At 55.8% G+C, this 57671-nt stretch carries 48 protein-coding genes and 1 riboswitch (2 of these 49 cut by a window edge); of the genes, 39 read left to right on the top strand and 9 right to left on the bottom strand.

The window, feature by feature from the left end:
• From KP806_RS21585 to KP806_RS21605, 5 genes are all read left to right on the top strand, one after another.
• Window positions 1-212 carry the 3' portion of an extracellular solute-binding protein gene (locus KP806_RS21585; RefSeq protein ID WP_224725821.1) on the top strand. 1381 nt of this gene lie to the left of the window's left edge, so the window shows 212 of its 1593 coding nt (coding positions 1382-1593); its start codon lies beyond the left edge, outside the window; its stop codon occupies window positions 210-212.
• A gap of 514 nt (window positions 213-726) precedes the next feature.
• A complete protein-coding gene (locus KP806_RS21590; protein ID WP_224725822.1) occupies window positions 727-1863 on the top strand; it encodes a mandelate racemase/muconate lactonizing enzyme family protein in 1137 nt (378 codons plus the stop codon).
• A gap of 24 nt (window positions 1864-1887) precedes the next feature.
• Window positions 1888-2553, top strand: coding sequence for an RraA family protein (locus KP806_RS21595; RefSeq protein WP_224725823.1), 666 nt, complete (start codon window positions 1888-1890; stop codon window positions 2551-2553).
• Window positions 2554-2562: 9 nt separating this feature from the next.
• Window positions 2563-3696, top strand: a complete 1134-nt coding sequence (locus KP806_RS21600) for an enolase C-terminal domain-like protein (RefSeq protein ID WP_224725824.1) — start codon at window positions 2563-2565, stop codon at window positions 3694-3696.
• Window positions 3697-4455 (top strand): SDR family NAD(P)-dependent oxidoreductase, encoded by a 759-nt coding sequence (locus KP806_RS21605; protein ID WP_224725825.1) that lies wholly within the window; start codon window positions 3697-3699, stop codon window positions 4453-4455.
• On the opposite strand, the gene KP806_RS21610 is transcribed toward KP806_RS21605, so the two are convergent.
• From KP806_RS21610 to KP806_RS21620, 3 genes are all read right to left on the bottom strand, one after another.
• Window positions 4406-5515, bottom strand: a complete 1110-nt coding sequence (locus KP806_RS21610; RefSeq protein ID WP_224725826.1) for a GerAB/ArcD/ProY family transporter — start codon at window positions 5513-5515, stop codon at window positions 4406-4408. The genes KP806_RS21605 and KP806_RS21610 overlap by 50 nt on opposite strands.
• 111 nt (window positions 5516-5626) lie before the next feature.
• Window positions 5627-6844, bottom strand: a complete 1218-nt coding sequence (locus tag KP806_RS21615) for a Ger(x)C family spore germination protein (protein ID WP_224725827.1) — start codon at window positions 6842-6844, stop codon at window positions 5627-5629.
• Between the two features lie 20 nt (window positions 6845-6864).
• Window positions 6865-8463 (bottom strand): spore germination protein, encoded by a 1599-nt coding sequence (locus tag KP806_RS21620; protein ID WP_224725828.1) that lies wholly within the window; start codon window positions 8461-8463, stop codon window positions 6865-6867.
• A 173-nt stretch (window positions 8464-8636) separates the two neighbouring features.
• On the opposite strand from KP806_RS21620, the gene KP806_RS21625 reads away from it, so the two are divergent.
• The 4 genes from KP806_RS21625 to KP806_RS21640 all read left to right on the top strand — a co-directional run bounded on the left by KP806_RS21625 (window position 8637) and on the right by KP806_RS21640 (window position 12771).
• A complete protein-coding gene (locus tag KP806_RS21625; RefSeq protein ID WP_224725829.1) occupies window positions 8637-10559 on the top strand; it encodes a 3'-5' exonuclease in 1923 nt (640 codons plus the stop codon).
• Between the two features lie 158 nt (window positions 10560-10717).
• Window positions 10718-11554, top strand: a complete 837-nt coding sequence (locus KP806_RS21630; protein WP_224725830.1) for a polysaccharide deacetylase family protein — start codon at window positions 10718-10720, stop codon at window positions 11552-11554.
• Window positions 11545-12465: a class I SAM-dependent methyltransferase gene (locus KP806_RS21635; RefSeq protein WP_224725831.1), complete on the top strand. Its 921-nt coding sequence runs from the start codon at window positions 11545-11547 to the stop codon at window positions 12463-12465. Before KP806_RS21630 ends, KP806_RS21635 begins: the two co-directional genes overlap by 10 nt.
• A gap of 45 nt (window positions 12466-12510) precedes the next feature.
• A complete protein-coding gene (locus KP806_RS21640; protein WP_224725832.1) occupies window positions 12511-12771 on the top strand; it encodes a hypothetical protein in 261 nt (86 codons plus the stop codon).
• Between the two features lie 329 nt (window positions 12772-13100).
• Here the strand turns inward: KP806_RS21640 and KP806_RS21645 are convergent, their stop codons facing one another.
• Entirely contained in the window at window positions 13101-13424 is a 324-nt protein-coding gene (locus KP806_RS21645; protein ID WP_224725833.1) for a hypothetical protein, read from the bottom strand.
• A 366-nt stretch (window positions 13425-13790) separates the two neighbouring features.
• On the opposite strand from KP806_RS21645, the gene KP806_RS21650 reads away from it, so the two are divergent.
• The 11 genes from KP806_RS21650 to KP806_RS21700 all read left to right on the top strand — a co-directional run bounded on the left by KP806_RS21650 (window position 13791) and on the right by KP806_RS21700 (window position 32422).
• The gene (locus tag KP806_RS21650) at window positions 13791-15203 is read left to right on the top strand and encodes an ATP-binding protein (protein ID WP_224725834.1); all 1413 of its coding nucleotides are present in this window, start codon (window positions 13791-13793) and stop codon (window positions 15201-15203) included.
• 444 nt (window positions 15204-15647) lie between these two features.
• Window positions 15648-16526 (top strand): ABC transporter permease, encoded by an 879-nt coding sequence (locus tag KP806_RS21655; RefSeq protein WP_224725878.1) that lies wholly within the window; start codon window positions 15648-15650, stop codon window positions 16524-16526.
• Window positions 16527-17396 carry a carbohydrate ABC transporter permease gene (locus tag KP806_RS21660; RefSeq protein ID WP_224725835.1) on the top strand — a complete coding sequence of 290 codons (870 nt, stop codon included), beginning with the start codon at window positions 16527-16529 and terminating at the stop codon, window positions 17394-17396. It begins immediately after the preceding gene.
• 85 nt (window positions 17397-17481) lie between these two features.
• A complete protein-coding gene (locus KP806_RS21665) occupies window positions 17482-19026 on the top strand; it encodes an extracellular solute-binding protein (protein WP_224725836.1) in 1545 nt (514 codons plus the stop codon).
• Between the two features lie 84 nt (window positions 19027-19110).
• Window positions 19111-20463: a Gfo/Idh/MocA family protein gene (locus KP806_RS21670; protein ID WP_224725837.1), complete on the top strand. Its 1353-nt coding sequence runs from the start codon at window positions 19111-19113 to the stop codon at window positions 20461-20463.
• Window positions 20460-22700 carry a glycoside hydrolase family 88/105 protein gene (locus KP806_RS21675; protein WP_224725838.1) on the top strand — a complete coding sequence of 747 codons (2241 nt, stop codon included), beginning with the start codon at window positions 20460-20462 and terminating at the stop codon, window positions 22698-22700. Before KP806_RS21670 ends, KP806_RS21675 begins: the two co-directional genes overlap by 4 nt.
• A gap of 55 nt (window positions 22701-22755) precedes the next feature.
• Window positions 22756-25041 carry a helix-turn-helix domain-containing protein gene (locus KP806_RS21680; protein WP_224725839.1) on the top strand — a complete coding sequence of 762 codons (2286 nt, stop codon included), beginning with the start codon at window positions 22756-22758 and terminating at the stop codon, window positions 25039-25041.
• Between the two features lie 52 nt (window positions 25042-25093).
• Window positions 25094-27169 carry a glycoside hydrolase family 65 gene (locus KP806_RS21685; RefSeq protein ID WP_224725840.1) on the top strand — a complete coding sequence of 692 codons (2076 nt, stop codon included), beginning with the start codon at window positions 25094-25096 and terminating at the stop codon, window positions 27167-27169.
• Between the two features lie 471 nt (window positions 27170-27640).
• Window positions 27641-28783, top strand: coding sequence for an oligogalacturonate lyase family protein (locus KP806_RS21690; RefSeq protein ID WP_224725841.1), 1143 nt, complete (start codon window positions 27641-27643; stop codon window positions 28781-28783).
• A 19-nt stretch (window positions 28784-28802) separates the two neighbouring features.
• On the top strand, window positions 28803-29948 hold the full coding sequence (locus KP806_RS21695; protein WP_224725842.1) for a glycoside hydrolase family 88/105 protein: 1146 nt from the start codon (window positions 28803-28805) through the stop codon (window positions 29946-29948).
• Between the two features lie 17 nt (window positions 29949-29965).
• Window positions 29966-32422 carry a glycosyl hydrolase family 95 catalytic domain-containing protein gene (locus KP806_RS21700; RefSeq protein ID WP_224725843.1) on the top strand — a complete coding sequence of 819 codons (2457 nt, stop codon included), beginning with the start codon at window positions 29966-29968 and terminating at the stop codon, window positions 32420-32422.
• 102 nt (window positions 32423-32524) lie between these two features.
• Here KP806_RS21700 and KP806_RS21705 read toward each other — a convergent pair whose 3' ends face one another.
• Together KP806_RS21705 and KP806_RS21710 are read right to left on the bottom strand one after the other, a co-directional pair.
• Window positions 32525-33319, bottom strand: coding sequence for a MerR family transcriptional regulator (locus KP806_RS21705; protein ID WP_224725844.1), 795 nt, complete (start codon window positions 33317-33319; stop codon window positions 32525-32527).
• A 471-nt stretch (window positions 33320-33790) separates the two neighbouring features.
• Window positions 33791-35881: a LuxR C-terminal-related transcriptional regulator gene (locus tag KP806_RS21710; protein ID WP_224725845.1), complete on the bottom strand. Its 2091-nt coding sequence runs from the start codon at window positions 35879-35881 to the stop codon at window positions 33791-33793.
• A 175-nt stretch (window positions 35882-36056) separates the two neighbouring features.
• Here KP806_RS21710 and KP806_RS21715 point away from each other — a divergent pair, with 175 nt between their 5' ends.
• Window positions 36057-36416, top strand: a complete 360-nt coding sequence (locus tag KP806_RS21715) for a VOC family protein (protein WP_224725846.1) — start codon at window positions 36057-36059, stop codon at window positions 36414-36416.
• A gap of 128 nt (window positions 36417-36544) precedes the next feature.
• Here the strand turns inward: KP806_RS21715 and KP806_RS21720 are convergent, their stop codons facing one another.
• From KP806_RS21720 to KP806_RS21730, 3 genes are all read right to left on the bottom strand, one after another.
• A complete protein-coding gene (locus KP806_RS21720) occupies window positions 36545-37999 on the bottom strand; it encodes an NAD-dependent malic enzyme (RefSeq protein WP_224725847.1) in 1455 nt (484 codons plus the stop codon).
• Between the two features lie 107 nt (window positions 38000-38106).
• Window positions 38107-38838 (bottom strand): response regulator, encoded by a 732-nt coding sequence (locus tag KP806_RS21725; protein ID WP_224725848.1) that lies wholly within the window; start codon window positions 38836-38838, stop codon window positions 38107-38109.
• Complete coding sequence (locus KP806_RS21730; protein ID WP_224725849.1) at window positions 38822-40426, bottom strand: ATP-binding protein; 1605 nt, start codon at window positions 40424-40426, stop codon at window positions 38822-38824. Before KP806_RS21730 ends, KP806_RS21725 begins: the two co-directional genes overlap by 17 nt.
• Before the next feature lie 87 nt (window positions 40427-40513).
• Here KP806_RS21730 and KP806_RS21735 point away from each other — a divergent pair, with 87 nt between their 5' ends.
• The 18 genes from KP806_RS21735 to KP806_RS21820 all read left to right on the top strand — a co-directional run.
• Window positions 40514-41554, top strand: a complete 1041-nt coding sequence (locus KP806_RS21735; protein WP_224725850.1) for a DctP family TRAP transporter solute-binding subunit — start codon at window positions 40514-40516, stop codon at window positions 41552-41554.
• Window positions 41555-41763: 209 nt separating this feature from the next.
• Window positions 41764-43083: a dicarboxylate/amino acid:cation symporter gene (locus KP806_RS21740; RefSeq protein WP_224725851.1), complete on the top strand. Its 1320-nt coding sequence runs from the start codon at window positions 41764-41766 to the stop codon at window positions 43081-43083.
• A 251-nt stretch (window positions 43084-43334) separates the two neighbouring features.
• Window positions 43335-43682 carry a YojF family protein gene (locus KP806_RS21745; RefSeq protein ID WP_224725852.1) on the top strand — a complete coding sequence of 116 codons (348 nt, stop codon included), beginning with the start codon at window positions 43335-43337 and terminating at the stop codon, window positions 43680-43682.
• A 20-nt stretch (window positions 43683-43702) separates the two neighbouring features.
• Window positions 43703-44359, top strand: a complete 657-nt coding sequence (gene bshB2 / locus KP806_RS21750) for a bacillithiol biosynthesis deacetylase BshB2 (protein ID WP_224725853.1) — start codon at window positions 43703-43705, stop codon at window positions 44357-44359.
• A gap of 58 nt (window positions 44360-44417) precedes the next feature.
• Window positions 44418-44625: riboswitch (cobalamin riboswitch) on the top strand.
• A gap of 176 nt (window positions 44626-44801) precedes the next feature.
• Window positions 44802-45338, top strand: coding sequence for a hypothetical protein (locus tag KP806_RS21755; protein ID WP_224725854.1), 537 nt, complete (start codon window positions 44802-44804; stop codon window positions 45336-45338).
• Window positions 45311-45823, top strand: coding sequence for a hypothetical protein (locus KP806_RS21760; RefSeq protein WP_224725855.1), 513 nt, complete (start codon window positions 45311-45313; stop codon window positions 45821-45823). Before KP806_RS21755 ends, KP806_RS21760 begins: the two co-directional genes overlap by 28 nt.
• The gene (locus tag KP806_RS21765) at window positions 45813-46004 is read left to right on the top strand and encodes a CbtB domain-containing protein (protein ID WP_224725856.1); all 192 of its coding nucleotides are present in this window, start codon (window positions 45813-45815) and stop codon (window positions 46002-46004) included. Before KP806_RS21760 ends, KP806_RS21765 begins: the two co-directional genes overlap by 11 nt.
• A gap of 13 nt (window positions 46005-46017) precedes the next feature.
• Complete coding sequence (locus tag KP806_RS21770; RefSeq protein ID WP_224725857.1) at window positions 46018-48330, top strand: ATP-binding protein; 2313 nt, start codon at window positions 46018-46020, stop codon at window positions 48328-48330.
• 22 nt (window positions 48331-48352) lie between these two features.
• Window positions 48353-50092: a precorrin-3B C(17)-methyltransferase gene (cobJ, locus tag KP806_RS21775; RefSeq protein WP_224725858.1), complete on the top strand. Its 1740-nt coding sequence runs from the start codon at window positions 48353-48355 to the stop codon at window positions 50090-50092.
• A 34-nt stretch (window positions 50093-50126) separates the two neighbouring features.
• Window positions 50127-51194 carry a sirohydrochlorin chelatase gene (locus tag KP806_RS21780; RefSeq protein ID WP_224725859.1) on the top strand — a complete coding sequence of 356 codons (1068 nt, stop codon included), beginning with the start codon at window positions 50127-50129 and terminating at the stop codon, window positions 51192-51194.
• A 15-nt stretch (window positions 51195-51209) separates the two neighbouring features.
• Entirely contained in the window at window positions 51210-51980 is a 771-nt protein-coding gene (gene cobK / locus KP806_RS21785) for a precorrin-6A reductase (protein ID WP_224725860.1), read from the top strand.
• 26 nt (window positions 51981-52006) lie between these two features.
• Window positions 52007-52657 carry a precorrin-8X methylmutase gene (locus KP806_RS21790; RefSeq protein ID WP_224725861.1) on the top strand — a complete coding sequence of 217 codons (651 nt, stop codon included), beginning with the start codon at window positions 52007-52009 and terminating at the stop codon, window positions 52655-52657.
• A gap of 20 nt (window positions 52658-52677) precedes the next feature.
• Window positions 52678-53787, top strand: a complete 1110-nt coding sequence (locus KP806_RS21795; RefSeq protein ID WP_224725862.1) for a cobalt-precorrin-5B (C(1))-methyltransferase — start codon at window positions 52678-52680, stop codon at window positions 53785-53787.
• The gene (cbiE, locus tag KP806_RS21800; RefSeq protein WP_224725863.1) at window positions 53780-55033 is read left to right on the top strand and encodes a precorrin-6y C5,15-methyltransferase (decarboxylating) subunit CbiE; all 1254 of its coding nucleotides are present in this window, start codon (window positions 53780-53782) and stop codon (window positions 55031-55033) included. The genes KP806_RS21795 and cbiE overlap by 8 nt, the downstream gene beginning before the upstream one ends.
• Window positions 55033-55755, top strand: a complete 723-nt coding sequence (gene cobI, locus KP806_RS21805; protein ID WP_224725864.1) for a precorrin-2 C(20)-methyltransferase — start codon at window positions 55033-55035, stop codon at window positions 55753-55755. The genes cbiE and cobI overlap by 1 nt, the downstream gene beginning before the upstream one ends.
• The gene (cobM, locus tag KP806_RS21810) at window positions 55755-56546 is read left to right on the top strand and encodes a precorrin-4 C(11)-methyltransferase (protein WP_224725865.1); all 792 of its coding nucleotides are present in this window, start codon (window positions 55755-55757) and stop codon (window positions 56544-56546) included. The genes cobI and cobM overlap by 1 nt, the downstream gene beginning before the upstream one ends.
• Entirely contained in the window at window positions 56543-57652 is a 1110-nt protein-coding gene (locus KP806_RS21815; protein WP_224725866.1) for a cobalt-precorrin 5A hydrolase, read from the top strand. Before cobM ends, KP806_RS21815 begins: the two co-directional genes overlap by 4 nt.
• Window positions 57649-57671: the start of a cobyrinate a,c-diamide synthase gene (locus KP806_RS21820; protein WP_224725867.1), read on the top strand. The gene runs 1390 nt beyond the window's last position; only the first 23 of its 1413 coding nucleotides appear in the window; the start codon lies at window positions 57649-57651; its stop codon lies beyond the right edge, outside the window. The genes KP806_RS21815 and KP806_RS21820 overlap by 4 nt, the downstream gene beginning before the upstream one ends.

Genomic DNA, 57671 nt, shown 5'->3' on the forward strand with positions numbered 1-57671 from the left:
GACTCGGACAGCCGCAATGGTCCGTTGAATCTCCCACGTATGTCAGCAAGTGGGGCTTTTTGACGAAGGATTTGAACGATAATCGGATCAAGGTCGTTATGGGCAAAATGACGATTGAAGAGTGGAATCAATATGTAAAGGGTGTAACCGGGTCGAGAGATTACCAGAACATATTGAAGGAGATGAAGGACAGCTACTTGAGCGGCAAATAATCCTTTGTGGGACTCCTTTGATAAATGAGTCCATATCCCCCTAATACAGGGGGGCATCCGCCTATATATACTTTGTCGCTTTGTAGTAAAATTTTTATTCAGCTAGGGACAGCTAGTTTTAAATTTGCTTCCTTGGAACGGGAGACAAAACGGTTATTAAACTAGTTTTGTCTTCCGTTTTATTTGAACTGCTATAATCTAGCTTTCGCGACATGGCTGAACCCGGACAGAGGTATAAAGCGTGGAATAGCTGGATTTCCTGTATGTATTTTCGGATAGCCGGCCGATCTGGATTAAATAACTGGAATGAATGTATATAAATCTTATCGGAAGCCGTGGATTGGTTCATTGAGGCGGAATTAGATACGTCAAATCCATTTATTTACGCTCAACGGTGATATCGGAATAAATATGGACATTAAATCCATTTATTGTCATCGACATCAATCTTCGATGATCCATAAATCTATCGATTCAAGCGATTTCGCAGATCGATCCTCAGGAGGACTATGAAGTGAAAGTTGTGAATATTCATGCAAATGTGTATCGGCTGCCCCCCAGCGTGCCCTGGGAAGATGCAACGAACAAAGTGGACGGGCTGGAGTTCATCGTCGTGGAAGTGACGGCGGACAACGGAATGACCGGGACCGGGATCAGCTACACGGTCGATATCGGCGGAACGGTTATCAAGACGCTGATCGAGGACTATTTGGCCAATCTGATCATCGGCATGAACCCGCTGGACTACGAGCGGATCTGGCAGCATGTGCAAAGGCAATCCCGGCGGCTCGGCCTGGGCGTCAATTCGATGGCGATTGCCGCAATCGATACCGCGATATGGGATCTTATCGGCAAAATTCACAATCAGCCGCTCTATAAGCTGCTTGGCGGAGCGCGCGACCGGATCCCGGCCTATATTAGCGAAATCGATCTGAGAAGCGACGGAACGATCGACCAGTTGACCGACCGGGTGAAGGGTTATATCGGACAAGGCTACCGGACGGTTAAGATCAAAATCGGCAAGCCGGAGCTCGAGGAGGATATCGAAAGAATCGCGAAGGTTCAGGAATTGCTCGGACCCGGCGGCACCGTGCTCGTCGACTTGAATCAGAAGTGGAGCGCCGCGGAGGCGATACAGAAAGGCACGCGCCTGGACAAGCTTAATCTCGGCTGGATCGAAGAACCGATGCTGTATCAGGACATTCAGGGTCACCGCCAATTGAAGCAGGCGATCCGCACGCCCATCGCGCTGGGGGAAAGCATGTACAGCAAGCAGCAATTTCTCGAATATTTGAAGGCGGACGCGGTAGATATCGTGCAGGCGGACGTCGCGTTCGTAGGCGGCATTACCGAGTGGTTAAAGATCGCACATCTCGCGGACGCGTTCGGCAAGCCCGTCGCACCGCACTTCATGATGGAGCTATCCCTTCATTTGCTGTGCGGCGTACCGAACAGCTACATGCTCGAAAATGTCGTCGGAGGTTCGCTGACCGAGCTGGGCTTGCTTGAAATCCCGATCGAGGTGCGCGGCGGCATGGGCGTTCCTTCCGAGCTTCCCGGACACGGCATCGTTTTTGACCGGGACGCTTTACAGAAGCATCTGCTCGACCCCGCGGCGCTGCGGAACACCTTTGCCGGCGGAAGCAAATAAACATTAAAGGAGACTTATGCCATTATGCAAACATGGACGTCTGACGAGCAATTATTCGAGCTGATCAAAGCCGAGCTGTATACGCCGGTCGTAGGAGATATTTTGGATGTAAAAGGCCGCTACCATCAGTTCCTTCCGCAGCCGGTTCAGCCGCTGAAGGAGCAGATGGTCGTCGTAGGAAGAGCGATGCCCGTCCTGATGATCGACGTGTTCGGCGAGCAGAAGAAGCCGTTCGGCCTGCTGACCGAAGCGCTGGATCAGCTGCGTCCCGGCGAGGTATATATCGCTTCCGGCGGGGAGATGAGATGCGCGTATTGGGGGGAGCTGCTGACGGCCACCGCCAAAAAAAGAGGCGCAGCGGGCGCGATCATCAACGGCTTTCACCGGGATACGCCGATGGTTCTGGAACAGAACTGGCCTGTATTCTCGAGGGGGAGATTCGCGCAGGATTCCTCCGTCCGTACGCAGGTAGCAGACTACCGGTGCCGGATCGAAGTCGGCGGCGTATGGATCAATCCAGGCGATCTTGTATTTGCAGATCTGGACGGCGTGCTGATCATTCCGCAGGAGCTGGAGGAGGAAGTGATTACGCAAGCGCTGGAGAAGGTCCGGGGAGAGAAGGTCGTCCGCAGAGAGATCGAAAACGGCATGTCCAGCACCGAGGCTTTTCAAAAGTACGGGATTTTGTAGGAGGCCTTTATGAGGATCGTCAAATTCGAAACCTGGTGGGTGCAGCGGAACGAATGTTTATTTGACGGAAAGCGGCAAGGCAAAAGCCAAATGCCCTGGGACGTCGTCGTCGTCAAGCTGACGACGGATAACGGCATCGAGGGGATCGCCACGGCGCTGGCCGCGCGTTCGGGGGCTGTGACGGAAGCATATCTACAGGACAATATCGGTCCCATTCTTATGGGGCGGGATCCTTACGACCGGGAGGCGATCTGGCACGAGCTGTGGAATGTCGACCGCCATCTCGGCTTTTTTCCCGTCTATTTGCCTGGTCCGGTCGACGTCGCACTGTGGGATATCGCGGCCAAGGCGGCCGGATTGCCGCTCTACAAATATATGGGCGCCTGCCGGACGCAGCTTCCGGTATACGCGAGCGGGCTGTTCCACGAGACCGTCCAGCAATATGTCGATGAGGCGCTGCATTACAAATCGCTCGGGATCAACGCCTATAAGGCGCATCCTCCCGGCCCTTATCAGCTGGATATGAAAATTCATCAAGCGTTAAGGGACGCCTTGGGAGACGAGCATGTGCTCCTAACGGACCCGGTTGCGGAATACAGCCTGGACGAGGCGATAAAAGTCGGACGCCAGCTGGAGAGGCTGAACTACCTGTGGTTCGAGGAGCCGTTCCGGGATTTTGAAGTGAACAAGTACAGGCAATTGTGCGCCGCGCTGGACATTCCCGTTGCCGCGACGGAGACGACCAGGGGCTGCCATTGGGGTGTCGCGCAATCGATCGCCAATGACGCCGCGGATATCGTCAGGGCGGACGTGTCCTGGAAAAACGGGATTACGGGCACGCTGAAGATCGCCCATCTCGCGGAGGCTTTCGGCTTGCGGTGCGAGATCCATACGACGACGATGAATTATATGGATCTCGTTAATCTTCATGTGTCTTGCGCGATCCGCAACTGCGAGTACTTCGAATATTTTGTGCCGGAGGAGCAATTCCGGTTTCCGATGAAAGGGCAGCTGCCGATTGACGCGCAGGGCATGATCACGGTGCCGGAAGCGCCCGGAGTCGGAGCGGAGCTGGATTGGGAGCTCATTCACCGGCAATGCGTGTCCTATAAAATCATAGAGGAACAGGGAGGCGAAGGTTAGATGGGAAGTCCGTTTGAATTAACCGGAAAGCTGGCGCTCATTACCGGCGGCGGGACGGGTCTTGGCATGGGAATGGCCCGCGCCATCGTGAACGCCGGCGGGAAAGTCGTGCTGACAGGAAGGCGGGAGGAACAGCTGCGGTTCGCTTGCGAGGAGCTCGGCTCCGCCGCTTCCTGCATTCAACATGATATTACTCGTTTGGACACGATCCCCGGACTCGTCAGCGAGATGGAGGAACGGTTCGGACCGGTCGATATCCTGATCAACAATGCGGGCAATCATTTGAAGAAAAGCGTGGCGGAAACGAGCGACGAAGGCTTCGCGGAGGTGCTGATGACCCATGTGCAGGGAGGGTTCGCCCTGACGCGGGAGTTTGCAGGCCGAATGGTTGCTCGGCAGTCGGGAGCGATTCTGTTCGTGAGCTCCATGGCAGCCATTATGGGTGTTCCGAACGTCATCGCCTATACCGCGGCCAAAACGGCGATAAGCGGCATGGTGAGGGGCCTCGCCAGCGAGCTTTCCCCTCACGGAGTAAGGGTAAATGCCATCGTTCCGGGTTGGATCGAGAGCGATATGACGAACAAGGCGTTCGCCGGCGATCCGGAGCGGGCCAGAAAAATTCTCTCCCGGACCCCGATGGGCCGTCTCGGCAGCCCCGAAGACATCGGCAACGCGGCCGTCTATTTATGCTCGCCGGCGGCGCGTTTTGTCACGGGCGTGGATTTGCGTATCGACGGCGGGGCGGGAATCGGATTTTGAGGAGCATGACCGCATACAAAACGGCCGGAATAATCCCGAGAAAAATCGGATTCATCATGAAACGCGTTGCCACGGTCTCCCCGAATTCCAAATGAGCCTGCCAGCTCGGGGGCAAAAATGCCGTTGCATAAATAACGCCCCCGACAGGCAGCAAAAACGTCCGGTAGCCCACAGGGAAGATTTGGGATAAGCCGAGAACTGCGGCCAGCAGCCATAACGTAGCTTTCATGTAGATTCCCGCATAAAACAGCATAATGACAAGCGTATCGAACCGTTCGAAGACGTCCGCAATCTGGATCAGCTGAACGGTTTGCAGCAGCGGAACGGTGCTGATGTCTGTAAATTGATGCCCCAGCACCGAAATATTGATCACGCTGGTGATCAGGATAACAAAGCCTGCCGTAAAATAGGCCCGTAACGAAGCTTTTGATACGCCTGCCTTGTCCGCTGCATATTTCCAGAAGATAAGAAAGATCATCATTTGGCCAAAAGGGAACCAGAGCGACTCCGAGCTTTCCAGCAGGATCGGACGGACCCCGTTTTCCATAACGGGGAGCAGGCGCTTCCAGTGGACGAGCCCGGAGACGAAGGTCATGGCGATCAATATCAAGTAGAAGAATAAAACGCCTGCCACGATAAACTCCGCCAGCCGGAAAAAAATCTCGATTCCTTTCTTTAGCGCATATACGGAGAGCGCGACCATCACGAGCATAATAAGGGAAATCGGGGTCCGGGGAAGAATGGTCAGGACGGTCAGATCCCCAAAGTCCCGCAAATTCCGCATGGACTCGTAAATAAACAGAAGCACATAAAACAGGGCCAGCGCTTTTCCGGCAACCGTACCGAAATAGTGGATAAACAGCTCATTTAAGTTTTTGTCCGGTTCCTTTCGATGAATGGCCAAAAACATCAGGAGCAGCAAGCAGCCGAGCAGCATATTGCAGATCACGACGATCCAGGCGTTCTGCCCGGTCCTGATGCCGATTTCAAATAAAGGAGTGCTCCCGATTTGAAACAGGATAATCATCGCGGCCAATTGATGCTTGCTGATTCTCTCCATGTTCCTGCCTCCAGTCTCAATCTTATGTTCAAATATAAGAAAGTATAAATTTTAACCCTTATACGATGCTTATATTTCACCGCGAAACGAACTTATGCCGCAAAGACGGCGTCAGTCGTTTACGCTAGCTGAAATTTTCGAGAACGAGTCATTGATCATGCCGGTCCGGCGAATAGCTACCCGTACCCCAACATCCAATTTGATCTTCGCGAATTCCTGCTCCCAGCTCTTCCCCAGCTGCTTCCATTCTTGCGGATATTTGCGGTGGAAGGCGTCGCCGAAGCCGAGAACGTCTGCCTGCATCCCCGCGACGGCCCGATACGATTGCTCGACATCGGCTTTGATCTTCTGCTGGATATATCCGTTTAATTCCTTGATCGTTTCAGGCTTTTTTAAATCCAGGCTGCAAGGCGTTTCGTATAAGCTGCCTTTCGCCTCGATCTCGACGGACATCGTTAGCTGGCCGTTCGACAAGCTCGGCTTCAGCTTCGTCCGGGAGCTTTCCACGAAAAAAGAAGAGAGCTGCCCGTCCGCGCCGTCCCCTTTGCAGGGGAAAGTTACGATCGTGTTTTTCATGCGGTTTGTCATCCAGGCAATGCCGAAGCTTTCCTTCAGGCTTAACCAGCCCGTGAACCGGTTCTGCTTAAATACGCCGATTCTGCTTAACTTCAGGACGGCGGAGCTTCGTGTTTTCTTAAGCGCGTCCAGAGATTTTTGATTTTCCTGCACTCCCGAAACTTTAATTTCCGACAAGGTGGCGCTTTGCGAAGGATTGGTGACGGAGGAAATAAATTCGTGTAGCCTCGACGGGGCCAGATTCGATTGCCGGCCGCCCTGTCCGCTCAGCAGGCTGGAGATCAAAATGCCAGGAACGGGATCCATCGTCGTCAGCACCTCCAGGACGTCCTGCCCTTGTCCCTCCGTGACGAGAATATATGCATTTTCCCTCGTTTCATTGCTTCTCAGATATGTGTCCAGAATTTGATCGACTCCGTAAGTAGCGGCACGCCTGCCCAGGATGATGACGCGGGTATGGGCGAAGAAGAGGCGGCGGGGCGTTTCGAAATCCTTCTTCTGGCTGGCTTCCCCGATCGTCCTTCCTTTCGACGAGAAGACGGTAACCGGCGCTTCGCTGCCGCCTCCGCCTGACGCTCCCTGCGACGTCCGCGGGATGATGACCTGGTAAGTGACCGTCCACTGATTGGCTTCGTCCAAATCATAAGCGACCGCGCTTACGATGCCTAACCGGTTCAGCTCGGTCTGGTTCCAGCAGCCGCCGGCAAGCATGGAAACGAGGAAGCATAAGAGCAGTATTCCGAGTCGCTTCATTTCCTCTCTCCTTTAAGCAGTCAGGTCTTCCTTTCGCTTTCGTCGCCGGACCGGTCAGGCCGCGGCTTCGGTTTTTGCCGGACGATGCTGCCTTTTTTTGAGATGAGCCGGGGTCTGGTGATCATCATCCACCACGGGGCCCGGAATACGCTGTCTTTTAAATTGCCGGGCACAAGCGGAGCCACCGGAGCGAGGTATGGAACGCCGAAGGAGCGGATGCTCAGCATATGGATGATCAGAAACAGCAGTCCGGACATAATGCCGAAAAAACCCATCGTCGCCGCCAGAAACATCAGCACGAAACGAATCAGCCGTGCAGCGATTGCGATATTAAACGCCGGTACGACGAAGCTGGATATCGCCGTAAAAGCTACTACAATAACCATTGCCGCCGATACGAGGCCTGCTTCCACGGCCGCCTGCCCCAGAACGAGTGCCCCTACAATCGAGATCGCAGAACCGATTGCCCTTGGCAGCCGGACTCCGGCTTCCCTAAGCACCTCAAAGGTGACTTCCATCATTAACGCTTCGAAGAAGGCGGGAAAAGGAATGCCTTCCCTTTGCGCCGCAAGGCTGACCAGAAGGGTCGTCGGGATCATTTCCTGATGATAAGTTGTGACGGCAATATAAATGGACGGAAGCACCATCGAGATCGTAAAGGCGCATATGCGCAAAATTCTCAAAAAGGAAGAAATATCAAATCGTTGATAATAGTCCTCGCTGGCAATAAAAAATTTAAAAAAGGTAATCGGAAGCAGCAGCACAAACGGCGTCCCGTCCACTAACAGGGCAACCTGGCCTTCCAGCAGGGCGGCCGCGACGCTGTCCGGACGCTCCGTATTAATCATCGTCGGAAACGGAGTGAAGGTTTTATCCTGGATGAATTCCTCCAGGTAGCCGCTCTCCAATATGCTGTCCGTGTCGATGCGGTCAAGCCGTTCCAGCACCTCGCCCACCACGGTATCGTCGGCGATTCCGTTAATGTACATGACGCTGACGTCGGTCCGGGTGATGCGTCCGATTTTGCGGTCGATTTTCCATAGACGGGGGCTTTTGATTTTTCGCCGGAGAAGGGCTACGTTGGTGCCGATATTTTCGGTAAACCCTTCCTTTGGACCGCGGATAACGGTTTGGGTCGCCGGCTCTTCGACGCCTCTTTGCTCCCATTTGGAGGAGCTTGCGGAAATGCCGTGCTGCCAGCCTTCGGCGAGAATGACGGTATGCCCGCCGTATAAGGTGGACATTAAGTCCGTAAAGGTATGTATGGTGTTTGTGCTTCCGACGGTCAAAACCCGGTCCTTGACGAAGGCGAAAGAATCGATGCCGCCCGGTTGTCCGGCTGCCGCCGCATCCGCCTCCTGCATTAACGGCTTTACGATATTTTCATTGACGATAAAAGAATCCGTCAGGCCGTCGATGAACACGACGGCGAACGTCATGCCGCCGAGCCCGTGAAAGCTTCGAACGGTGAAATCCGAGCTGTTGCCCGTCAGCGATGCAATGGTTTCCGTATTTTGCACGAGGCTTGCCGAAAGCTTCTCCGGCAGCAGAAGGTCCGTTTGCGCATGCTGCTGCGGATACTCCCGTTTTTTTGCTAACCGCTTCATGAATTTGTACATGATCAATGTCCGCCTTGGCTACAGGTATAACCAGTATTTTCCCACGGAAGCGCCGGATTATTCCTTTTTTTCCGAACCGCACGATTGCTGACCGGCGCCAATATTCCCCGGACCCGTGCTATAATGTAAGAAAAGCGTTGAAGCAAATACGGCTGAAATTGAGGTGGGGAACGATGGCATACATGGTACCGGAGGCGATCCGGACGAGCGCGGCGGCGGGGGAACGGTTATTGTACCGGGCGCTGAAGGAGCATTTGCCAAGCGATTATGTCGTCTATTTCGAGCCGGAAATCGACGGAGAACGGCCTTCGTTCGTCATTATAGGTCCCGATCTGGGCTTGGTCGTTCTGGAGGTGCTGGACTATACGAGGTCCGCACTCATCGAAGCCGGCCGTGAGGAATGGCAGGTATACACGGCGGCCGGACAGCTGGAAGCCGTCATGAACCCGTACCGGCAGGCAAGAGCAAGCGTACGGCATGTTGCGGACCGGCTTAAGCGGGATGAGCGGCTCACGCTGGCGAAGGGCAAGCTCCAAGGGCAGCTGAAGTTCCCGCACGGCTTCGGGACGGTATTCCCAAGGATGAAGCGGAAAGACTTTCGCGAAGCGGATCTGTACGAGGTGATCCCGGAGGCCTTCGTGCTGTGCCGCGACGAGATCGATCCCGAGGAGGACGGATTTTCCGCCGATGCGCTTATCGAGAGGATCCATGGCATGTTCGAGTCGTGGCGGCGCACGCGGTATATTTTAACGAAGGAAGATATTTCGGCGGTCCGCAGCCACCTCGTGCCCGAGGTTCGGCTGAGCACCGAATTCCGGCGTCCGGCGGGCGGGCAGGAGCAGCTCGTCTTGTCGATGCAGCCGGTTAAGGAGCTCGATCTGCATCAGGAAACGATTGCGAAGCAGCTCGGCGACCGCCATCGCCTGATCCGCGGCGTCGCCGGCAGCGGCAAAACGCTTGTGCTGGCCACCCGTGCGAATATGCTCGCGAAGCATTATCCGGATTGGCGCATTCTCGTGTTATGCAGCAGCATCCCGTTGTCGCAAAGCCTCAAGCAGACGATCGGCCGGATGATGGACGAGCCGGAGGATCTGCTGGACTGGATCAGGCTGGCGGAGCAGAAGGAAGGAAAACCACTGAAGAACAACGTGGAGGTGTACAACTTCCATGAATGGCTGAGGAAAGCGCTGAACGCGCGGGATACGGACATTCCGATGCTGATCGGCAAGCTGGAGCGGAAGGAAGCGATTCTTCCGGCCTACGAAGCGATTCTGATCGACGAGGGCCAGGATTTTCAGCCGGGCTGGCTGAAGCTGCTTAGTCTGCTGCTCAACCCGTCTACGCAAAATCTGCTGCTGGTGGAGGACCGGGCGCAGTCGTACATGAAGCGGAAATCGAGCCTGCTGAAGGAAACGGGCCTGGATTTCCGGGGAAGGTCGCGCGTCCTCTCGGTGAACTACCGCAATACCGCCCAGATCGCCCGGTTCGCGTGGGATTTTTACCGGAAGCATTCCCTTATGCAGGGCAGGGTGCTGTACGGCTCGGTAAAGGGGATGGAAATTATTCCCCCTCAAAGCGCGAAGAGAAACGGTCCGGAGCCTTCGGTCTTGCGCTGCGGCAGCTTCCAGGAAGAGCTGCGCGGCGTCATCCGGCAAATCGAATATTTGCATAATGAGCATAAGGTGCCGTTTTCCGATATGGCGATTTTGTACCGGGTCAAAGACAATTACCATTCTTCCTTTGCCGACGGGATCCGCAGGGCGCTGAACGCTCAGGGGCTTCCGTTTCAGTGGCTCACCGAAGAGAGCGGCACGGCTCAGAATGAGCTGACCTCCATCGGTGCGCTTAACGTGTCGGAGATCGAGGGAGCGAAGGGGCTCGATTTCCGGGCGGTGTTCATCGTTAATGCCGAGAACATGCCTTTTTCGCTGGAAGAGGTGGAGGAGCGCGAGGTATCGCTGTTCTATGTCGCCATGACCCGCGCGCTGGAGTGGCTGCATATTTCGTACAGCGGCGATTCGCGATATACGCTTTACCTGGACGAGGTGCGGCAGGAGCAGGCTGAGCCTCAGCGGACGGACAAGCTGCTCGGATAAAATCGGTCAGAAAGAGAGGTGTTACAGGGCGAACGGCCTTGTGCGCCTCTTTTTTATTACCTTCTGCACCGGTTTTTGGAAATTTTTTCTTTGTCGATCCTGCTTCCATACATTTATAATGGACTCAGAATATTCCAATAACCTGCGGGAGGCGATCCATGTTGAAAATGTTGTTCACGGTTGATGTAGAGGATTGGTTTTGCAGCCCGGATCTGCCGCTTTCGGAATGGGAGACTTGCCCGATCCGGCTGGAGAGGCCGACGCACCGGCTGCTGGATCTGCTGGACGAACATGGAGCGGAGGGAACCTTCTTCGTGCTCGGATGGATCGCGGAGAAAAGGCCTGAGCTGGTCAAGGAGATCCACAGAAGAGGGCATGAAATCGCCTCGCACGGCTACGCCCATCGGCTGGTTCACCGGCAAACCCCGCAGGAATTCAAGCAGGATATCAAACATTCGAAGGAGATGCTGGAGCAGCTGACGGGAACCGAGGTCCGCGGCTACCGGGCGCCATGCTTCTCGATGACGGATTGGGGGCTCGAGCTGCTGGGGGAGGAAGGCTTCGCTTACGATTCCAGCATCATGCCGAATTCGTTTAATCCGGACGGTTCAAGAGTCGAGCTGACCAAGGATGCACCGCCTTCTTTTCCAATCGACAAAAGCCTGTGGGAGATCCCGCTTCCTTCGTATCGCGCAGGCGGAATGAAAATTCCGTGGGGCGGGGGAGGGTATTTTCGCCTGTATCCGTATCGTCTCTTTCGCACCGGGGCGGAGAAGCTGATGCGTCAAAATGGCTCCTTCGTCTTCTATATCCATCCGTATGACCTCGATCGCGATCAGCCCCGCAAGCTCGGAACGACTTGGGCTAACGTCATTAGAAGGTATTACGGCTTGGGCGATACAAACCGCAAGCTCGGGCGGCTGCTGTCCGACTACTCCTGTACGTCGATCCGCCGCCAATATCCGCACATAGGGGAGCTGGCCGCATGCGAATGAAAGCCGAAATCGTGCGGAGCCGCCGGCTGCTCGAGGGTGCCGCTTACCTGTTCGGACAAGAAGCGGGCGTGAAGCTGGATGGATGGCAGGCTCCGGATGAAGAAGTTTGGGAAGGGCTCGCGGCGGGTGGAGCGGTTACGCCGGAGCGGCGGCTTGCGGATACGGCGTTCGGGTATACCTGTTACGAATATTACCGGCAGCTGCATGCACCGGGCTTCTTTGACGTTTTGCTGCTGCGGGAAGCCGAAGGCCGGGTCAAAATAGCCGACATCTGCTGCGGTGGAGGAGCCACGATCCATGCGCTGATTGGCGGCGAAGAGAGGGAGCTCGTCAGCGGAATCGACGAGAGCGAAGCTCAAATCGGCTTGCTCCAAGAGTTGTTAGGCCGTGGATCGCAGGTGCTCGTCAGCGGAAAAGAAGCTGTTCAAGCTCAGAATGGCTTGCTTCAAGCATTGATTGGCGAAGGGGCGGCTGAAAAGGGCCGGGTGTCTGCGATAACGGGCGACGCCCACCAATTGCCCTGGGGAGACGCGGCCTTTGACATGGCGGTATGCCGGACGGCGCTGCAATACTTGGACGTCGGACGGGCACTGGCCGAAATGCACCGTATTCTGGCTCCGCAGGGAAAGCTGTTTCTGCTCGTCCACGGTTCGGGTTACGGGCTGGATTACATGCTGGCGCGCAAGGGACTGTTCCGTCTAAAAACGTATGCCTTTTTGGCGCATAAGCTATCCGCGCGGCAAAGGCCGGCTGCCCCTTTTCTCCGCTCGCAGTCGCGTTTTTTGACGATGCGGGGCTTGGAGGCTTCGCTGCGGCAGGCGGGCTTCAGCGAGATACAGCTGCATACGGAGCCGAGGCGCGGGGTATTCGGTTTGTTTCCCGTCTACTTCGCCGCGGTAGCAACAAAATGATATTAACCGCCGTACTACATCATTGAGCCAGGAGTGTATTCGGGAATGACAAAGAAACAAGTGATTTACAGTACAATTTGCTCTCTCGTTATTGCTGCTGCATTGGATTTGGGACTATTTGCAGTTCTAGGGGCGCTTCTAATGCTGCAGACCCCTGATGATTTCGATTCCATAAATTCAAACAATTATTTTGTCGTCATTCATTATCAGTTTGTTTGGTATCACTATCTAATCGAAGTGGCTGCTGTATTTGGAATGTTCGCCGTCGCAGCGTTTTTTCTAAATAGAAAACATAGATGGAAATAGAAGCGAAGCCGGGGCTGTCTCAAAGGTCATGAAGCGACCGGGGAGTCGGCTCCGTTTTTTATGGTCTGGCGGGTCCAAATGCGGCAAATTCCATGTTTCAGCCCGTGCGCCGGAAGTGGAGGCTTTTTTAATGGACAAGAACGAGGCTTAGAGCCTCTATTGCGCAATTTCCACATTCAAACGGTCATCACGGCGCTTTAAAGCCATGCTCATAAAGAAAGCGCACCCTTCCACCTGACCTAAACGACACTGCTGTCCGATAGCAACCGATACTTGCTGCTTCGTCATTCCAAGCGGCGATTATGACCGTTACCTTACCAAAGCACATACTACCACACGAAACGGCCGGCGGGTACAAGAAGGCTTCCCCAAAGAAACTGCAGACAAGGCCGCAATATCCGTTTCCACAGCAGACTCGCTGGGTAATAGATTAAGCAGCGCCAAAGCGGAGCTACTACGTATTCGACGATAAAACGGATGAAGGGCTCGGCTGCATGCTTCCACAGCCAGACGACCGGAGGCGAGATGATGTTGGACCAGACCAAGTCCAGCAGACGAACCGGCAAATAAAACGGCATGTATACAATAAAGGCGATTCCCCTCAGCGCATACTTCACAACGGCATTCAACCCGAACCCGCGCAACAAGCACACAACCTTTCTTCCAAGCGAGATCAACTCCTCAAGTATACCGGAATCGGAGCGAAATGGAATGAGGTGCCGGTACGAATATCCGTGATCCATTTGTCTGGAATGTACTTTACACATCGGAATGAATGGAGCTTGAGGAGAAGGCGTGCTCTGCTGCAGCTTTTACAGCAAAAACCGGAAAAATTGCAGCATTTCCAGACGATAGGAGCAATCCGATGCATAAAGTGCAGCGGAAGCAGCCGGACAGCGCGCCATGCCAGGTATCCGCTTCACAAATTGCAGCAGAGGCGGCGAGGGCCGAGCCTGCCTTTCTTTGATCGGCCGCTAGCTTATCGTGTACAATAAGGCTAGGCGAGAGGAGGCTCCGAGATGCACTTTTATATCACGTTTATTATGAATGTCAGTATGCTCATTACCTGCGCCTATCTTTTTAATCTCGTCTATAAACATATTCTCAAAAATGCATCTTACATAACGAAGCAGCTTCTGCTAGTGGTCACGTTTATTTTCACGGGCTGGCTGGCGATGATATTCGGTGTGCAGCTGCCGGACGGCCCGGTCTTCGACTTGCGGGCGGTTCCGATTATCGTAGCGTCGCTTTTGTTCAACAAGCCGCGGTATGCTCTGATGATCGGGCTTGGCATCGCAGCTTCCCGCTTTGCCGTCAACGGCATGACGGCTAACGCAATGACCGGATCGATCAACATCGCCATAATGGGCATAATTGCCGCGGGATTGATTGCTCTTTACAAGCGAAAGAAGCTTTGGACCTATAGGCTGAAGGCAACGATATCCTTGCTCTCCGTCAATATTGTCCAAGTTACCGGCATCGCTTTGTTCGGAGCGCTCCGGCGCGACGTCTATCTCACTCAAATTATGCCGTACACGCTGCCTTTAGCCGTGCTGCTGGGCGCTTTTTTTCTGTTTATTATCCACGATTTCTACAAGGAGCAGCTGCGCGCGCAGGAACTGCGCGACATGAACCGGACGCTCATCCTGCAGACGTTGGAGCTGCTGGAGGCGAAGCGGGAGCTGGAGGAACGCGCGCGGCAGCTGGCGAAGGCTTCCCAGTACAAATCGGATTTTATGTACAATATGTCGCATGAGCTGAGAACGCCTTTGAACAGCATCATTCTGTTATCCCAGCTGATCCGCGAGAACGAGTGGGAGCGGGAGGAGCTCAGCGAGAACGGCCAATACGCGGATATCATTCATACGTCGAGCACCGAGCTGCTGCGCATCATCAATGACATTCTGGATCTTTCCAAGGTTGAGGCGGGCAAAATGGACATCGAATGGGGGCAAGCCGCCACCCGAGACCTGACTCAGCTGCTTTATCATCAGTTGTACCCGATAGCGGCGAAGAAGGGGCTCGCCTTCGTGGTAGAGATCGGTCAGGAGGTGCCCGAGGTTATTTATACGGACGGTCTCCGGCTCGCTCAAATTTTGCGCAACCTGTTATCCAACGCGGTAAAATTTACCGAACAGGGCAGCGTCTCCTTAAAGCTGTCCATGGACCAAACGACCGGCTGGTTTCTGTTTGAGGTGGAGGATACCGGCATCGGCATCGACGAAGCGAACCGGCAGCTGGTATTCGAGGCGTTCCAGCAGGAGGACGGCGCCGTCAGCCGGAAATACGAAGGGACCGGACTTGGGCTTGCGATCAGCCTGCAGCTGGCCAGGCTGCTTGGCGGGGATCTGACCCTCGCAAGCGAGAAGGGCAAGGGCAGCTTGTTTACCCTGAAGCTGCCGGCCGGCCTGCAGACCGAGGAGAGTAAGTAATTTGAGCATGCTCACCGGACCACCGGACTGTAGTTCCGTTATTTCGTGGAAAAAGTATGTTTATAACCGGTTTGCGGACCACAGATCCGCAATCGCGCACCTTTGGACTCATTTTTGACCACAAACCGATCCTCCGCGGAGCTAACAAATCCGCCAAAGCCGCATAGTTGCGGCTTTTTTGCGTTCATATGCTTCAAAGCCGCGAACCTCAATCCAAACCTGTCAGGCACAAGCGATTCGTCCAGAAAACGGCTGGATCGCGTATTTGTGCATGCTATGGAGGAATGGACAATTGAACGGCCGTCGCTCCGGAAGGTAAGATGGCGGTACAAGAAACGAAGGAGGGGCGCAGCGATGGCAGATACGCTCGATCAATTAAGTAAAGGCACCACACCGGCATCCGTCCGAATCCCCAAAGCGAAAGAGAATCTTTATCTCGCTAATATGCGCAAGCATTGGATGCTTTATATCATGATCCTGCCCGGCATCATTTATTATCTTGTTTTCAAATACGTTCCGCTGGCAGGAAGCGCAATCGCGTTTCAGGATTTTCAGATCATGAAGGGCATGATGAGCAGCCCCTGGGTCGGGCTGGACAATTTCAAGTTTATTTTTACGTATCAGGATTTTTACCTTGTATTAAGAAACACCGCGACGATCGCGCTGTACCATCTCGTATTCGGATTTCCGGCGCCGATCATTCTCGCGCTTCTGTTCAATGAAGTCAGACTGATGCTGGCCAAGCGGGTCGTGCAAAGCTTGTTTTATCTGCCGCACTTCCTGTCCTGGGTCGTTGTCGGCGGCATCGTGTTCGAGCTGCTGGCAAGTGAAGGCGCCTTCAATATGATCAGGGGCTGGCTCGGGATGGAGCCGATTCTGTTTATGCAGGAGCAGCGGTATTTCCGGTCCATCGTCGTCATTTCGGCGATCTGGAAGGATGTGGGCTGGGGGACGATCATCTATTTGGCCGCGATTGCCGGCATTAACCCGAATTTGTACGAAGCGGCCGTCATGGACGGCGCGAACCGGTGGAAGCAGACGCTGCATATTACGCTGCCGACGATGTTTCCGACTATTCTCGTGCTGTTTCTGCTTAATATCGGCAACTTCCTGGAGCTCGGCTTCGACCAGATTTACAACTTGCTCACTCCGATGACCTACTCGGTCGGGGATATCATCGAGACATACGTGTACCGGGCAGGGGTTCTGCAGGGACAATACAGCGTAACGACGGCGATCGGCTTGTTCCAGTCGGTGATCGGGTTCGCGCTGCTGTGGATCTTTAACCGGATGGCGCGTAAGTCGGAACAGGGGTTGTGGTAAATGAAGCAGACAAACGGCGAAAAAACATTCCAGCTGTTCAACTACGTCTTTCTATTCGCGGCTGCGGCCACGATGCTGCTGCCCTTGCTGCAGCTGCTGGCCGTGTCCCTCAGCTCGCCGGTCGCGGCCGATTCCAAGCGGGTGTTCCTGCTGCCGGTCGAGTTCACGACCGCTTCCTGGACGCACATTTTAGGGAATGAAGGGCTATGGACCGCCTTCGGCATTACAGTGTACATTACGGTGGCGGGCACGCTCGTCAGCATGCTGTTCTCGGTGCTGACGGCCTATCCGCTGGCGCATAAGGAGTTTCTTCTCCGCAAGCCGGTTATGCTGGGCATTGTCATTACGATGATTTTTAACGCTCCGATGATTCCGTTCTTCCTGACCGTACGCGAGCTGGGCATGATGAACTCGCTTTGGTCGCTGATTTTGCCTGGGGCGATCGGAACGTTTAACATGATTATTATCCGGACCTTCTTCATGGGCTTGCCGAAGGAGCTGGACGATTCGGCCAAAATAGACGGCTGCAGCGACTTCGGCATCCTATTCCGGATTTATCTGCCGCTTTCGAAGCCGGTGCTTGCGACAGTCAGCTTGTTTTATGCGGTAGGGTATTGGAATACGTTTCAGCGGGCGGTGCTCTTTATCCGCGATCCGGAGAAATGGCCGCTGCAGACGAAGCTGCGGGCTTACTTGACGTCGCCGGAGGAATTGGCTGCAGTCAATCTCGTGCTAGGGGATTACGATTTCAATACGACAACGTTGAAAGCGGCAACTATTCTGTTCGCCACGATTCCGATTATTCTGGTTTATCCTTACTTGCAGAAATATTTCGTGAAAGGCTCGATGCTCGGATCGCTTAAGGAGTAGCGGCCGGGCGGAATGCGCCGCAGGGTATGAAGCCGGCATGCCGGCTTAATATATCGCTTTTAACAAAAAAGGGGAGGCATCACGCATGTTGAGACAATGGATTGCAAAACCGGCCAAAACGGCCGCACTGGTGTCGCTGGTTGCCGTTACGGTGTTTACGGGCTGCTCGAGCTCGGGGAAAACGCCTGAAGCGGAAAGCGGGAAAGAGACCGAGTCCGGCTCCGTCACCGTCAAGGTGTTCAAGAGCCATATGGGAGTGGGGACAATCCCGGACCGCAATAACGATCATGTCAAGTATGTCGAAGAGAAGACCGGTGTCGTGTACGAATTGGTGACGACGCCTCCCGGCTCGGAGCCGACGGAATTTTTGAATTTGATGATCGCATCCGACGATCTGCCGGACATTCTCCGTCCGATCGGAGGCATCGAGCAGACGCTGATCAAGCAGGGCGGCGCTTTGCCGCTGGACGATCTGCTGCCGCAATACGCGCCTAACGTGTGGAAGAACATCCCGCAGGAAGCTTGGGATATCGTACGCTCCGCTTCTCCGGACGGCCACATTTATTATGTGCCTAAGGTGTTCCTTGTGCCGGAGCGCGCTCCGATGATCCGCCAGGACTGGCTGGACAAGGTCGGCCTGGAAATGCCGAAGACGATCGAGGAATACAAGGAAGTGCTGCGCGCTTTCCGCGACAAGGATCCGAACGGCAACGGGCAGCCGGACGAGCTTCCGACGACCGGACGGGAGTTCGGCAAATGGATGGATCACCTGTTCGGCATGTACGGCGTAGCGATGTGGGAAGGCGTTCCGGAGTGGGATATTTACGACGGACAGATTCAATATGCGGGCGTGACGAAAAACATGAAGGCAGCCATCGCCTTTATCCGCGAGCTTTATGAGGAAAAGCTGCTCGACAACGAGACGTTCCTTAACAAAGGCGACGTATGGATGGCAAAAATCAACAATAACCAGGTCGGCAGCTGGTACCATCTTCCAGCCAACCTTCGCGATCGTGTGACGGCTATGCAGAAAACGGCGCCTGACGCTTACGTAGCCGGCATGCCGATGCCGGCGGTTGAAGGCTTCGAAGGCTTCGTTACGCAGAAGAGCATGGGCGAGCCGGAATGGCTGATTCCGGCGGCGGCCAAGGACAAAGCGGAAGCTTCCCTGAAGCTGCTCGATTTCTTCTACAACAAAGAAAATGACGAGTTTGTCCGCTGGGGCATCGAGGGCCAGCAGCATGAGGTGGTCGACGGCAAGAAGGTGCTGCTGCCGCCGGAGGACAGCCGGCCGATCGCGCTCGGCATGCGCAACTTGACGACGAAGGAAGATATGGACAACCGCATCAAGGAGACGATTCCGGAAGGCATGCAGAAGATGGTTCAGGATATCTTTGCGGTGAGCACGGCGGATGCGCGCCGGATTGCAGGCGACGGCATGCCGGCCACCGTATACGAGGGCTTCCCGGACATTCAATCGCATAAGCTGTTCCAGGAATATTTGACCAAAATCGTAATCGGCGAATGGCCGCTGGAGAAGTTCGACGAGTTCGTAGACAAATGGAATAAAGCCGGCGGGGAAACGGTCACCAAGCGTGTTCAGGAATGGTACGCCAAAGTGCAAAAATAAACGGCCAAAAGGCGGAGCCGGCATCGTTCATGCCGGCTTCTCCGCCGCCTGCAGGCGCGCGGACGCAAGAAAGGACTGTCATTGATGAAAAAAAGATATGCGATCTGCGGAGTCAGCGGCAGGGCGCTCGGCATGTTTGCGAAGCCGATCCACACCTTGTTCGCGGGAAGCTGCGAGCTGGTCGGCCTGCTGGACCGCGATCCCGCGCGTTTCGAGCTGTACCGGTCGAGGTACCCGGAGCATACGGGAATCGCCACATACGGCGAGCATGAGTTCGACCGGATGGTCGACGAGACCAAACCGGACGTGATCATCGTCGCAGGCCGCGACGACACGCATGCGCGTTATTTGATCGCCGCGCTGCAGCGGGATCTGGACGTCATTACGGAGAAGCCGATGGTGACGACCGGCGAGGACAGCCGGAAGGTGATGGAGGCGGAGAAAGCGAGCAAGGGCAAAGTCACGGTAACGTTCAATTACCGCTACGCCCCGATTCATACGAAGATCAAGGAAATCGTCATGGAAGGGAAGCTCGGCCGGATTACGTCGATCGATTTGAACTGGTATCTGGATACGCATCACGGCTCCAGCTACTTCAAGCGGTGGAACCGCGACCGCAGCTTGTCCGGCGGGTTGTCGGTGCACAAGAGCACGCATCACTTCGATCTGGTGAACTGGTGGATCGATCAGAAGCCGGTTGAGGTATTCGCGTACGGCGCATTGAATTATTACGGCGCGGATGCGGAAGCGAATCCGGCGAAAGAGGACGGCCGCCATTGCGGCACCTGCACGTTAACCGAAGACTGCTCGTACTACTCGCGCTGGAACGCGCGCAGCCGCAGGCTCAGCGTGCCGGACGATCATCTCGGCTCGCTTGAAGCCGGCAAGTCGGCGGCGTTTCCTTACTCGGATTACCGGCCTGACCGGTGCATTTTCGACTCGGAAATTGAAATCGAGGATACGTATACCGCAACCGTCAAATATAACGGCGGCGCGCTGCTCAGCTACTCGGTCAACTTCTCTCTTCCTTACGAAGGCTATCGGCTCGCGATTAACGGAACGAAGGGCAGGCTCGAAACGGTGGAGTATCATATGCCCGGACGAACGCCGTTCCCGGTTCCGGTGCAGACGATCGATTATTTCCCGCTGTTCGGTTCCAAGGAGACGATCCATGTCGTGCACCGGGAAGGCGGACACGGCGGAGGCGACCCGCTGCTGCTGGAGGATTTGTTCATGGGCGAGGATAAAAGGCGTCCTTACCGCATCCTCTCGGGCGCGGCGGACGGTGCGTATTCGGTGGCGACCGGCGAAGCGGTATGGCGTTCCGTGAAGGAGCATCGCCCCGTAACGATCGAGGAAGTGCTCGGCGGCGGAGGCAGTGCCGGATCGGTATCGGGCACGGCCGCTCTCAGCGGCAAAGGAGGCGAAGCGTCATGACGGTTCAGGGAGCCCCGTATTTCGGGCCGGCCGAAAGCATGGCCGCACAAACGCAGGGCGGAAGCATTCCGCATGTGCTGGAGGTCATGGCCCGGCGCTACGTCGGCGAGCATCCGCCGCACGGCCCGGTGTACCGGGTGACGCGGGAGAACGCAATCCGCAAGGGGCGGGACCACGCTTATGAATTTCCGGTACGAAGCATGTTCCCGGACATGCGGACCGGCCAGCGCGTCTATGCATGGGCGAAGTTGTGGATTGAACAGCCGCATGACTTTATTTTCGCGCTTCGCTGCGGCGGAGAGGTGAAGCTTTACCACAATGGAGAGAAATGCTTCGGCTCCTCTCCGGAGGAGGAAGCGGCAGGGCCTGGCGAAGCGGCGCCTCAGCTGAAGGTGAAGCTTGACTTGTCGCGCGGCTGGAACCATTTTGTGCTGGAGCTGGGCGTCGGCGCTAATGGAGGCTGCGGAGCGGCCTTCGGCACGGGCAATCGCAAAAATAAGCCTTACCACTTCCTCGCTCCGTCTGCAGAACGGGAAGGAGAAGAGGGCTGGGTGTATACGGCGCCCCTCGACCGTCCGCTTGAGCGCATTCCCGGCTCGGACGGTCCGGAAACGGCGACGGGTGCGGAGTGGTTCCCAGCAAAAGGCGGAGATGTTCGGGAGGACGGCAGGCTGGAGCGGCTGTACGGCATGAAGCCGGCTTATACCGCTTATGCCTGGTCGAAGGTCGCGAACCGGACAGCAACAAGCCGAAAGATAAAGCTTGCGGGTACCGCTTTCGGGCCCGTGCGGTTTCTCTGGCTCGGCGTGGAGGTATATGCCTCCTATAAGCCGGGTGAATTTTTCTTTGAGCTTGAGGCTCCTCCGGGAGCGGGCGACTTGATCGTTCAGAGCGAATGCGACGGGCACGGCTGGGGCTTTCAGCTGCGGGAGCTCCCGCCTGAAGCGGAGCTGGCGGCGCCCCGGAAGGTTCACGGATACGCAGGCGAATGGCTTCATCTCGGTCCGTTTCCGCCGGAATCGGCAGTCGAAATCGCGGATTACCTGTCGCTGGACACGGTTGCCGACGCAGGGACGGAATCGTTCTTCTGGACGACCGTTGAGCCAGGAGCTCATGTCCGGCCTTTCCTCGAAAATGAGCTGTTCGGCCGCTGGAACTACCCTCTCGGCGTGACGATGACCGGCCTGCTGGAGACGGGGCGCCTGCTCGGTCAGGGCGAGCTTGGCGATTACGTCCGGCGCCACGTTTCATTCGCGACCTCCGTATATGCATATTCGCTGTGGGACCGCGAACGCTTCGGCGCCGCGGGAATCAACAACCAGCTGTCGGATATCGACAGCCTGGACGACTGCGGCTCTTTTGGAGCGCTGGCCATCCTTGCCGGCCGCGGGCATACGCTGAAAGGGGCGAGCGCGGCGGCGGACGATATCGCTCATTATATTATGCAGGTGCAGGACCGTATGGAGGATGGCGCGTTATACCGCCAGATCGGCGTCTCGCCGAGCATGCATAACACGATGTGGTGCGACGACATGTACATGAGCGTACCTTTCCTGTGCCGGTACGCCGAGCTTACGGGCGACGCCCGGTACGTGGACGAAGCCGCTCGCCAGCTGCTGCTTTACAAAAACTATTTGTATATGCCGGAGCGGCAGATCATGTCCCACGTGTTCGATGTCGCTAAGGGGAAGCAGTCCCGCACCGCATGGGGAAGAGGCAACGGCTGGGTGTTCTTCTCGCTGGCCGTTCTGCTCGGCGTGCTGCCCGAGACCCATGCCGATTATCCGAAAATCATTTCGTTTTACCGCGAGCTGGCGGAAGGCTATCTCCGGCTTCAGGGCAAAAACGGCTTATGGCATCAGGTGCTGACCGATCCGGAGTCGTACGAGGAATCTTCGTGCACCTCCATGTTTATTTACGGCTTCGCCCTCGGCGTACGCTGCGACTGGCTCGAGGAGCCGGAGAGCTATACACGCGCCGTCTTGTCCGGCTGGGACGGATTATGCAGCCGGGCCATCGATAAGCGGGGCAATCTGTACGGCGTCTGCAAGGGCTCCAGCTGGTCTTATTCCCATTCTTATTACAAGCATGATCTGGGCTGGAACTTGAACGATACGCACGGCATCGGCATCGTACTGCTCGCCGGCATCGAAGCGCAGCGGATGAAGGAGGCGCTGGCGGGCGAAGGCCGCCGTCAACTGCCGGGACTAAGGCAGGCGGAAGCCGGGAGCGTGTAAAGAAGTCGGGATCGCGGTATAATGAAAGGATTCTCGGCAAAAGGTGGGATTTTTCGTGGCGCAATCCGTCAAGCAATGGTTGAAGTACAATCTGGCAAACACACAAATCCGGCTGGTGCTGATTTTGACCTTTTCCGTTTTTCTGATTATTTTGGCCGTGAGCCTGACTTCGTATTATACGTCCAAGTCCGTTATGCAGGAAGAGCTCAGCGAGCTGCAGCTGCAGATGCTTCAGCTCAATATGAATGTGATCGACGAATCGATCCGGGAAAGCGACCAGGCGGCCATCCAGGTAGCTTTGAACGATCATGTCTATAAATTTTTGACCAGTGAAGTGCAAGGTTCGTATTCGAACGTATCGCAAGCCTATCAGTTTCTGACAACCTTGATCAGCAATTCCAAGTATATCAAGAGCATCTATATTCACGACCTGGAACGGGACAGCTTTTTGGCGATCCCGCAGGGCTACAGCTCGAGCAAGAAGAACTTCGCCGATTCCGAATGGACAAGCGTAGAATCCGAATTCGGAGACAAAACGATGGTCATCAAAAAACGCGAGGTGCCCGAAGGAGCGGGCGGCAAAGGCTCGGACGTGACGCTGTTCCGCAAAATCGCGATCCAAGGCAAGTTTAAAGGAATCGTTGCCGTCAACCTGAAGGATGAGGAGCTGTTCGCCAAGCTGAATCCGCCGGTCATGAACAATCTGAACCGGACGCGCTATATTATTGACAAGCAGAACGCATTTTTATATTCTCATTCGAATTATAAGTTCAACGAGGGAGCGCTCAGCGAGGCGCTGGCCGAGCTGGAGCAGGAGGAAGGGGATGCGACGCTGCAAACCCGGGAGCTGCTCGTCAATCAGCTCGTATCGCCGGTAACCGGCTGGCGGTACGTATCGATCGTCGAGCAGGACAGCCTGCTCGCGAAATCCAAGCGGGTCGCCACTGCCGTGCTGCTCGTATCGATTGCGGCGCTTGCGCTTGGCGCGGCTACAATATTCTACATGAACAAGGCGGCGTTCCGGCCGGTCCGCAGGCTGAAGCAGCTGTTCAGCCTTCATGACCGCAAGGCAAGCGAGGCGGATGGCATCGATTTGGAGAAGCTGACCGGCGAGCTGCTGACCAACCACGCGCATTTGTCACAGCTTGTGCGCGAGACGATGACCGAGGCGTCCTCGAAGCTGCTTAACGATATCTACTTGGGCCACATCAGCGGCAAAAGGGATTTGGAGGAGAAATGGAGCCGCTACTTCGGCGGATGGACGGATGCGCCGCTTACCGTAGCCGTTCTGTCGATCGACCGGTACGATCAGTGGTCGCGCACGTTCACCGGCGGGGATCATTCGCTGCTGAAATTTGCGCTTGCCAACATCGCGGCCGAGCTGTTCGATCCGGAATGGCGCATTGCTTGCGCCGACTTCGGCAAGGACAAGACGGCACTTCTGCTGCAGCCGCGTTCCGAAGGGCTGTCGGCAGGGAAAAGGCTGGAGGAGTCGCTCGAGGTCGTGTCACGGCTGCTTAAGTTCAGCGTATCGGCCGGTATCAGCAGCCCTCATGCGGACGTAACGAGGCTGAAGCAAGCGATGCTCGAGGCCGAGAACGCGCTCACCTACCGCTTGTATAAAGGCTGCGGCCAGGTGATACCGTTCTCTGAGGTATCCGGGCACGAAGTGCGCGAGCCGCGGGAGCCGAACCGCAACGAGGCAACGCTTGAGCAGCTCACGGGGCTGATCGAATCGGGCGATATGGAGGGCGCGGTCGAGGCGGTGGAGCGGATGACCGGCAATATCGAAAGCGAATACGGCTATCCTTCCGAGGCCGTTGCCTTTCTGCAGGAGGCCGCCGGCCGCATCGACCAGCTCCGCCCGGCAGGCGGAAACGCTTCGCGGGATTCGTACGACTGGTTCGGCACGTTGCCCATGGACGAGATCCGAGGCGAGCTTTCGGCCAAGGTGACGGAGCTCGTCCAGCGTTTCCGGAAGCAGGCGGAGAGCAAGGATTTTGTCATGTGCCACCGTATGATCGAATATATGAAGCAGCATTTGGGAGAGCCGATCGGCATACCGGAAATATCCGAATCGATCGGCATCAGCAGCAGTCTGGCGAGCCAGCTGTTCAAGCAGGAGACGGGCGAGACGATCTACAACTATTTGACCAAGCTCCGGATGGACCGGGCGGGCGAGCTGCTGCTGAAGTCGGACGACCGCATTTCGGACATCGCGCAGATGGTCGGCTATCAGCACGAGAACAGTTTTATACGAAGCTTTCGCAAATTTAAAGATATAACGCCGGGCAAGTACCGGGAAATGATGAGGACCCGGCTGGACGCCGCGCTCGAGTGACCGGCGGAAATGGCGGACCTCCGGGTTCCCTCATATGGGAGGAGCCATAGCTATGGATAGAAAAAAAATCGTGGAACGACATCAGCCTGAGCTGAACAAATGGGACCCGTTGTCCCCATTTTCGGTAGGCAACGGGGAGTTCGCTTTTACGGCTGACATTACGGGCCTGCAGTCTTTTCCCGGGCAGTACGAGGTGCCGCTTGGCACGCAGTCCAATTGGGGCTGGCATTTCACGGGGGGACACGGGCGGTTCAGCGAAAGCGACGCCGCCTATCAGCCTTATGATACGTATGGCCGCGAGGTCGGGTATGCCTTTAAGCCGGGCGATAAACCCGAGGCTTACCACTGGCTGCGGCAAAATCCGCACCGCCTTCAGCTGGGCCGTCTCTCGTTCCGGTTCCTGAGCGAATCGGGCGGCGAAGCGGCTGCGGCAGATATAACGGATATCCGCCAGAAGCTGGATTTATGGACAGGCATTTTGAGCAGCGAGTTTTGCGTGCAGGGGGTACCGGTCAGCGTTACGACGGTCTGCCGCGCGGAAACCGATACCGTCGGCGTGCGGGTAAGCTCGGCGCTGATCTCCGAGGGCAGGCTGCAGGTGTTCATCCGTTTTCCGGCGCCGGATATGGTGTCGACGCAATGGGCGAAAGCGGTGTTCCCGGACCTGGAAAACGACGGCAGGCATCTAACGGAGCTTAAGGAATCGAACGGCAATCATGCGGTGCTGGCAAGAAGCATGGACGAGGACGGCTATGAGGTTGCCTGGTCGTGGAGCGCAGGCCGTCTGGAGCGCACAGGCGTACATGAGTTTACGCTCATCCCGGATTCGCGCGGGGAATTGCTTGAATTTTCAGTCGGCTTTGCGCAGCAGTCGCCTGTGACGGCCGGATTTGAAGAGACCTTGGCTTCCAGCAGCCGCAAGTGGGAAGCGTTCTGGACGAACGGCGCCGCCATCGACTTCTCGGGAAGCTCCGATCCGCGTGCCTACGAGCTGGAACGGCGTGTCGTGCTTTCTCAATTTTTGCTCGCGCTGCACAGCGGAGGCTCGCTGCCGCCGCAGGAGACGGGCTTGATGTATAACAGCTGGTTCGGCAAAGCGCATCTGGAAATGCACTGGTGGCATGCCGTCCACTTCCCGCTTTGGGGAAGGGAGAGCTTTTTGCTGAACAGTATGGATTGGTACAGCCGTATTTTGCCGGTCGCGCGCGATTTGGCGAAGTCCCAGGGCTATGAAGGGGCGCGCTGGCCGAAAATGGTCGGCTTCGACGGCAAGCCATGCCCGTCCGCGGTTGCCAACGGCTTGATCTGGCAGCAGCCGCATCCGATGACGCTTGCAGAGCTGTGCTACCAGGCGGATCCGTCTCGGGCTACGCTGGAGCGGTTCCGGGATATCGTGTTTGAAGGGGCCGATTTCATGGTCTCGTTCGCTCATTGGAATGAAGAGACGAAAGCCTACGATCTTGGACCTCCGCTCATTCCGGCCCAGGAATGCCATCCGATGCAGGGCAGCAAAAACCCGCCATACGAGCTGGAATACTGGAAGCACGGACTGGAAATCGCCGTGCGCTGGGCGGAGCGGCTCGGTGAGCCGGGGAACCCGGCCTGGGGCGTGACGGCGGCCGCGATGGCGGAGCCTCCGCAGGCGGACGGCGTCTATCTTGCGCATGAGCTGTGCCCGGAAACGTTCCAGACGAAAAACCGCGACCATCCTTCGATGCTGGGCGCGCTCGGCATGCTGCCGGGCACGAAGATCGACCCTGCGGTGATGCGCGCGACGCTGCATAAGGTGAAGGAAGTCTGGATGTGGGATTCCGCCTGGGGCTGGGATTTCCCGATGTGCGCCATGACGGCGGCAAGGCTTGGCGAGCCGGAGCTCGCAGTCGACTTTTTGCTGATGGATGCGACCAAAAACACGTATTTGACGAGCGGACATAACTACCAGCGTCCGGGCTTGTCGGCCTATCTGCCGGGCAATGGAGGACTGCTGGCTGCCGTAGCGATGATGGCGGCCGGCTGGCAGGACGGTCAGGGCGGCGGCTCAAGTTTGCAAGGCGGCGCGGTTAATCCCGGCTTCCCGCAGGACGGCAGCTGGTCGGTGAAGTGGGAGGGCTTGAAGCCTTGGCTGTAGGCCCGATTTAAAGGAGCGGTGACCGAACGCCGATTACCTGAACCTTAACTGAACACCGATGACTGAACACCGAAGACTGAACACCGAAGACTGAACACCGAAGACTGAACACCGAAGACTGAATACCGGTAACAGCACCACTAAACGCCGATAACCAGCAGTAACTGTATTTGATGTCATTATTTTTGAAGCGTGAGCTGCCTTTCCTCGAATAACGGGATTTGATGCATTTAATTTTGAGCAACCGGCTCTGAATCTACTTTTTTCATTGTAATAGATACAGAGAATCCATTTATTTCGCGAAAAAGTGGCATTACGCTGATAATAGCTGCAACGAATCCATTTATTACACAAATTTTGCCCCCGGGAGCTGCGGCGCGCGCAAGGCACGGGTTACGTATTACGTACCGAATGCCGCATAAGCTGATTCGCTGCCGCCGCCCTTCCGGAGCGCATATGGGAGGCAATCCTATGTGTTCAAAAGGGGCCTTATGGCCCTCCGAGCGCAAGACGCTCATCGACCGCCTGACGGGGCTCGAAGTTACGCAGCTGACGGATTATAAGGCGCACAGCCATCATTTGTATTTTACCGAAAACGGCTGGTATGACGGGGACCGGCGGCTGCTGATGGTATCGGACAGGGGCGGCAGCACAAACTTGTACAGCCTGGAGGCGGAGAGCGGCCTCATGATGCAGCTGACCGATTACCCGGGGAATGACGCGCTCGACGCTTGTCTGCTGCCGGACGGAAGCGCCGCTTTCGTCAAGGTCGGACGCAAGCTGATCCGTCTTGACCTGCGAACGCTGGTGGAGGAGCTTCGGTACGAGGCGCCGGAAGGGTATCTGCTTGGCAACGCAAGCGCGACGGCCGACGGCAGGTTTATCATGACCTGCGTACAGGAGGATTTGTCGCGCCGGATCCGGCTCGACCTCGGCAACGGGTACGTCGGCCACCGGGAGCTGATGGAAGCCGCGCCCCACAGCATGATCGTGCGCATAGATGCGCACACGGGCGGGGCGGTGAAGGTATATGAGGCGAACCGCTTCATTACCCATATCAACACATCGCCGAAGGAGCCTTGGCTGATGACATTTTGTCACGAGGGACCTTGGCATCTGGTCGATCACCGCATTTGGGGGCTGGATCTGCGCACCGGGGAAGCCTGGAAAATCCGGGAGCGTCTCGAGCCGGGCGAAAAGGTCGGTCACGAGTTTTTTTACCCGGACGGGGTTACGGTCGGTTATCATGGCTTCCGCGTGGACGGCACCAATTTTTTCGGGAGCATCCGTTACGACAACACCGGCATGGAGGAGACCGAGTTCGGCTTCGACACGTGGCATGGATATGCGGACGGCTTGGGACAGGCAGTGGTGGACGGGAAAGGCGCGGTCAAGTCGTTAAGCCTATGGCGCAAAATAGACGGAGTCTACGAAGGCCCCCGCATCCTCTGCGAGCTGCGCTGCAGCTTCCATTCGCAGAAGGTGCATGCGCATCCGCGGTTTACGGCGGACGGCAAACGCTTGCTGTTCACCAGCGACAAGAACGGTTATGGAAACTTGTATGTAATCGATATTCCGGAAGATTTTCATTCGCTTCCGCCGCTTGATATCTAGTTGAGAGAGGAGAATGAAGATGACAGCTGCTTCAATTAGCACAGTTCACGAAGGCAAATTGTCCGTCAAGGTGGCGGACACGGTATTATCGAAACGCAAGGACGGGTATCACCCGAATATCATCAACGTATGGGGGTATGTGGCGGGCATGATGCTGACGGCGTTCGGCCGGCTCGGCGATTGGACGGGGAATGACGAATACCATGCCATCGTAAAAAAACACATGGACGTATTCGTTCAGGAAGACGGATCCATCCGCGGCTATACGCTTGAGGATTACAACCTGGATCACATCAACAAGGGAAAAAATCTGCTTCGCCTCTGGAGGGAAACCGGCGAGTCCAAGTACGAGCAGGCGGCCCGGCTGCTTGCCGCACAGCTTACCGGCCAGCCTCGGACAGAGGAGGGCGGCTTCTGGCATAAGAAAATTTATCCTTTCCAAATGTGGCTGGACGGCCTTTACATGTCGTCTCCGTTCATGGCGGAGTTCGCCAAAACCTCAGGCGAGAGCGCCTGGTTCGACGAAGCGGCTCATCAGCTGCTGCTGATCGAGAAACGCACGCGCGACCCGCGGACGGGCCTTCTGCATCATGCTTGGGACGAGAGCCGCGAGCAGCGGTGGTGCGACGGCACGACGGGACGCTCGCGCTTCGTGTGGGGCAGGGCGATGGGCTGGTATGCGATGGCGCTTGTCGATTCGCTCGAGCATTTCCCGGTCAACCATCCGAAGCGCGGGCAGCTGATGGGCATTTTCGAGCGGATGGCAAATGCGGTGCTGCGGGTGCAGGATCAGGAAAGCGGCGTATGGTACCAGCTGATGGATTGCAACGGCCGCGAAGGCAATTATTTGGAAGCGTCGGGCTCCTGCATGCTGACTTATGCGCTGGCCAAAGGAATCAGGCTCCGTTACTTGGCGGAAATCGACAGGAAGGCCGTGGAACGGGCGTATGACGGCATTTTGAGCCGGTTCGTCACCGAGGACGAGGAAGGAGTACATCTGCACTCCATTTGCCACGGCGCCGGACTGGGCGGACGCAAATACCGCGACGGCTCCTATGAATATTACATGAGCGAAGCTGTCGTCAGCGACGTCATGATGGGCGTCGCGCCTCTGCTGCTGGCCAGCATCGAGCTTGAGCGGCTGCGCGCGCAGGATAACGGCTAAAGAAGGGAGGCCGCAGAATGCCGGTCGAGCATACAGAAGAACGGGACAGGGATAAGCTGATCATGAGCTATCCCGCCTCCTGGTGGCGCAATATGTGGCGCGAGGCGCTCCCTTCGGGCAACGGGGTTATTGGCGCTTCGGTGTTCGGAGGCGTGCAGGAGGAGACGGTGCTGCTGAATCATGCCCGACTCTGGCATTGGGGGCGGCGGGATGAGCTGCCGGATGTCAGCGGCACGCTGGCGAGGACGCGGAGCCTGATGGACGAGCGGCGTTACGGCGAAGCGAGCTGGCTGCTTGCGGACACGCTGAAGGAGCGCGGCTACGGAACGAAGCTGGCGTCGAGGTTTCCGCTTGCGGCGATCCGGCTGGAGATGCCCTGCCGCTCCGCCTTTCGCGGCTACAGCCGGACGCTGTCTATGGACAGCGGTGAGGTAAGCGTCGCTTGGACGGATGGCGGGCATCGGTTCCGGCGGCAGCTGTTCGTCTCTCGTGCGGACGATGCGGTCGTCTACAGGCTGGACGGCGAAGGCGAAGGGGGTGCGGCGGTTGCGGGCGAGCTTGGACTCGTGCTTCACCCGAGCGACCGGTGGGCGGATTCGCCCGAATTTCAGGAGCTGGAGCGTTCCGTGGAGACCGGGGCCTCTGCAGGTGCGGAGTCCGGCTTTGCCTGGTTTGCCGGCACGAACGATGACGGCACCGATTACGGAGCCGTTATGCTGGTCCTTCCGGAAGGCGGAAGCCTCACGGCAGATGCCGGTGCGCTTCGCTTTGAAGGGGCCGGAAGCGTCCTCGTGCTGGTCAAGCTGTTCGTCAGGGAAGAGCGTGCCTCCGGCTGGGAACGGCTGAAGACGGAGCTCTCTGATCTAGCCCTTGGCAGCACTTACGAAACGCTGCTTGAGCGCCATTTGGCGCTGCATCTTCCGCTGTACCGCTCGGCCTCTCTGGAGCTGGACGATGCGGAGGCGGAGCCGAGCAGCAACGAGCGGCTGCTGCTGGAGGCGTATGAAGGAGAAGCCTCTCCTGCGCTCGTCCGGAAGCTGTGGGCTTACGGGCGGTATCTGTTCATCAGCGGCACTTCCGCCTCCGAAGAAGCGGAGCCCTTTGGTCTTTACGGACTGTGGGGCGGGGATTACCGGCTCGTCTGGAGCCATAATATGGCGAATGAGAATGTCCAAATGATGTATTGGCATGCGCATGCCGGCGGTCTCGGCGAGCTGGTTCCGACGTTGTTCCGTTATTACGAAGGGCTTATGGGCGATTTTCGCGACAATGCGCGCAAGCTGTACGGCTGCAGGGGCATCTATATTCCTGCGGGCTCCACGCCGGGGATCGGCGTCCCGAACCAGATCGTTCCGGTTATTATGAACTGGACGGGAGCGGCCGGCTGGCTTGCCAGCCATTTTGACGGGCATTTCCGGTACACCGGTGATATGGCGTTTCTGCGGGAGCGGGCGATGCCGTTTATGCGCGAGGCGCTGCGGTTTTACGAGGATTTTCTGGTAACGGACGAGGAGGGGCGCTACCGCCTGTATCCGTCCGTGTCTCCGGAAAATACGCCGCTTAATTTCATGCCGGCGGACGGCAAGCCGCTCGCGCATCCGATGCCGACCGCGATCGACGCGACGATGGACGTTGCGATTTTGAAGGAGCTGCTTTGCCATTATATCGAAGCCCTTCAGGCTGTAGAGGCTGAGCCGGAGGAGATCCTATACTGGGCCCGCATGCTGGGGAAGCTGCCGGAATACCGGATCAACAAGGATGGAGCCGTTTGCGAATGGCTTCATCCGGACTTCGAGGACCGTTACGCGCACCGGCATTTATCTCATCTGTACCCGGTATTTCCCGGGCACGAGGTCACGAAGGAGCGCGAGCCGGAATGGTTCGCCGCTTTCGAGACGGCGGTGCGAAAACGCGAGATCGGGGCCCAGAGCGGCTGGTCGCTGGCCCATATGGCAGCCGTCTACGCGCGGCTCGGCGACGGCGACAGCTCCCTGGAATGCCTGGATATTTTGGCCCGCTCCTGCTTGCTGCCGAATTTCATGACGCTTCATAACGATTGGCGGGGAATGGGCGTTTCGATGCGCATGCCGGCGGCGCCGGTTCAGCTTGACGCCAATCTCGGCTGGGTGAACGCCGTTCAGGAGCAGCTGCTGCAGGTATCGCCGGGTCTCGTCAAGCTGCTGCCTGCGCTTCCCGGCCGCTGGAGCAAGGGGAGACTGACCGATTGGCGGTTCCATACGGGAAGGGTGTCCGTAGAGTGGGACGGGGAGGCCGGATCGTTCCGGGCCGAGCTGACCGCGGACAGGGACACCGATACCGTCGTCAAGCTGCCCGAATGGGTGGGAGCATGCCGCATTAGCGGTGAAAGCGTACAGCCGTCCCCGCTTGGGCCGGGCTGTTATACGGTGCGCATGACAAGCGGGGCGCAGCCTGTCGTTTTCGAGGCGGGTCCGGTGCCTGCCGTTACGGTTTAGCTTTTATATTGCCAAAAAAATGCAAAAAGAGCCCGGCCGGTTCCCTGTGTGGGACCGGCCGGGCTCTCTTATGCTCCAAGCGGACGTATGCATACAGGGTGTCTATTCTCCGGCTGAGGCGCTGTCGTCCGGACTGCCGTTCACTCCAGTGTAGATCCGCACCGCATCGCGCAAAAATTCGGCCGAGCCCGGCTGCTCCTTATCGTAGTAAGCCGTGAACCGCTCGTCGTCGACGTACATTTGCGCAACGCCGGCATGGGCTTCCTTCGTGTAGCTGCCCCAGAAGAAGGTGAGCCATTGACGGTGCAGGTCCGCCGTTTTTTGAGCGAGCTCTCCCGCAGGATCCCCCGTCGCAAAAGCGGCCGCCAGCGTAGACAGCACCTCCTCGCCGAGCTTCTCGGCCTCCTTGTACTGCTCCTCGGTCATGTTCTTGATCTGCTTGTAAGAGCGGTTCACCTGCTCCTCGCCGTACTTCGCGCGAATTTCCTCGCCGTATTTCTTTTCGTTGTCGTCGATCAGCTTCCGCTTGAAGCCTTCGAATTTTTCTTTGTTCGTCATTTCGATCATCCCTTCCTTTTCTGAAATCGTTTTGTCGACGTTCGCAATCAGGATGTCCAGCTGTTCCCGCCGTTCAATCAGCTGCTTCCGGTGCTCCTTCAGAGCGGCGTAGCCGTCGAAGGTCGGCGATGTTACGATGCCTTTGATGTCCTCCAGACTGATGCCCAGCTCCCTGTAAAATAAAATTTGCTGCAGCAGATCGACCTCGGCCTGCCCGTAAATCCGGTAACCGGACGAGTTGATTCTCGCCGGCTTCAGCATGCCGATTTCGTCGTAGTACCGGAGCGTCCGGGTGCTTACACCCGCAAGCTGCCCCAGCTTTTGAATCGTATATTCCACTTGCTCACCTCCCGGCAAAAACATCGTACACCTTGACGCAGCGTGAAGGTCAACGGTTTTTTTGATATTTCTCCGCCCAAGTTTTAACTGCCTCGCCGCCCGGCTGCCTTCCACCACCATCCGAGCCTCGAGCGTTCCCCCACAGCGCTAGAAACTATCGCTCTAGCCGTCAAATCAACTAGTTACTCCCCCAACAGCGATAAAATTTATCGCAATTCCGCCGCTCCCGCCGCCTTCCACCACCAAACGAGCCTTGACCGTTCCCCACAACGCTAGAAACTTTCGCAATGGCCACCAAACCAACCAGTTACTGCCGCAAAAGCGATAAAATTTATCGCTCCTGCCGCAGGCAGCACCTCAAATAATAACAAAAAGGCTCCGCCGTCAGGTGACGGCAGAGTCTATTTGTCGTAGCTGAAGTAGGCTTGAGCCCGTATGGCAGGGAGTGGAGGGATGCTGTTATCGGCGACATTACTCCAACAACCGCCTTAGAAGCTGCGTCCGGTTCGAGGCATCCAGCTTCTCCATCATCGACCTCAGATGTTTCTTCACCGTTACCTCGCTCAAGTAGAGCGCTTTGGCGATTTCCGCGTTCGTGGAGCCCTTCTCCAGCAGCAAGGCCACTTCCTTCTCGCGCGGGGTCAGTCCGTTTCGGCCCATGATGCGCTCCTCGTTGCTCTCCGCCGGAGGCGGCTGCATCGGCGGCTGCCCGGCATGCCCGGCCGGCTCCGTCTGCTCCCGCGCCACGCTGCCGTCCTCGATTAGATGTGCCTGACCGGTAATGCCGAGCATATGCCGGATATAGCTGAGCCCATGCCCGCCTTGGCGGTCCAGAACGAAGGTGACGGCTTCCCTTTCTTCGTCGTAGTTGAAATGCCGGCCATGCTCCGCGACCGTAAAGCCGAGGCTTTTATGCGCTTCCGTAAAATATTCGGTCGGAGCCGGAGACTCGATCAGCAGCTCCCCCGTAAAAATCAAGTCATGCAGCAAATAAGCCATCGCGGTCTGCTGCAGCACATCGCCCAAATCGGCCGTGTCGATCGTCTCGATAAACCAGCCGGAGCGGCTGTGCGGCGCTGCGGCGAGACGCCGGCGCATCTCAGGCGGCAGGCTGCCGAAGTAAGGCTTCGAGCGCGGCGCTTGCTCAAGGTACGGCAGCGTATCCTCGTTGATCGGAATGATGACGGCGAAGCCGATTATGTTACCGGCGGGATCCTTCATGATCCGTACGACATCGTAGCCGAGCGCGAACAGCGCGTCAAAATCCAGCTTCAGCACCGTATAGCGGCTCTCCTTGGCCGTCAGCCGAAAGGTAAACCGCCGGTTCGAATACGGATCGTACATCTCGATGGTGCTGTCCTTCGCTTCGGCCAATCTTCTTGCCGCATACGCCTTCAGCTCGTCCTTCTGCTGCTCCTGCGCCGTCTCGAAATGGGGCGGGGCAAGCTCGAACCAGTTCATGAACGCCCGGATAAGAGCGTCTCCGATGTAATACATCAGCTCGACCGCCTCATGCTGCTCGGCCGTTCCGGAGCCCGATGAAGCCAGCCTGCCATAATGGTAGCGAAGCGCGCCGGCGCGCAGCTGCTCATACTGCTGCGGCGTTCTCGACAGCAGCTCCCGGCAGGCGAGCTCCCTCATCAGGCTGTGCACGGCCCAGCCCTGATCCGCCTTGCGGATGAAGGAGAAACGGATCAGCTGGTAAAATTCCGATGCGCTCATCTCCCTGCCCAGCACGCTGGACAAGCTTTCCTGGTTGAAGCGGCGCAGCACGCAGGCGGCTTCGATGAGAGGTCGCATATGCTCGCCCGGCACCTCGCGCATCCATTGGTTGACGATAAAGGCAAGCGTATCATAGCTGTCCGGCTCGTCATCGCGCAGCCACTGCCCGTCCTGGCCGAGCAGGAAAGCGATCAGCGACATGGTCAGCGGGTGACCGCGGGAATAACGCCATATTTTTTGCACGGCTTCCGGGTTTCGGATATGCATGTAATCGGCAAAGCGCGTTACGGCAGTGAAATCGAGCTCGGCAAGCGGGATTCGCGTAATCAGGCGCCTCCAGGCCGGGGAGAGCAGCCAAGCTTCCGATAGCGGATATCTGCCGGCAAGCACAACAAGAACACCTCGTCCCAGCCGCTTCAGAAAAAACTCCCGCAGCCACTGGTCCATGCTCTCCATCTGCTCGTAAGCATCGATGAACAGGCATATGCGCCGCTCACCGGCAAGCCGGGCAACCGCCTGCACGCATGCAGCCGGCAGCTCCGCAGCCTCCCGTTCCGCCGGTTGCCCGGGCTCGACGGCATCCAGCACATGCTTGCAGAAAGCCTCGGGCGTTTTGACGAAGCCTTCGCTGTCCACCGTGATGCACAGGTCGTCCCGGTCCCGCGCCAAACGCTGAAATTCGTCCAGCAGACTGCTTTTGCCGACGCCTGACGTGCCGTAGACGCTGATGATCCGGAGCGATTGCCCGGCTTCGTTTCTTTCCTTCAGGAAAAGGGCGAGCTCCCGCTGCCTGCCGACAAGCGACTCGCTGTCCCAATCCCCGGCTTGCTCTTCGTACATCCTGTTATCCTCCGCTTTTTCCATTTTGGCTTCCTATTATTTCTATTTTACTTTCAGGGGTATCCTTTTGAATACCCTTTCGTCATCTCTTCAGATACTTATGCGCCGCGCGTTACGGTGATAGCATGAAGATAGCTCAAAGACAGCACGAAAAAAGGAAAGAGGGGGATGCACGATGAGAGGTCATTTCCAGTTGGGACAAGCGGCGCTGTACGCCCGCGACAGAAAGAGGCTGCAGGTGTTTTACCAGACGATGTTCGAAATGAAGCTGCTTGCAGCGGACGACCGCTCGGACGTGTCGCTGCTGGCCTTCGATCCGGAAGCCGGCTCTCATGATCTCAGCGTGGTCGGCCATCCGAACCAGGTGCATATGACCTTTTATACGGATTCGCTTGCCAGTCTCCAGGAGCATTGGCGAAAGGTGAGAAAGGCCGGAATTCCGGCGGCGGAAATGACGGTCAGGGACGAGGGTGTCTCCTTCCGCTTCAGCGATCCGGAAGGGAACCGGATTGAGGTGATGTGGCGGAGCGGCTAGCGGCATCGGTTGATTTGGTTAGTAGAGAAGACAAAAATGTAGAGGGGAATTGATGTGACAAAATAAGCTGTCCCAGGTGTATGGCCGTTGGGACAGCTTATTTTGCTGCCAGGGAAGGCGCAAGCCGTTTACGTTTGTGTGCTTGGAACCTTGACTGCAGCGGGCTGCAGTCCCCGTTCCCGTCTCCTTGCGACGCCTGAAGCATATGCGGCTTGAATGACCGCTTCCTTCACTTTCTCGGCGACATGGGGATTGAATACACTTGGTATAATGTAATATTCATTCAGCTCGTCCTCGGTAACGACCGAAGCAATGGCATGGGCGGCAGCCAGCTTCATCTCCTCGGTGACGCGGGAGGCGCGGCAGTCCAGCACCCCGCGGAACAATCCCGGGAAGCAAAGGACGTTGTTGATCTGATTCGGATAATCCGAACGTCCGGTCGCCATGACGCGTACAAGCCCTTCGGCCTCTTCGGGCGAAATCTCCGGTGTCGGGTTTGCCATAGCAAAGACGATCGGATCCTTCGCCATCCTGCGAATATCGTCCGCTTTCAAGACGCCTGGCGCGGAAACGCCGATGAAAATGTCGGCTCCCGCAATGACGTCGGATAGCGCTCCGTACTCGCGATTCGGGTTCGTATTCCGGGCATACCAATTCCATGCTTCATGCTCATATTCCCGGGAACTTACAAGCGCGCCGGCGCGATCGACGCCAATAATGTTCTTGACTCCTGCTGCTAGCAAAATTTTGGTGCAGGCGGTTCCGGCCGCACCGACGCCGTTAAGCACGATTTTGCACTCCTGAAGCCTCTTTCCGGCAAGCTTCACCGCATTCAGGATGCCGGCCAGCAGCACGACGGCTGTTCCATGCTGATCGTCATGGAAAACCGGGATGTCGAGCTCCTCGATCAGCCGCTGCTCAATTTCAAAGCAGCGCGGGGCGGAAATGTCCTCCAGATTAATGCCGCCGAACGCCGGCGCAATCCGTTTGATCGTAGCGATAATCTCCTCCGTGTCCTGCGTGTCGAGGCAAATCGGGAAAGCGTCGACGCCTGCCAATTGCTTGAACAGCATCGCTTTTCCTTCCATGACCGGCATAGCCGCAAGAGGGCCGATATTGCCGAGCCCGAGCACCGCGGTGCCGTCCGATACGACGGCAACGGTATTCCGTTTTATCGTCAAGGTATGCGCACGGCCGGGATCTTCATGGATAGCCATGCTGACGTTCGCTACACCAGGCGTATAGACGCGAGAAAGATCGTCACGCGTCTTAATGGCGAGCTTAGGCGTCACTTCGATTTTTCCGCCCAGATGCATAAGAAACGTCTGGTCGGACACCTGCAGCACACGCACGCCGGGCAGTTTATTTAATGCGCTTACAATTAACTCTTTGCGAAGCGTTTCGGAAATATTGACGGTCAAATCCCGAATCGTCGTCGTCTTGCTCGTACCGCTAACGTCGACGGCGACGATGTCGCCTCCGGACGCGCCAATCGCAGTGGCGATTCGTCCGAATGTCGTGCTGTCTTTGTCCATTTCCAAACGAAGTACGATATTGGTGCTTGCAGATGCCGGCATTGCCATGTTGGCCACACTCCCGTTCAACGGTATTATAATTGATTCCTTCATGTTATCGTTTTCATTAGGAAGTGAGAAGTTTTTGGCCATATAGTTATTTTTGTTCATTTCGTTCATCGCTTTTCCACGTAACGGTTAACGGGCCGGCCGACGCCGCCGTAATTGACTTCCAGATTGACGAGCCCGGTCTTCTCAAGATAGTCCAAGTAACGCCTGGCGGTAACGCGGGCAATTCCGACCGCTGCCGCCGCCTCCTCCGCCGATAAACCTCCGCCTTGCAGCCGCAGGGCTTGCAGTACCTGATTCAGCGTAATGGCGTTTAAGCCTTTTGGCAAATCATCCTGACCGCTATGCTGGCGAGGGGCTCCCGTATGGACGGTATTTTCAGATGCGCCCGCGGTAAGCAGCAAGCGGTCCAAATCGTCCTGCGTGACCGGAGGGACTTCCGTCCAGGCCGTATGCTGCAAGCGGTAGCGCTCCAATGTTTGCTTCACCCGCTCCAGTTTAAACGGCTTTATAATATAATCGAATACGCCGTGCCTGAGCATGGTACGTATCGTTTCCGCATCCTTGGCCGCCGTGACGGCGACCACATCGACCGGCAGCGCCATGGTTCGCAGCCGCTGCAGCGTTTCGATACCGCCGAGCGAAGGCATGAACACATCGAGGAAGACGAGGTTCGGCGACAGCTCGCGGACAAGCTGCAGCCCGTCATTTCCGTTTCCTGCGATACCGACGACTTGAAAGCCGTTCACCTGCTCGATGAACTGTCTGTTCACCTCTTGAACCATCGGATCGTCTTCGATCAATACAACTTTGAATACCGTTTCAATGTTCGATGCCATGTTGAAGCCCTCCTGTCATCGGAAACGAAATCTCCATTGAAGTGCCGTGGCCCGGCTCTGATTCGCATCTTAGCCGGCCTCTGCCTTTTCTGACGATGCCCTGCATCAAATGAAGCCCGATCCCGCGGTTTTTGCTCTCCTTGGTGGTGAAGCCGCGCTCCAGCATCCTTGCTTTTGTATCTTCAGTCATGCCGCAGCCGTTATCCTCCACAAGGACGGAGAGCAGCTCGTCATTTTGCTCCACGCTGACAAATACTTCTTTGCGCTCACGCAATACATCAGACAAAGCATCAAAAGCATTTTCGATCAAGTTGCCCAGCAGCAGAACGAAATCGTGACGATCAAGCAGCGGAGGAAAACGTTTCAGCTCGCTGTGCGGATCGATCTGGACATGTATGCCGAGCTCCTTGCCGCGGCTGATCTTGCCGAGCAGCAGACCGGCCAGGCTGTCATCTGCAATATTTTCCTGCATAAACCGCGTCATCCCTTCCTGCTGCCCGGCGATATCGTACACATATTGAAGCGCTTGATCTTTTTTGTCCAGCTGAAGCAGTCCGGCGATGGTGTGCAGCTTGTTGCTGTGCTCATGATTTTGAACCCGGAGCGCATCGACGAATTCGCGCACCCCGGTCAGCTCCTCCGCCATCCGTGCCACCTCTGTGCGGTCCTGAAAAATCGCAATGGCGCCAACGGTCGTTCCCTGCTCGCGAATTTGAATACGGTTGCTCCATATAAGCGTGTTGCCGATCCGCAGCTCTTGATTGAGCACGGGACGCTCCAGCTCGAGTACCTCAGGCAGCCGGGTATCCGGCAGCACATCCCGGATGAAACAGCCTACGGCGTCTTGCTCTACGCCGAAAATTTGTTTGGCCCGCTCGTTAAAGATCGTGATCTTCTCGCTGAGGTCGATCGCGATTACCCCTTCGTGCATGGCCTGAAAGGCGGCGCTTCGCTCCCGGTACATGCGGGCGATCTCCTGCGGCTCCAGATTGTACATCTGCTTCTTGATATGGCGGGCAAGCAGAGCGGAACCGAATATGCCGAACAGCAAGGAGAGCAGGGCGGTAAGCGCGATCGCCTGCCGTTCTTCCGCGACAAGCTCTTTGAGCCCGGGCAGCAAGCCGCCTGCGACGACGACGCCAATCTGCATATGCTGCTCGTTCATGATCGGAACGTATGCGCGCAAACCGACGCCGGCCTCCCCGGTTACCTTCGATACATACGTGTGCTCCGCAAAAGCGGCATCCGCATCGGTCGCGGTATAGGTGCCCCCGATCCTCTCCGAGAGCGGATGGGAAAGCCTCTTCCGGTTCATATCAAGCACAACGATATAGGAAACGTTGTTAATGATCCGAATGTTATCCGCAACCGGAGCGATCTGCAGCGAACCGCTTTGCTTGACAATATTCTCTTTAATGTTAGGCAAATTGGCGACGGTTCGTGCCGTAATCATCAGACGCTGCCGCAGCTCGTCCTCCTTGATTCTGGTTACGCTGCCGATTACGACGATACCGCCGATCAGAAGGGAGAAGAGCACCAATCCGAATGATAAAATGATTATTTTCCAATAAATGCGCAGCTGGTTCAAGGATCTCTTCTCTCCTTCCGGGCCTGAGTTTACGATTTGACTCTATTGTGAAATAATGATCGTAAAATAGCAACTGGGAGGTATATGGTGAAGACGTGGATAGGCATTGGCTTGTTTATTGTGCTCGGGATGTTTGCGGCTTTCGTGATCGGGTTCCGCCCGCATTTTGCAGAGTCGCTGCCGATAGATGACGAGCAGATGGGGCTGAAGGATCGTATCGTTATTAAATTCAGCCATGTCGTGGCCGAAAATACACCCAAAGGCCTCGCCGCCGCGCATTTTGCAAGACTCGTGAAGGAGCTGAGCGATGACCGGGTGGAAATCCAGGTGTTTCCGAACGGGCTGCTTTATTCCGGGGATACGGAATTTGCTGCCCTGCAGAGCGGTGCCGTTCAAATAATAGCTCCTTCGTTCTCGAACATGAGCGAGATCGATCCGACTTGGCTAGTGATGGATTTGCCGTTTGCTTTCTCGGATCAGCAGGCTGTATACGCTGCACTGCATGGCGAGCTTGGGCGGCGTTTGCTTGGAACGCTTAACGCTCACAAGGTGCGGGGAGAAGCCTTCTGGGCAAACGGGTTCAAGCAGATGACGAGCAGCGTGCGGCCGCTTCGGGTTCCGGACGATTTCCGCAACCAGACGTTCCGCATCCAGCCGAGCCAGATGCTTGTCAGCCAATTCCAGGCGCTTGGCGCATCGACCGTCAAAATTCCGTTCAACGAGACATACGGTTTGCTGAAGGACAACGCTGCGGACGGTCAGGAGAATACGATATCGAATATTGCGACCAAGCGATTGTATCAGGTACAAAATTATATGACGGTCAGCAATCACGGTTATTTGGGCTATGTGGTGCTGTTCAATCAAAAATTCTGGGCGGATCTTCCTCCGGATGTGCAACGGCTGCTGCAGCAAGCGCTGGAGGAGACGACCGTTTGGCTCCAGCAAGAGTCCGCTTCGATGCACGAGAAGCAGCTGCGCGAGCTGGAGGAAATCGACGGCTTCACGATTCATAAGCTCACGGCAAAGGAAAGACAGCAGTGGATTCGCAAGCTTGAGCCGCTGTACGACCAATATGAGCAGATTATCGGCACGGGGCTTATGAGTGAAATCGGAAGACCAAAATAACCAAAATAAACAATATGACCGCATGCTTGTTTGGAAACGGTTTCTCTTCTATGATGAGGGCAAATGCAATGTAAAAGCGTTTTCACAGCGTAAACGGCTGTCGCCGTCCTTTGGCGGCTTAAGCTCGTTTCGCGTAGAAATATAAGTCAGTATAAGCTCAAAATTATACTTTCTTATATTTTAAAAATAACGAAAGCGAGGCTGCCCTCATGCGATTTAAGCTTAATTTTAGAAACCTTACCGTACAAGTCGTGATTGCCATTATTCTAGGTATATTGTTCGGACATTATTTTCCGGCATACGGGGAACAAATGAAAGTACTTGGTGACGCTTTTATCAAGCTGATTAAAATGGTCATTGCCCCGATTGTGTTTTTCACGGTAGTAAACGGCATTGCCAATATGGGCGACATGAAAAAAGTCGGACGGATCGGCGGCAAGGCACTGCTGTATTTCGAGATCGTTACGACGGCTGCACTCGCAATCGGCCTGATTGTCGTCAATCTGGTCAAACCGGGAGCGGGAATTGATGCCAGCGCTGCGAGCGGCGATATTTCCAAGTACACGGAAGCGGCGGCGGAATCGAGCCACGGCATAAAAGATTTTCTGCTCGGCATCATTCCGGATAATGTAGTTAGTGCGATGGCAAAAGGCGAGCTGCTGCCGATTTTGCTCTTTGCGATCTTATTCGGGCTTTCTTTAACGGCAATGGGCGAGAAGGCTAGGCCGGTAACCGCCTTGTTTGATAAGCTGGCGTATGCTTTCTTCGGTATCGTGAATATGATCATGAAGGTGTCTCCGATCGCCGCTTTCGGCGCAATGTCCTACACGATCGGCAAATTCGGAGTCGGTTCCCTGCTGTCGCTAGGTAAACTGATGGGCTCGGTATACATTACAATGGCTTTCTTTATCATCGTAGTTCTTGGCACGATCACCCGTGTTTACGGTTTCAGCATATTTAAGTTTATCCGGTACATTAAGGAAGAAATTTTGCTTGTGCTCGGCACCTCTTCTTCGGAATCCGCCCTGCCGAGACTGATGGATAAGCTGGAGAAATACGGCTGCTCCAAGTCGGTTGTAGGCCTTGTCGTTCCGACCGGCTATTCGTTTAATCTGGATGGCACTTCGATTTACTTGTCGATGGCTGCGCTGTTCGTGGCGCAAGCCTCCGGCGTAGAGATGACGCTATGGCAGCAGTTGACGCTGCTCGGCGTACTCATGCTTACCTCCAAGGGAGCAGCGGGCGTAACAGGCTCCGGCTTTATTACGCTGGCGGCAACGCTGGCGGCGTTTCCGAGTATTCCGGTTGCAGGAATGGCTCTCCTGCTCGGGGTCGACCGCTTCATGTCGGAAGCCCGTGCGATTACGAACCTGATCGGCAACGGCGTAGCTACGGTTGTCGTCGCTAAAATGGAAAATGAGTTCCATCCGGATAAGGAGCCGGAAACGGCTGAAACGGCTGATAACAGCGTGCTTCCGGCAGCGGGGACAGCCGGGAGCCTTGTCAAGACGACTACGAATCTAGGGTAATGAAGCAATTGAATAAGATATAAAATATACATCGATATTGCGAAAGTTCAGGAAACGAATTGGATAAAATTATGACAAAAGCGACGATTTCCAACGATGTGGGGTCGTCGCTTTCCTGCGCTTTAGGGGCTGTTGCCGCCAAAGGACGGCGGCAGCTCGTTTACACACACTTGTTCAGTTTAAGTATGTTAGAATGATCATGATATTAGAAACTGCTTTTATGGGCCGTGCCGGTACAGGGAGGGTTAAAGATGCAGCTTATTAATCAAGAAAAGGTGCAGCAAATAATCGACAGCTTGAAGAACGAGGATGTCTATATTCATCTTGAAATGACAACGGGAGCCTATGCAGCCCATCTCGACAGCTCGAAGCATCAGGCGGCAAACTTCATTTCGAATGCTGTCATCCGTTATTCTCATGGATCAATTGCAGGCAGCGGGCAATATCGGGTCGGCTTGAAAATGGTACAGGGCTGGATTTACTCGGAAGGGCTTACGCACTGGGAGGAGAATGAGACGGAAAGGCTGCTGCTGGCGGGACATGACAGCCAAGGCAAGCTGATCGTTTCGCTTCAATTAAGCCGGGTGCCCTTCGGGTGAGAGAGGAGACGAGAGTGTCTATGAGACAAAATATACTGGTGATACTGCCGCATCCCGATGACGAGGCCTTCACCGTTTCGGGAACGCTGGCTAAGCATATACAAGATGGCGACCACGTTACATACGCTTGCTTGACGCTTGGGGAGATGGGGCGGAATATGGGGATTCCGCCTTTCGCCAACCGCGTTACGCTTCCGGCAATACGAAAGCTTGAGCTCGAGGATTCGTGCCGCGCCATCGGCATACAGGATCTTCGGATGATGGGCTTCCATGACAAAATGATTGAATTTGAGGATCAGGAGCAGCTGGACGGGCGGATTGGCGCGCTCATGAAAGAGCTTTTCCCTTCGATCGTCTATACGTTTTATCCGGGCTACAGCGTGCACCCCGACCATGATGCATGCGGCAGGGCCGTTATTCGCACGATCGGCAGGCTTCCTAATGCTGAAAGACCGGTTGTGTATTGCTCTGCTTTTGCCAAAAACCATCAACAGGCTATCGGCAAGCCGCAGCTTGTAAACGACGTTACACCTTTTTTGCAGCAAAAAATGGCGTCGATACAAGCTCATCGCTCCCAGTTCCAGGCGGCTGAATTGGTAGGCAGCAAACAGCTGGACGATGAGGAAATCAGGAAGCGGTTTGGAACGGAGCGCTTCTGGATTTATCCCTTTGACTAATTATCGTTAGACATTTTCATAAATCCCTATTATACTAAGCTAGTCTTTTAACGATAACTGAAAATATTCAGGAATAGGTGGAACGCTGAGGCGTTTCTTAAAAGGGAAGAACGGTGCAAGTCCGTCGCGGTCCCGCCACTGTAAATGGAGAGCATGCATAAGCCACTGTGAATAACGGGAAGGCTTATGCGGCCGAATCGATTTATGATTCGGCTTCTTGCGTTTGATCCATCAGCCAGGAGACCTGCCTATTCTTTTGAACACTAAGAGACCTACGAGGATAGGGAAGTGTATAGATCGCGCAATGCTATAGCGAGCTTTTGCCGCCGGAGGGCGGTATACAGCCGTTTACTTTTGCGTTTTTTAAAACACTTCTATGCCTATTTTGGGGTAGAGGTGTTTTTTTGTTTTCAAAAATCAGGAATAAAGGAGCAGAGCAGTGATGAAGAAGTGGTTAAGCGCGGCGTTTTTGGCCCTTTTTGTGTTTGGAGCGGTTATGCTGGCTTCGGCTGCGGCGAAGGATGCGGCGGCCGTAGAGGTGAACGGGAACGTGCTGGCATCCGTTCGTCCGGATTTGGATACGCCTGTTGTGGAGCTAAGCTTTCAGGAGGTGACGAACGGCTCCGCCCATATCCGGCTGAACAGCCCGGAGGCCGACTTTTACTCCCCGACGGACTTTCCGTGGGTAGAAGGGACTCCGCTTATCGATTCAACCGTCACGATTAAGGACGGAAGGGCGGCATTCGAGTATATGTTTCCGATTCGCGGGGAATATGCGATGACGCTGGACATCTTGGACGAAGCCGGCCAAGCGGTCGGCACTCAGGAGCTGACGATCAACATCCATGAGAACCCGAATGAGGTTCGGAACGCGGTACTATTCATTAGTCTATTGGCAGCATTTGGTTTGCTGTGCGGCTGGATCTTTTCGAAACGGAGGAGGAGACTAGGGTGCGGTTTAGTAGAGTTGCAGGTTTGATTCTAATTCTAATGCTGATGATGCAGGCGGCCGTGTTCGCGCACGGTTCGGAACAATCGGAGCACTCGGAGGCCGATATTCACGCCAAAGTGGGGGAGCTCGCTTATGTGGAAGGGAAATTCGAGCAGCTCGGGAACGCTCCGGTTGCCGTCACGTTTAAAGCCGTAAGGCTCGAGGATGGGGCAAACATTTTATCTATGCAAAGCTCGTCGGAAGACGGGGCCTACAAGTTCGGCATGCAATTTTTCGACGGGGCGGAGCATGAAGTGACGGTCGAGGCCGTCGATGCGGCAAGCGGCACCGTCATCGCCGAGCAGAAATTTTTTGTAGACGTACAAGCGTTTAACCCGCCCGCCGCAGTGAAATTCAAGACCTTTGCTTTCCTGCTCGCCGTCATTGCAGCGGGAATGGCAGCGGGCGTCGGGGTCAGCAAGCTGGGCAAGAGAACGCGATATGCAAAAGGAGACGTGTTGAATGTTAAATAAATACGAGCACCGGAAGGGCCATGGCTTTAAGAAAATACTGAATTCTCTTACGTTCCAGCTCACCGCAATCACGGCACTGGCAGGCGTTGTCCTTTACACGGCATTATTCTCCACTTACGCGCCGGTGCATGATACCCTTCACGAATTGCGGCATGCTTTGATGTTTATTCCGTGCCATTAAGGTGGTTTTTGCTTTGAACCGTTTTGTCATTCGTTTATATGCCTCGGCGCTCGATCGTTTTGCCCGGACAGGCAAGGTTCAGGCAGTGGAAAGGACGATCGCGATGATCGTCCGCCTTATCGAGAAACAGCCGCAGCAATGGGTGGAAGCTCTACAACGATTTTCCTCCGATCCGCGCTGGATTTTGCGCTATTTGGCTGGGCGGGAGATTGAACGGCTGCTCGTTCATGATCCCGTGCTGGCAGCGGATACGGCATTGCGTCTTGCCGGCGATCCTTCCCTCTATGTCCGCGAAGGGATTGCCAAAGGGATCGTTCAATCGGCGGAGGCCCGCTTTGATCAAGTATGGCCGTTTTGGCAAAAGGCGTTTGACGATCCTTCCGATGAAGTGCGTCAAACGGCGGCGATGACGCTTATCGCCCTGCTCAAGCTGCCGGAATTGACCGGCAGGCTGCAGCTTGAAGCGGAGAAAATCCGCCGCGACCGTTCGGTGAAGGTGAAAGCCGTCTTTGACAACTACGTCGCTCCGCTGCTGGAGGAACGAAGCCCTGCAGACGCGCTGCGATGCGGCTATGCCACAACAGCCGATATTCCCGTACCGGAGAAGACGATTGACCGGGTTGTCGGCCAGGACGAAGCGGTATCCGTCATTCGCCTCGCCGCCTTGCAGAGAAGATCGGTGCTGCTCATTGGCGAGCCGGGAACGGGAAAAAGCATGCTCGGGCAAGCGATGGCTGAAATGCTGCATGGAACCCCTCCGACGGATGTTTTAGCTGAACCGGGGACAAGAGAGAGCAGCGTCCCGGCGATCCGGCTGCTGCCGGCAGGCGAAGGGGAGCGGGTGATCAGGGCGCATGAGCGCGCGCATCGTTCGAATGCCGCTTCCTTGCGCTGGATATTGGGATTTGCGGCTTTTACCGGTTTATTTGTAGCGGTGTTCTACTCCTTCACCCGGGACAACCCGGTCTATATGCTGATCGGCCTTTCGAGCCTGTTCGTGCTGTACTGGTTTGGAAAAACATTAAAAGTCTCTCGTTCGACTAAAACGCCTAAGTATCTGATTAACCGTACAGGCAACGACAATCCCCCTTTTATTGATGCGACCGGCTTGCATGCCGGCGCGCTGCTTGGCGATATAAGACATGACCCTTATCAATCGGGCGGGATGGAGACTTCGCCTCATCATCTGGTTGAACCGGGGGCCATTCATTTAGCCGATCAAGGCGTGCTGTATATCGATGAGGTTTCGACACTGTCTATCGAATCCCAACAAGCCCTGCTTACTGCGTTTCAGGATAAAAAGATGGCCATCACAGGGCGTACCCCCGGTTCCAGCGGAAGGATGATCCGCACCGAGCCCGTGCCGAGCGATTTTATTATGGTGCTCGCCGGAAATATGCAGGATGTGGAGAGCATTCACCCCGCTTTGCGGTCAAGGATACGCGGTTACGGGTACGAGGTTTATTTGAATGAGACGATGCCCGATACGGCTGAAAACCGGTTTAAGCTCGTTCAATTCGTAGCTCAGGAGGTTCAGCGGGACGGAAAAATCCCGCATTTTACCGCTGCAGCCGTCAATGAAGTGATCCGCAGGGCCGGTCAGAGGGCCGATCGGGCCGGACATTTGACCTCCCGATTTCGTGAGCTCGGCGGCTTGATCCGGGCCGCCGGAGATGCGGCCGTCCAGTCGGGCTCGGAGCTTGTTCATGCAGAGCATGTTTGGAAGGCGCTGCAAGCCGCGATGTCTCTGGAACAGCAAATAGGCTTGCGGAAATACGGAAGCCTGGAGCTTCTGCGGGCCGATTCCTGCTGCGGCAGGGTAAAGGCGTTTGACGGCGGACGGGACGCATTTGGAACGATGGTGCAATGCTGGACGGATTTCCAGCCCTCTGCAGCAGTTGAAATCAAATCATCGGACGGAGGGGCCGGCGGCAAATCGGAGCTTCTGCCGGTCGAAGCCGTTTTAAACCGCTATGCGCTTCCCGGTACCTACTTCATTGAAATCGAGGGGGCGGAGCCGGACGGCAGCTTTAATCATTATACTTTGGCAATTGCCCTGTCCGCTTTATCGGCGGCGCACGGAAGGACATGGCCTGAGCATACAGCAGTGTGCGGGACGATTAACGTGCTTGGGCTGGTGAAGGAAATCCGTCATTTCGATACTGCGGCAGCGGCGGCCCGGCATTTAGGCATACGGACGCTGATCGCGCCGGCAGGCAATCGCAGGACGGAGCTTCCTGACGGGCTTCGGTTCATATGGGTGCATTCCATTGAAGAAGCCTGGCAAGCCGTGCAGTCACAGGCTGCGGCAGTAGAGCTATGTTAATGACGGAATTGGAGGCGGCATGATGGATGAGAAAAGAGGAAAGCTGCTTGTCATCGGATTTGGACCGGGAGCTTTTGAACATATAACGGAACGGGCACGGAATGCCATTCAGGAAAGTGAAGTCGTCATCGGCTACAACACTTACGTGGATCTGATCCGTGAGCTGCTGACCGGCCAGGAAATTGTAAGAACGGGGATGACGGAGGAGGTAAGCCGCGCCCAGGAGGCTGTCCGGCAGGCGGAAATGGGCAAAAAGGTAGCCGTCATCTCCAGCGGCGATGCCGGGGTCTATGGCATGGCCGGACTCGTATACGAGGTATTGATCGGCAAAGGCTGGAAGTCGGCTGACGGAGTTGAAATCGAGATCATTCCCGGCATATCCGCCATCAACTCCTGCGCTTCCTTGCTTGGAGCTCCGGTTATGCACGACGCTTGCACGATCAGCTTGAGCGATCATTTGACTCCCTGGACGGTTATCGCCAAACGGGTGGAAGCGGCGGCTTCCGCGGATTTCGTCATCGCTTTGTATAATCCGAGAAGCGGCAGACGCACGCGGCAAATCGTGGAAAGCCAGCGCATTTTGTTGAAATACCGTTCGCCGGATACGCCTGTAGGGCTTGTCAAAAGCGCCTACCGGGACCGGCAGCAAGTGGAAATTACGACGCTGGAACGGATGCTGGAGCACGATATCGGCATGCTGACAACGGTCATCATCGGCAATTCGACCACCTTTTTGTATGACGGCCAAATGATTACCCCAAGAGGATATCAGCGGAAATATACGCTGGATTCGGCGGAGCAGCGTCTAAGGCCGCATCAGCGGCTGCAAACGGAAGCCGAGCCTTGGTCGCTTAATGCGATGGGAGACGGCTGGGAAAGCGAAGACGAAGAAGCTGATTTCGAAGAGGAAGCGGCGGCCGCGGAGGCTCCGGCAGACAGTCCGGACGCTACGCTTCCGGAGGATTCCGCTCAGCCTGTCGCCCCAAGCAAGCCGGTTCATCCGGCTGAGCTTGCGCTGGAGGCGCTGGGAATGCTCGAGGCTAAAGGCGTCATATCAGGGGGCTATTTAGCCTCAGGCGCGGCTCCTCCTTCCGATACGCTTCGAAAAAAGGAGACGCTGATTTTTGAAATCGGCGTCGCTCCTGGCATCGCGAGTAAGAAGTTTACCGCGCGCCAGATGACGCTTTTGGCTCAAATCGCCGGAGAAGAAGGCGAGCTGGAGTATACGCCGCATCACCAGATTATTTTACGCGTACCGACGGAGGATCCCGAAGAAATAGTCACAAGGCTTAAGGGGGAAAAGCTGCTGGTTTTCCCGATCGGCGACATTGCTCAAGTCAAAGCCTGCGATTTCTGTAACCTGGAGAAGGACGAATCGATTCCCGTTGCGGAGGAGCTGCACCATGCGATCGGCGGATTGAAGGCGCCCAAAGAGCTGAAGGTCGGCTTTAACGGCTGCGGGATGGCTTGTTACGGAGCCGCCCTTGAGGATATCGGCATCGTGTTTCGCAGAGGAGCATACGATTTGTTCCTTGGCGGAAAAACGATCGGCCGCAATGCCCATCCCGCCCAATTGGTCGCGGAAGGCATACCGGGCGACCGGATTGTGAGTACGGTGGAGAGCATTTTTCGGGAGTATGCTGAAAAGGGCCATCCGAACGAGCGGTTCCATAAGTTCTTTAAGCGCAAGGGAGAGGTTCTTGGCTATAAGTACCGTGAGCAAGCTCAGCTCGTTGAGGTTGATCCCTTATGCGGCGATTAAGGACGGCAATTTCTAAATTTCAGGAGGTCAAACAATGGAAGCCATTTTATTAGTCGGGCACGGCAGCCGGGATCCGGAAGGAAACGCGGAGCTGCTCCGGTTTGCGGATACAGTGCGGCAGCAGGCTCCGCAGTACGCGATCGAAGCTTGCTTTTTGGAGTTTGAGGCGCCGGGCATTGCAGCAGGCATTGACCGCTGTGTGGAGCTCGGAGCCCATCGCATCGTCGTAGTTCCGATTACTTTGTTTGCGGCAGGCCATGCGAAGCTTCATATTCCGGCCGAAATCTGCAGCGGAAAGCAGCGGTACCCGCACATTGAGTTTACATACGGCAGTCCGATCGGCATTCATCATAAGGTCATTGACATTTTGCAGTCCCGCCTGGCTGAAGCAGGCTTTGCGGCTGAGAGCACAGCCGAGCAAGCTTCATCATCCCAAGACAGGGCCTGCGGCAAAGAGGCAATTATGCGGACAGGGAAAACTGCCGTCCTTGTACTCGGAAGAGGCAGCAGCGATGCCGAAGCCAACGGCGATTTGTTTAAAATGACCCGGCTGCTGTGGGAGCAGGTTCCGGTGAAATGGGTGGAGAGCAGCTTCATCGGCGTTACCGCGCCTTCTTTCCCGGAGGGCCTGGAGCGCTGTTTACGACTGGGCGCCAGCAACATTTACGTTCTTCCTTACTTTTTGTTTACAGGTGTATTAATCAAACGGATCGAGCAGATGACAGCCGATTTTGCCGCTTCGCATCCGGAAGCGGACATAAAGCTGGCCGGATATTTCGGATTTCATCCGCTGCTGGTGGAGGTTCTGCTGGACCGGGTGAAGGAGGCTGCCTGCGGAGAGCCGTTTACAAGCTGCGAGATGTGCAAGCACAGCAGGGATGCTGCGGGCCATCACGATCACGGTCACGACCATACTCATGATCACAGTCACGATCATCATCACCATCACCATCACCATCACCATCACCATCATGATCACGGCCACGACCATCATCACGACCATCACGATCACGGTCACGATCATCACCATCATGATCACCATCATGATCACCATCATGACCATGATCACCATCCTGCGAAGCTGTCGGAAGTAAAAGGTTAATCGGGAGGCGGCCATATGATTTTTATGTTATGCGGGACAAGCGATGCCAGGGAGCTTGCTGTAAGAATCAGAGACAACGGTTATTCGGTCAGAACCTCCGTCGTTACCGAGTCTGCGGCCAAAAGCCTGGAGGAAGCGGGACTGCCGGTCCGTATGGGACGGCTTACGGCAGAAGAGATGGCCGGCCTGATCCGGCAAGAAGGCTTTGAGGCGATTGTCGACGCGAGCCATCCTTTTGCCGAAGAGGCTCACCGGAACGCCATCGAAGCCTCTCAAAGGGCAGGGGTGCCCTACATTCGTTTTGAGCGTGCATCGCTCGTTTATGGAGGCCACCCGAAGCTTACCGTCGTCTCCTCTTATGAGGAGGCGGCACTCGAGGCCAAGCGGCGCCAGGGCTCGGTCATGCTGACGACCGGCAGCAAAACGCTGCATATTTTTGCGAAACATTTGGTCGGAGATCCGCACATACGGCTTGTTGCCCGCATGCTTCCAAGACGCGATAACATGGAAAAATGCGAAGAGCTCGGCGTCGAGCAAAAAAATATTATAGCGATGCAGGGCCCTTTTTCACGGGAAATGAATGAGGCGCTCTACCGTCAGTACGGAACAACGGTGATGGTCACCAAAGAGAGCGGTAAAACCGGTTCGGTAGACGAAAAAGTAGAGACGGCTCTGCAGATGGGAATTGAAGTCGTATTAATTTCAAGGCCCGAAATTGAATTTGGAACGGTATTTACCGATTTTGACGGCGTGATTGGCCAGCTAAAGGCAGCTATTAACGAATAGGCGCCGCATCCAGGGAGGGAATCGATATGGATTTTAAAACGGAATTTAAGCCGCTTACGGTACAGCCCCAGGAAATCGAGGGCAAAAGCTTCGAAATGATTACGGAAGAGCTCGGGGAGCATCCGTTTACGGCTGACCAATATCCGGTCGTGCAGCGGGTCATCCATGCTTCGGCGGATTTTGAGCTTGGCCGCAGCCTTGTGTTTCATCCGAGAGCGATTGAGGCGGGCATCGAAGCGATCCGCAGCGGCAAAAAAATCGTCGCCGACGTTCAGATGGTCCAAGTCGGGATAAGCAAAGACCGCATCCAGCGGTTCGGCGGGGATGTGAGCGTCTATATTTCGGATCCCGACGTGATCGAGGAAGCGAAAAGGCTGAACACGACCCGTGCGATCATTTCCATCCGCAAAGCGATCAAGGAAGCCGAAGGAGGCATTTATGCGATCGGGAACGCTCCTACGGCTTTGCTGGAATTAATTCGTCTCGTGAAGGAAGGAGCGACGAAGCCGGGCCTTGTCATCGGCATGCCGGTCGGCTTCGTATCCGCAGCGGAATCCAAGGATGAGCTCCGGAAGCTCGACGTCCCGTTCATTACGAATATCGGCCGCAAAGGCGGAAGCACGGTCGTCGTCGCAGCCGTAAACGCCTTGTCGATTATGGCTCAAAACCAAAACTGAACTGATTGGAAGGTGATCGCATGAGTGATTTGAAAACTCCGGATAAAGATCCCAAAGAGATGCGACATGGCTATACGACCGGCGCTTGCGCAGCCGCCGCGGCCAAAGGCGCTGTCACCATGCTGATCACCGGGCAATCCGTCTATCGATCGGAGATTTGGCTTCCTGCGGGTTTTTTCCATGTTTTTGATTTGATAGAAAGCGAGTTTACGGCGGATATGGCGGTGTGCGCAACCATTAAGGATGCCGGCGACGATCCGGATGCGACGCATAAGGCGAAAATCGTAGCAACCGTAACGTGGACTCAAGGCACAGGCATCGAGCTTGACGGTGGCACAGGGGTCGGGCGTGTAACGAAGCCCGGGCTTCCGGTGCCTGTCGGAGAAGCGGCGATCAACCCCGTTCCCCGGAAAATGATCCTCCATGAGGTTGAACAGGTGCTGAACGAATATGGCGTGGACAGGGGCCTTCGAGTTGTTATCGCGGTGCCGGACGGCGAGGAAATGGCGAAAAAGACGTTAAATGCAAGGCTTGGCATTATCGGAGGCATTTCGATTTTGGGCACGCGCGGAATCGTGGTGCCTTTTTCGACTTCCGCGTATAAAGCCAGTGTCGTGCAGGCCATTCAGGTGGCCAAGGCGGCGGAGTGCCGTCACCTTGTGCTCACGACCGGAGGCAGCAGCGAAAAATATGCGATGAAATTAAATCCGGAGCTGAAAGAGGAGTCTTTTATCCAAATGGGAGACTTCGTCGGCTTCTCGTTAAAGCATGCCAAGCGGCTCGGCATGAGCAAAATCAGTTTGGTCGGAATGATGGGCAAATTCTCCAAGGTTGCGCAAGGCGTCATGATGGTGCATTCCAAAAGCGCGGCCGTCGATTTCGGTTTCCTGGCCGGAGTGGCTAAAGAAGCGGGCGCGCCGGAACAGCTGCAGACGGCCATTTTGGAAGCCAATACGGGATCTCATGTATCGGATCTTGTTATTGAAGCCGGAATTCGGGCGTTTTTCGATAAGCTGTGCGAATATGCATGCCGGCATTCCCTGGAGCATATCGGCGGAGGCTTGGCGATCGAGACCGTGCTGGTCACCATGAAAGGCGACGTACTCGGAAGGGCGGAAATCAATGGATAATCGAATCAAAATTATCGGGATCGGCGACAATGGCACGCGGGATTTATCCCCCCTGTATCTTCAATGGATACAAGAGTCGGACATGCTGGTCGGCGGCGAAAGGCATCTTTCTTTTTTTACGGAATACAGCGGACAACGAAAAGTATTAAAAGGCGGTCTGGCCGCGGTTATCGAGCAGCTGGACGAGCTTCGCCATCACCGGAAAATCGTCGTATTAGCGTCAGGCGATCCTTTGTTTTACGGCATTGCCAGCTACATAGCCAAAAAATTAGGCTCGCACGCGGTAGTCATTCATCCGCATTTGAGCTCGCTGCAGCTGGCCTTTGCAAGAATGGGCGACAGCTGGCAGGATGCGGCTTTTGAAAGCGTTCATGGCCGGCCGGTGAAGGGGCTTGCGCAAAGGATCGACGGCAAGGCGAAGATTGCGATTCTTACGGACGAGGAGAACAGCCCTGCGGCGATCGCCCGTTATTTACTGGAGTTTGAAATGAATGAGTATGAAGGGTTTGTGGCGGAAAATCTCGGCGGCGAACAAGAACGATACGGCTTCTGGACTTTGGAGGAAATGGCTCAAGCCGAATTTTCGCCGTTAAATGTCGTTATTCTGAGGCGCAAGCCGGATGCCCCCGAACCGCTTCGCGGGTTTGGGATCGAGGACGATCAATTCCATCAGCGAAAGCCCGAAAAAGGTTTAATTACCAAAAAAGAAGTCCGGGTGCTCAGCCTGTCCGAGCTTAAATTGAAAAACGACAGCGTGGTGTGGGATATCGGCGCCGGGTCGGGCTCGGTCGCGGTCGAATGCGCGCGGCTGGCGCCTTACGGCCAAGTGTTTGCCCTTGAGAAAAACGAGGGGGACATGGCGAATATCGAATTGAACCGTAAAAAGTTCCGCACCGATTTTACGGCGATCCATGCAAAGGCTCCCGAAGGCCTCGATGCATTGCCCGATCCGGATGCCGTGTTTATCGGCGGCAGCGGCGGGGAATTGCGCGAGCTTATCCGTCTATGCTGTACCCGGCTCAAAGAAGAGGGCCGAATCGTCATTAATGCGGCGACCATCGAAACGTTGACGGCGAGCCAGCAGGCGCTGGCAGAGGAAGGCTTCGCCGTCCGCATTTTGCTTGTGCAGATCGCCAGAAGCAAGCCGATTCTCGATATGACCCGGTTCGAGGGACTGAATCCGATTTATGTGATCGTCGGTTATCGCGGTTCCGAACCCATTACCGGAAAGGAGCGGAATGAATAATGGAAGCAACAGCGGTGAAAACAGGGACTCTTTATGGGGTAGGCGTCGGTCCCGGAGATCCGGAGCTGATTACCGTCAAAGCCTTCCGTCTGATGAAGGAATGTGCGGTGATCGCTTATCCGAGGAAGCGTATGGGAGGCAAATCGTACGCATTGGAAATCGTCGAGCTTTATGTGAATACGAACGAGAAGGAGATGCTCGGCCTTGTTTTTCCCATGACCAAGGATAAGGCGGCGCTCGACAGGGAGTGGAACAAGACCGTAACCCTCTGCTACGAGCATTTGAAGGAAGGCCGCGATATTGTGTTTGTAACGGAAGGTGACCCGAACCTGTACAGCACCTTTATTCATATGGCCCGACTGATGCAGGAGCTGCATCCGGAGGTGCCGATCCGTTCCGTTCCGGGCATTTCTTCTTTCCTGGGAGCGGCGGCTCGCCTTGGCATTCATTTGGCGGATGGAGATGAACAGGTTGCGATCGTTCCTGCAACGGAAGACCGCGATGCGATGAAAAAAGCAATTATCGAGCACGATACGGTTATTTTTATTAAGGTGGCCAAGGTGATCGACATGATGATCGATCTATTGGAAGAGTTGGATCTGGCGGACAAGGCGTCCGTTGTTACGAAAGTAACCTCTCCCCAAGAGCTGATCTGGCGTAACGTGCGCGAGCTAAAGGGCCAGGAGCTGGAATATTTAACGTTGATGGCGGTGAGAAAATAATGGAAATGGAAGCGAAGGTTTATATTGTCGGGGCCGGTCCGGGAGACCCCGATCTCATTACGGTTAAAGGCTTGAAAATCATACAGCAGGCAGATGTCATACTGTATACGGATTCGCTTGTGAATGAAGATCTGATTGCCCGTGCCGGCGAGCATACTCAGGTGCTGCAGAGCTCCGGCATGGACCTGGAAGAAATGGTTGATCTTATGGCAGCGGCGGCAGCCGAAGGAAAAAGCGTGGCGCGGGTTCACACAGGCGACCCTTCGATGTACGGGGCTATTTTGGAGCAAATGGTGCTGCTTAAGCAGCGCGGGATTTCCTATGAGATCGTTCCCGGCGTCAGCTCCGTCTTTGCATCGGCGGCGGCGCTCGGAGCCGAATTAACGGTGCCCGATTTGACCCAGACGGTCATCCTGACCCGTGCGGAAGGGCGGACCCCGGTTCCCGAGAGGGAGAAGCTGCGCGATCTGGCTTCGCATCATTGCACCGTCGCTCTTTTCTTAAGCGCTACGCTTGCCAAGAAGGTCGTTAAGGAATTTCTCGCCGCCGGCTGGTCGGAGGATACTCCGGTAGCTGTCGTGCAGAGAGCGACATGGCCTGACCAGAAAATCGTACGCACTACGCTTGCGGGCCTCGACCAGGCTTTGCGTGAGGCCGGCATCCGTATGCATGCCATGATTTTGGCCGGCAGGGCGCTTGACCCTTCACTGGTGGATCGCGACGAGCACCGGTCCAAGCTGTACGACAAGTCGTTTACGCACGGGTACAGGAAAGGGGTTACCTCCAAATGACGAAGCCGTACGTAACCGTCGCTATTACGAAGCACGGAGTTGAACTGGCCCGCGATCTGGCTGAGCATTTTCCGGGAACCGATCTCTATTATATGAGCAAATTTGCAAGAGGCGACGAGCAGGAAAAGGGATATCAGCTGTTCGAGGGCTCTGTCAAGCTGATCCTGCCGGATTTGTTCAAGCAATACAGCGGACTGATCATCATCATTTCCCTTGGAGCCGTCGTGCGCATGATCGCGCCGATATTGGAGGACAAGAAAAAAGATCCCGCCGTCGTCGTCATTGACGACCGCGGTGAGCATGTGATCAGTGTTCTGTCCGGCCATCTTGGCGGAGCGAACGAGCTGACCCGCGAAGTGGCCCGGACGATCGGGGCGCGTCCCGTCATTACGACCGCTTCCGATGTGCAGCAGACGATACCGGTCGATTTATTCGGCCGCACTTTCGGATGGGAGATTGACAGCTTTGATCGAGCGACTCCCGTAAGTGCTTCCGTCGTGAACGAGGAACGGATAGCGGTCGTACAAGAAGCGGGCGAGACGAATTGGTGGACGTATGACAGGCCTCTTCCATCGCATATCCGCACTTATTCAAGCGCTAGCGAAGCGATGGAAACGGAGTTTGATGCGGCGTTAGTCGTAACGGACCGGTTATTGAATGCGCAGGAAGCCGCCGCGCTGCTCGGAAACGGCGTCATGTACCGCCCGAAAACGATTGTGCTGGGCATCGGCTGCAACAGAGGCACGCCCGCCGAGGAGATCGAGCAGACCATATCGGATACGCTGAACGAGCTTCAATTATCGGTCAAAAGCGTGCGCAATGTCGCGACCATTGATCTTAAAAAAGATGAGCAAGGGCTGCTTGACGTTTGCGGGAAATTCAAATGGAGGCTGGACACGTATACGCCGGAAGAGCTGAACCGGGTGCCGGTCAAAAATCCGTCCGACACCGTGTATAAGTATACAGGCGCTTATGGAGTGAGCGAGCCTGCCGCACTCCTTTCATCGGGCGCATCGGACTGGCTGCTGGAAAAGCGCAAGAGCGGCAATGTAACGATTTCCGTCGCCCGCATACCTAACGTCCCTGCTGCCGGGGTGACGCCGTGAATGACGCTAGAAAACGGAT

Origin of the sequence: Paenibacillus vietnamensis (assembly GCF_020169515.1) — a bacterium.
In the GTDB taxonomy this organism is placed as follows: domain Bacteria; phylum Bacillota; class Bacilli; order Paenibacillales; family Paenibacillaceae; genus Pristimantibacillus; species Pristimantibacillus vietnamensis.

Excerpts from the sequence above, each read along its gene's own strand:
- cobI (WP_224725864.1), top strand. The coding sequence starts at position 55,033 with ATGGAAGCAACAGCGGTGAAAACAGGGACTCTTTATGGGGTAGGCGTC.
- cobJ (WP_224725858.1), top strand. The coding sequence starts at position 48,353 with ATGGATGAGAAAAGAGGAAAGCTGCTTGTCATCGGATTTGGACCGGGA.
- KP806_RS21610 (WP_224725826.1), bottom strand. The coding sequence starts at position 5,515 with ATGGAGAGAATCAGCAAGCATCAATTGGCCGCGATGATTATCCTGTTT.
- KP806_RS21595 (WP_224725823.1), top strand. The coding sequence starts at position 1,888 with ATGCAAACATGGACGTCTGACGAGCAATTATTCGAGCTGATCAAAGCC.
- KP806_RS21650 (WP_224725834.1), top strand. The coding sequence starts at position 13,791 with ATGCACTTTTATATCACGTTTATTATGAATGTCAGTATGCTCATTACC.
- KP806_RS21620 (WP_224725828.1), bottom strand. The coding sequence starts at position 8,463 with ATGTACAAATTCATGAAGCGGTTAGCAAAAAAACGGGAGTATCCGCAG.
- KP806_RS21795 (WP_224725862.1), top strand. The coding sequence starts at position 52,678 with ATGAGTGATTTGAAAACTCCGGATAAAGATCCCAAAGAGATGCGACAT.
- KP806_RS21655 (WP_224725878.1), top strand. The coding sequence starts at position 15,648 with ATGCGCAAGCATTGGATGCTTTATATCATGATCCTGCCCGGCATCATT.
- KP806_RS21815 (WP_224725866.1), top strand. The coding sequence starts at position 56,543 with ATGACGAAGCCGTACGTAACCGTCGCTATTACGAAGCACGGAGTTGAA.
- KP806_RS21720 (WP_224725847.1), bottom strand. The coding sequence starts at position 37,999 with ATGGCAATGCCGGCATCTGCAAGCACCAATATCGTACTTCGTTTGGAA.
- cobM (WP_224725865.1), top strand. The coding sequence starts at position 55,755 with ATGGAAATGGAAGCGAAGGTTTATATTGTCGGGGCCGGTCCGGGAGAC.
- KP806_RS21715 (WP_224725846.1), top strand. The coding sequence starts at position 36,057 with ATGAGAGGTCATTTCCAGTTGGGACAAGCGGCGCTGTACGCCCGCGAC.
- KP806_RS21625 (WP_224725829.1), top strand. The coding sequence starts at position 8,637 with ATGGCATACATGGTACCGGAGGCGATCCGGACGAGCGCGGCGGCGGGG.
- KP806_RS21755 (WP_224725854.1), top strand. The coding sequence starts at position 44,802 with ATGAAGAAGTGGTTAAGCGCGGCGTTTTTGGCCCTTTTTGTGTTTGGA.
- KP806_RS21665 (WP_224725836.1), top strand. The coding sequence starts at position 17,482 with ATGTTGAGACAATGGATTGCAAAACCGGCCAAAACGGCCGCACTGGTG.
- KP806_RS21700 (WP_224725843.1), top strand. The coding sequence starts at position 29,966 with ATGCCGGTCGAGCATACAGAAGAACGGGACAGGGATAAGCTGATCATG.
- KP806_RS21660 (WP_224725835.1), top strand. The coding sequence starts at position 16,527 with ATGAAGCAGACAAACGGCGAAAAAACATTCCAGCTGTTCAACTACGTC.
- KP806_RS21780 (WP_224725859.1), top strand. The coding sequence starts at position 50,127 with ATGGAAGCCATTTTATTAGTCGGGCACGGCAGCCGGGATCCGGAAGGA.
- KP806_RS21640 (WP_224725832.1), top strand. The coding sequence starts at position 12,511 with ATGACAAAGAAACAAGTGATTTACAGTACAATTTGCTCTCTCGTTATT.
- cobK (WP_224725860.1), top strand. The coding sequence starts at position 51,210 with ATGATTTTTATGTTATGCGGGACAAGCGATGCCAGGGAGCTTGCTGTA.
- bshB2 (WP_224725853.1), top strand. The coding sequence starts at position 43,703 with ATGAGACAAAATATACTGGTGATACTGCCGCATCCCGATGACGAGGCC.
- KP806_RS21615 (WP_224725827.1), bottom strand. The coding sequence starts at position 6,844 with ATGAAGCGACTCGGAATACTGCTCTTATGCTTCCTCGTTTCCATGCTT.
- KP806_RS21675 (WP_224725838.1), top strand. The coding sequence starts at position 20,460 with ATGACGGTTCAGGGAGCCCCGTATTTCGGGCCGGCCGAAAGCATGGCC.
- KP806_RS21740 (WP_224725851.1), top strand. The coding sequence starts at position 41,764 with ATGCGATTTAAGCTTAATTTTAGAAACCTTACCGTACAAGTCGTGATT.
- KP806_RS21635 (WP_224725831.1), top strand. The coding sequence starts at position 11,545 with ATGCGAATGAAAGCCGAAATCGTGCGGAGCCGCCGGCTGCTCGAGGGT.
- KP806_RS21710 (WP_224725845.1), bottom strand. The coding sequence starts at position 35,881 with ATGTACGAAGAGCAAGCCGGGGATTGGGACAGCGAGTCGCTTGTCGGC.
- KP806_RS21690 (WP_224725841.1), top strand. The coding sequence starts at position 27,641 with ATGTGTTCAAAAGGGGCCTTATGGCCCTCCGAGCGCAAGACGCTCATC.
- KP806_RS21790 (WP_224725861.1), top strand. The coding sequence starts at position 52,007 with ATGGATTTTAAAACGGAATTTAAGCCGCTTACGGTACAGCCCCAGGAA.
- KP806_RS21745 (WP_224725852.1), top strand. The coding sequence starts at position 43,335 with ATGCAGCTTATTAATCAAGAAAAGGTGCAGCAAATAATCGACAGCTTG.
- KP806_RS21605 (WP_224725825.1), top strand. The coding sequence starts at position 3,697 with ATGGGAAGTCCGTTTGAATTAACCGGAAAGCTGGCGCTCATTACCGGC.
- KP806_RS21685 (WP_224725840.1), top strand. The coding sequence starts at position 25,094 with ATGGATAGAAAAAAAATCGTGGAACGACATCAGCCTGAGCTGAACAAA.
- KP806_RS21600 (WP_224725824.1), top strand. The coding sequence starts at position 2,563 with ATGAGGATCGTCAAATTCGAAACCTGGTGGGTGCAGCGGAACGAATGT.
- KP806_RS21630 (WP_224725830.1), top strand. The coding sequence starts at position 10,718 with ATGTTGAAAATGTTGTTCACGGTTGATGTAGAGGATTGGTTTTGCAGC.
- KP806_RS21725 (WP_224725848.1), bottom strand. The coding sequence starts at position 38,838 with ATGGCATCGAACATTGAAACGGTATTCAAAGTTGTATTGATCGAAGAC.
- KP806_RS21670 (WP_224725837.1), top strand. The coding sequence starts at position 19,111 with ATGAAAAAAAGATATGCGATCTGCGGAGTCAGCGGCAGGGCGCTCGGC.
- KP806_RS21695 (WP_224725842.1), top strand. The coding sequence starts at position 28,803 with ATGACAGCTGCTTCAATTAGCACAGTTCACGAAGGCAAATTGTCCGTC.
- cbiE (WP_224725863.1), top strand. The coding sequence starts at position 53,780 with ATGGATAATCGAATCAAAATTATCGGGATCGGCGACAATGGCACGCGG.
- KP806_RS21765 (WP_224725856.1), top strand. The coding sequence starts at position 45,813 with ATGTTAAATAAATACGAGCACCGGAAGGGCCATGGCTTTAAGAAAATA.